This is a genomic window from Gilliamella sp. wkB178 (assembly GCF_001690705.1).
Taxonomy (GTDB): Bacteria; Pseudomonadota; Gammaproteobacteria; order Enterobacterales; family Orbaceae; genus Gilliamella; species Gilliamella apicola_K.
In genome coordinates this window covers 1-57,671 of the sequence record NZ_LZGK01000005.1, presented here as the reverse complement: position 1 = coordinate 57,671, position 57,671 = coordinate 1, and the positions used below count along the sequence as shown (strand labels likewise).

46 protein-coding genes, 1 rRNA gene, 1 pseudogene and 1 riboswitch (1 of these 49 running past the window's edge) are annotated in these 57,671 nt (G+C 35.4%); of the genes and pseudogenes, 23 read left to right on the top strand and 25 right to left on the bottom strand.

What is annotated here, in order from left to right:
* From fdhE to A9G13_RS01315, 7 genes are all read right to left on the bottom strand, one after another.
* Positions 1-57 carry the 5' portion of a formate dehydrogenase accessory protein FdhE gene (gene fdhE, locus A9G13_RS01345; RefSeq protein WP_065555839.1) on the bottom strand. 852 nt of this gene lie to the left of the window's left edge, so 57 of the gene's 909 nt are visible here — the first part of the coding sequence; it begins with the start codon at positions 55-57; the stop codon falls past the left edge of the window.
* Positions 58-163: 106 nt separating this feature from the next.
* Positions 164-859, bottom strand: coding sequence for a formate dehydrogenase subunit gamma (locus A9G13_RS01340; protein WP_065555838.1), 696 nt, complete (start codon positions 857-859; stop codon positions 164-166).
* Positions 852-1,826, bottom strand: coding sequence for a formate dehydrogenase subunit beta (fdxH, locus tag A9G13_RS01335; RefSeq protein ID WP_065555837.1), 975 nt, complete (start codon positions 1,824-1,826; stop codon positions 852-854). The genes A9G13_RS01340 and fdxH overlap by 8 nt, the downstream gene beginning before the upstream one ends.
* Positions 1,827-1,843: 17 nt before the next feature.
* On the bottom strand, positions 1,844-4,912 hold the full coding sequence (fdnG, locus tag A9G13_RS01330; RefSeq protein ID WP_081301116.1) for a formate dehydrogenase-N subunit alpha: 3,069 nt from the start codon (positions 4,910-4,912) through the stop codon (positions 1,844-1,846).
* 288 nt (positions 4,913-5,200) lie between these two features.
* Positions 5,201-7,627 carry a glycerol-3-phosphate 1-O-acyltransferase PlsB gene (gene plsB, locus A9G13_RS01325; RefSeq protein ID WP_065555836.1) on the bottom strand — a complete coding sequence of 809 codons (2,427 nt, stop codon included), beginning with the start codon at positions 7,625-7,627 and terminating at the stop codon, positions 5,201-5,203.
* A gap of 232 nt (positions 7,628-7,859) precedes the next feature.
* A complete protein-coding gene (gene aroD / locus A9G13_RS01320; RefSeq protein ID WP_065555835.1) occupies positions 7,860-8,624 on the bottom strand; it encodes a type I 3-dehydroquinate dehydratase in 765 nt (254 codons plus the stop codon).
* Between the two features lie 132 nt (positions 8,625-8,756).
* Complete coding sequence (locus A9G13_RS01315) at positions 8,757-9,629, bottom strand: shikimate dehydrogenase (RefSeq protein ID WP_065555834.1); 873 nt, start codon at positions 9,627-9,629, stop codon at positions 8,757-8,759.
* A gap of 319 nt (positions 9,630-9,948) precedes the next feature.
* Here A9G13_RS01315 and A9G13_RS01310 point away from each other — a divergent pair, with 319 nt between their 5' ends.
* Both A9G13_RS01310 and rsmB read left to right on the top strand, forming a co-directional pair.
* The gene (locus A9G13_RS01310) at positions 9,949-11,292 is read left to right on the top strand and encodes a Na+/H+ antiporter family protein (protein ID WP_065555833.1); all 1,344 of its coding nucleotides are present in this window, start codon (positions 9,949-9,951) and stop codon (positions 11,290-11,292) included.
* 35 nt (positions 11,293-11,327) lie between these two features.
* Positions 11,328-12,617 carry a 16S rRNA (cytosine(967)-C(5))-methyltransferase RsmB gene (gene rsmB, locus A9G13_RS01305; RefSeq protein WP_065555832.1) on the top strand — a complete coding sequence of 430 codons (1,290 nt, stop codon included), beginning with the start codon at positions 11,328-11,330 and terminating at the stop codon, positions 12,615-12,617.
* A gap of 64 nt (positions 12,618-12,681) precedes the next feature.
* On the opposite strand, the gene A9G13_RS01300 is transcribed toward rsmB, so the two are convergent.
* Positions 12,682-13,221: an NAD(P)H-dependent oxidoreductase gene (locus A9G13_RS01300; RefSeq protein WP_065555831.1), complete on the bottom strand. Its 540-nt coding sequence runs from the start codon at positions 13,219-13,221 to the stop codon at positions 12,682-12,684.
* A 110-nt stretch (positions 13,222-13,331) separates the two neighbouring features.
* Between A9G13_RS01300 and A9G13_RS01295 the strand changes: the two genes are divergently transcribed.
* The 3 genes from A9G13_RS01295 (at position 13,332) to radA (ending at position 16,244) form a co-directional block, all read left to right on the top strand.
* Complete coding sequence (locus A9G13_RS01295) at positions 13,332-13,673, top strand: winged helix-turn-helix transcriptional regulator (RefSeq protein WP_065555830.1); 342 nt, start codon at positions 13,332-13,334, stop codon at positions 13,671-13,673.
* A 207-nt stretch (positions 13,674-13,880) separates the two neighbouring features.
* On the top strand, positions 13,881-14,855 hold the full coding sequence (gene serB, locus A9G13_RS01290) for a phosphoserine phosphatase (protein WP_065555829.1): 975 nt from the start codon (positions 13,881-13,883) through the stop codon (positions 14,853-14,855).
* A 9-nt stretch (positions 14,856-14,864) separates the two neighbouring features.
* Positions 14,865-16,244 carry a DNA repair protein RadA gene (gene radA, locus A9G13_RS01285; protein WP_065555828.1) on the top strand — a complete coding sequence of 460 codons (1,380 nt, stop codon included), beginning with the start codon at positions 14,865-14,867 and terminating at the stop codon, positions 16,242-16,244.
* A gap of 71 nt (positions 16,245-16,315) precedes the next feature.
* Here the strand turns inward: radA and ppnN are convergent, their stop codons facing one another.
* A complete protein-coding gene (gene ppnN / locus A9G13_RS01280; RefSeq protein ID WP_065555827.1) occupies positions 16,316-17,692 on the bottom strand; it encodes a nucleotide 5'-monophosphate nucleosidase PpnN in 1,377 nt (458 codons plus the stop codon).
* Positions 17,693-17,908: 216 nt separating this feature from the next.
* Positions 17,909-18,040, top strand: a riboswitch (molybdenum cofactor riboswitch).
* On the opposite strand from ppnN, the gene moaA reads away from it, so the two are divergent.
* The gene (gene moaA / locus A9G13_RS01275) at positions 18,035-19,009 is read left to right on the top strand and encodes a GTP 3',8-cyclase MoaA (protein ID WP_065555826.1); all 975 of its coding nucleotides are present in this window, start codon (positions 18,035-18,037) and stop codon (positions 19,007-19,009) included. (Overlaps the previous riboswitch by 6 nt.)
* Here moaA and gluQRS read toward each other — a convergent pair.
* The 5 genes from gluQRS to syd form a co-directional block, all read right to left on the bottom strand.
* Entirely contained in the window at positions 18,989-19,879 is an 891-nt protein-coding gene (gene gluQRS / locus A9G13_RS01270; protein WP_065555825.1) for a tRNA glutamyl-Q(34) synthetase GluQRS, read from the bottom strand. The two genes, moaA and gluQRS, sit on opposite strands and share 21 nt — an antisense overlap.
* Positions 19,880-19,918: 39 nt before the next feature.
* On the bottom strand, positions 19,919-20,374 hold the full coding sequence (gene dksA / locus A9G13_RS01265) for an RNA polymerase-binding protein DksA (RefSeq protein ID WP_065555824.1): 456 nt from the start codon (positions 20,372-20,374) through the stop codon (positions 19,919-19,921).
* 135 nt (positions 20,375-20,509) lie between these two features.
* On the bottom strand, positions 20,510-20,995 hold the full coding sequence (gene folK / locus A9G13_RS01260; RefSeq protein ID WP_065555823.1) for a 2-amino-4-hydroxy-6-hydroxymethyldihydropteridine diphosphokinase: 486 nt from the start codon (positions 20,993-20,995) through the stop codon (positions 20,510-20,512).
* Positions 20,996-21,129: 134 nt separating this feature from the next.
* The gene (locus tag A9G13_RS01255; RefSeq protein WP_065555822.1) at positions 21,130-22,305 is read right to left on the bottom strand and encodes an amino acid aminotransferase; all 1,176 of its coding nucleotides are present in this window, start codon (positions 22,303-22,305) and stop codon (positions 21,130-21,132) included.
* Positions 22,306-22,425: 120 nt separating this feature from the next.
* The gene (gene syd, locus A9G13_RS01250) at positions 22,426-22,965 is read right to left on the bottom strand and encodes a SecY-interacting protein (protein ID WP_065555821.1); all 540 of its coding nucleotides are present in this window, start codon (positions 22,963-22,965) and stop codon (positions 22,426-22,428) included.
* Between the two features lie 307 nt (positions 22,966-23,272).
* Here syd and glnS point away from each other — a divergent pair, with 307 nt between their 5' ends.
* Entirely contained in the window at positions 23,273-24,952 is a 1,680-nt protein-coding gene (glnS, locus tag A9G13_RS01245; protein WP_065555820.1) for a glutamine--tRNA ligase, read from the top strand.
* Between the two features lie 39 nt (positions 24,953-24,991).
* Here the strand turns inward: glnS and A9G13_RS01240 are convergent, their stop codons facing one another.
* Together A9G13_RS01240 and A9G13_RS01235 are read right to left on the bottom strand one after the other, a co-directional pair.
* Positions 24,992-26,383 carry a DUF3999 family protein gene (locus A9G13_RS01240; protein WP_065555819.1) on the bottom strand — a complete coding sequence of 464 codons (1,392 nt, stop codon included), beginning with the start codon at positions 26,381-26,383 and terminating at the stop codon, positions 24,992-24,994.
* A gap of 57 nt (positions 26,384-26,440) precedes the next feature.
* Entirely contained in the window at positions 26,441-29,203 is a 2,763-nt protein-coding gene (locus tag A9G13_RS01235) for a DUF2339 domain-containing protein (RefSeq protein ID WP_065555818.1), read from the bottom strand.
* Between the two features lie 278 nt (positions 29,204-29,481).
* Here A9G13_RS01235 and purL point away from each other — a divergent pair, with 278 nt between their 5' ends.
* Positions 29,482-33,384, top strand: a complete 3,903-nt coding sequence (purL, locus tag A9G13_RS01230) for a phosphoribosylformylglycinamidine synthase (RefSeq protein WP_065555817.1) — start codon at positions 29,482-29,484, stop codon at positions 33,382-33,384.
* Positions 33,385-33,441: 57 nt separating this feature from the next.
* Here the strand turns inward: purL and A9G13_RS01225 are convergent, their stop codons facing one another.
* Both A9G13_RS01225 and aroB read right to left on the bottom strand, forming a co-directional pair.
* Positions 33,442-34,518, bottom strand: coding sequence for a 3-deoxy-7-phosphoheptulonate synthase (locus A9G13_RS01225; RefSeq protein ID WP_065555816.1), 1,077 nt, complete (start codon positions 34,516-34,518; stop codon positions 33,442-33,444).
* A 287-nt stretch (positions 34,519-34,805) separates the two neighbouring features.
* Positions 34,806-35,885: a 3-dehydroquinate synthase gene (gene aroB / locus A9G13_RS01220; RefSeq protein ID WP_065555815.1), complete on the bottom strand. Its 1,080-nt coding sequence runs from the start codon at positions 35,883-35,885 to the stop codon at positions 34,806-34,808.
* Between the two features lie 120 nt (positions 35,886-36,005).
* Between aroB and A9G13_RS01215 the strand changes: the two genes are divergently transcribed.
* Together A9G13_RS01215 and glnB are read left to right on the top strand one after the other, a co-directional pair.
* Complete coding sequence (locus A9G13_RS01215) at positions 36,006-37,610, top strand: NAD+ synthase (protein WP_065555814.1); 1,605 nt, start codon at positions 36,006-36,008, stop codon at positions 37,608-37,610.
* A 23-nt stretch (positions 37,611-37,633) separates the two neighbouring features.
* Positions 37,634-37,972, top strand: coding sequence for a nitrogen regulatory protein P-II (gene glnB, locus A9G13_RS01210; protein WP_065555813.1), 339 nt, complete (start codon positions 37,634-37,636; stop codon positions 37,970-37,972).
* Between the two features lies 1 nt (position 37,973).
* On the opposite strand, the gene A9G13_RS01205 is transcribed toward glnB, so the two are convergent.
* On the bottom strand, positions 37,974-38,597 hold the full coding sequence (locus A9G13_RS01205; RefSeq protein WP_065555812.1) for a hypothetical protein: 624 nt from the start codon (positions 38,595-38,597) through the stop codon (positions 37,974-37,976).
* 304 nt (positions 38,598-38,901) lie between these two features.
* Here A9G13_RS01205 and A9G13_RS01200 point away from each other — a divergent pair, with 304 nt between their 5' ends.
* The gene (locus A9G13_RS01200) at positions 38,902-39,519 is read left to right on the top strand and encodes a TfoX/Sxy family protein (protein WP_065555811.1); all 618 of its coding nucleotides are present in this window, start codon (positions 38,902-38,904) and stop codon (positions 39,517-39,519) included.
* Between the two features lie 133 nt (positions 39,520-39,652).
* On the opposite strand, the gene rhlB is transcribed toward A9G13_RS01200, so the two are convergent.
* Positions 39,653-40,882 (bottom strand): ATP-dependent RNA helicase RhlB, encoded by a 1,230-nt coding sequence (gene rhlB, locus A9G13_RS01195; protein ID WP_065555845.1) that lies wholly within the window; start codon positions 40,880-40,882, stop codon positions 39,653-39,655.
* Between the two features lie 152 nt (positions 40,883-41,034).
* Here rhlB and trxA point away from each other — a divergent pair, with 152 nt between their 5' ends.
* The 5 genes from trxA to nrdG all read left to right on the top strand — a co-directional run bounded on the left by trxA (position 41,035) and on the right by nrdG (position 47,544).
* On the top strand, positions 41,035-41,361 hold the full coding sequence (gene trxA, locus A9G13_RS01190) for a thioredoxin TrxA (RefSeq protein ID WP_065555810.1): 327 nt from the start codon (positions 41,035-41,037) through the stop codon (positions 41,359-41,361).
* Positions 41,362-41,726: 365 nt separating this feature from the next.
* Entirely contained in the window at positions 41,727-42,989 is a 1,263-nt protein-coding gene (gene rho / locus A9G13_RS01185; protein ID WP_065555809.1) for a transcription termination factor Rho, read from the top strand.
* Between the two features lie 157 nt (positions 42,990-43,146).
* Positions 43,147-44,562: an NADP-dependent phosphogluconate dehydrogenase gene (gndA, locus tag A9G13_RS01180; RefSeq protein ID WP_065555808.1), complete on the top strand. Its 1,416-nt coding sequence runs from the start codon at positions 43,147-43,149 to the stop codon at positions 44,560-44,562.
* A 368-nt stretch (positions 44,563-44,930) separates the two neighbouring features.
* Entirely contained in the window at positions 44,931-47,066 is a 2,136-nt protein-coding gene (nrdD, locus tag A9G13_RS01175) for an anaerobic ribonucleoside-triphosphate reductase (RefSeq protein ID WP_065555807.1), read from the top strand.
* Between the two features lie 13 nt (positions 47,067-47,079).
* Positions 47,080-47,544: an anaerobic ribonucleoside-triphosphate reductase-activating protein gene (gene nrdG / locus A9G13_RS01170; protein WP_065555806.1), complete on the top strand. Its 465-nt coding sequence runs from the start codon at positions 47,080-47,082 to the stop codon at positions 47,542-47,544.
* Positions 47,545-47,566: 22 nt separating this feature from the next.
* On the opposite strand, the pseudogene A9G13_RS11290 reads toward nrdG, so the two are convergent.
* The 4 genes and pseudogenes from A9G13_RS11290 to A9G13_RS01155 form a co-directional block, all read right to left on the bottom strand.
* Positions 47,567-47,890, bottom strand: a pseudogene (locus A9G13_RS11290) (carbonic anhydrase); the annotation flags it as partial.
* Between the two features lie 19 nt (positions 47,891-47,909).
* Positions 47,910-48,968 carry an FAD-binding protein gene (locus A9G13_RS01165; protein ID WP_065555805.1) on the bottom strand — a complete coding sequence of 353 codons (1,059 nt, stop codon included), beginning with the start codon at positions 48,966-48,968 and terminating at the stop codon, positions 47,910-47,912.
* A gap of 196 nt (positions 48,969-49,164) precedes the next feature.
* Positions 49,165-50,205 (bottom strand): CobW family GTP-binding protein, encoded by a 1,041-nt coding sequence (locus tag A9G13_RS01160; protein WP_065555804.1) that lies wholly within the window; start codon positions 50,203-50,205, stop codon positions 49,165-49,167.
* Positions 50,206-50,219: 14 nt separating this feature from the next.
* Positions 50,220-50,417 carry a YbdD/YjiX family protein gene (locus tag A9G13_RS01155; RefSeq protein WP_065555803.1) on the bottom strand — a complete coding sequence of 66 codons (198 nt, stop codon included), beginning with the start codon at positions 50,415-50,417 and terminating at the stop codon, positions 50,220-50,222.
* Positions 50,418-50,757: 340 nt separating this feature from the next.
* Between A9G13_RS01155 and murA the strand changes: the two genes are divergently transcribed.
* From murA to A9G13_RS01125, 6 genes are all read left to right on the top strand, one after another.
* On the top strand, positions 50,758-52,011 hold the full coding sequence (gene murA, locus A9G13_RS01150; protein WP_065555802.1) for a UDP-N-acetylglucosamine 1-carboxyvinyltransferase: 1,254 nt from the start codon (positions 50,758-50,760) through the stop codon (positions 52,009-52,011).
* A 56-nt stretch (positions 52,012-52,067) separates the two neighbouring features.
* Entirely contained in the window at positions 52,068-52,643 is a 576-nt protein-coding gene (locus tag A9G13_RS01145) for a DJ-1 family glyoxalase III (protein ID WP_065555801.1), read from the top strand.
* A 7-nt stretch (positions 52,644-52,650) separates the two neighbouring features.
* The gene (locus A9G13_RS01140; protein WP_065555800.1) at positions 52,651-53,565 is read left to right on the top strand and encodes a cation diffusion facilitator family transporter; all 915 of its coding nucleotides are present in this window, start codon (positions 52,651-52,653) and stop codon (positions 53,563-53,565) included.
* 75 nt (positions 53,566-53,640) lie between these two features.
* The gene (pfkA, locus tag A9G13_RS01135; protein ID WP_065555799.1) at positions 53,641-54,603 is read left to right on the top strand and encodes a 6-phosphofructokinase; all 963 of its coding nucleotides are present in this window, start codon (positions 53,641-53,643) and stop codon (positions 54,601-54,603) included.
* A 211-nt stretch (positions 54,604-54,814) separates the two neighbouring features.
* Positions 54,815-55,063, top strand: a complete 249-nt coding sequence (locus A9G13_RS01130; protein WP_065555798.1) for a GNAT family N-acetyltransferase — start codon at positions 54,815-54,817, stop codon at positions 55,061-55,063.
* 133 nt (positions 55,064-55,196) lie between these two features.
* Positions 55,197-56,267: an acyltransferase gene (locus A9G13_RS01125; RefSeq protein ID WP_176701932.1), complete on the top strand. Its 1,071-nt coding sequence runs from the start codon at positions 55,197-55,199 to the stop codon at positions 56,265-56,267.
* A gap of 6 nt (positions 56,268-56,273) precedes the next feature.
* Here A9G13_RS01125 and A9G13_RS01120 read toward each other — a convergent pair whose 3' ends face one another.
* Positions 56,274-56,693 carry an STY0301 family protein gene (locus A9G13_RS01120; protein ID WP_065555796.1) on the bottom strand — a complete coding sequence of 140 codons (420 nt, stop codon included), beginning with the start codon at positions 56,691-56,693 and terminating at the stop codon, positions 56,274-56,276.
* 571 nt (positions 56,694-57,264) lie between these two features.
* Here A9G13_RS01120 and A9G13_RS01115 point away from each other — a divergent pair.
* A 16S ribosomal RNA gene (locus A9G13_RS01115) occupies positions 57,265-57,671 on the top strand; the annotation flags it as partial.

Here is a 57,671-nt window from a genome sequence, read left to right as displayed (position 1 = left end):
AACAGAATTGGAGTTTTGTTGTTCAAGTTGTTGTTGTGGAATAATTTTTATACTCATTTTAGATTGCCATTATTAATTATTTTATCCATAGATTGATCATCTATAAAAAATTAATTCCGCCGATAACCAACAGCGGAATTAACTATTCAAGATCTACAGCTTGCTATAAAGCTGGTTTGTGCTCTATTTCAGGTGACTGTGATTTAGTTTTCTCATTATCCTTTAATTCTTTTTGGTAAACTTGTTTCATTTCTTGTTCATACCAGGCTGAATGGTTTTTACGCGCCCATGCACGAGAAACATAACCAGTTATCATACCTTTAATTGAGCCTTTAACCCAAATAGCCATATAGGCATGACCAATGGCAAGTAAAATCAATCCAATAGCGGCTAATGAGTGGAAAAATATAGCAATCCTTACCACCTGAACAGGAAAATAATCTGAAACATACCTACGCCACATTATCATGCCAGTAACAAATAATACCGTTATTAATCCCATAATACACCAGAATAAAAACTTCTGTCCGACGTTGTACTTACCAATAGGGATGCCTTCTTCTTTACCCATAATCACTTTTTTAAAGTTTTTGATCCACAAGATATCATTCTTATTAGGAATGTTATGATGAGCGAGTTTTAGAAACATAAACATTAACATGACAAATACAATAGAACCGATAATTGGATGTAAAGCCCGAACTAATTGTGGCGTACCCAGTACTAACCCAAACAATTTAATGGATGGAAAAAATAAAGATAGACCCGATAATGCGGTTAAAATAAACAGGCAAACCATACACCAATGACAGAAACGTACTATAAGTGGTGTTCTTAAAATCATACCTTTCTTATTCATGGCGATTCTCCTGTTGTGATGAACTAGCACTATTTTTGCTACCGAAAATAGGTAAACCTAATCGTTTCCGTGCTTGCTTATCAGCTTCTTGTTCATTTTCTATATCTTCTTCATCTACTTCAATCGCACCGACTCCCATGTAGTGGAAAAGCAAACCAGCAAATGTGGCAACAAACGTTGCGGCAGAAAGTGGTTTCCAAGCTCCTTTCCAGAATTTCACAATTTCACTAATATGAGGATCTTTTGGTAAGCCGTGATAGAGTTCTGGTTGATCTGCATGGTGCAGCACATACATTACATGTGTCCCGCCAACCCCTTCTGGATTATAGAGTCCGGCATGTTCAAAACCACGCTTTTTCAAGTCAACAATTCGATGTTCAGCATGTCTAATCATGTCTTGCTTAGTACCAAAACGAATGGCACCAGTTGGACAAGTTTTTACACAGGCTGGTTCTTGACCAACCGCCACGCGGTCAACACATAATGTACATTTGTAAGAGTGATTATCTTCTTTGCTTATTCGAGGAATATTAAATGGACAACCGGCAACACAGTAACCACAACCGATGCAATGCTCAGATTGGAAATCGACAATACCATTGGCATATTGAATGATAGCACCCTCAGATGGACATGCTTTTAAGCAACCCGGATCGGCACAGTGCATACAGCCATCTTTACGAATTAGCCATTCAAATTTACCATTGACTTCGACTTCTGAGTAACGCATCACGGTCCAAGCTTTAGGTTCTAAATCAGCAGGGTTATCATAAACACCCACAGTATTACCGATTTCGGCACGTAGATCGTTCCATTCACTACAGGCTACTTGACATGCTTTACAACCAATGCAAGTGGTGACATCAATTAATTTTGCGACTTCTTGTTGATAGTCTCGGGCATGCGGAGCTGGCGTTAACGCATTCGTTGCTGAACGGCGAATGATATCTTGAGTTTGTAATGACATAATTTAGCCTCCTCTTCTTATGCCGCAACGGTAACTTTTTCGATATTAACTAAGAATGATTTATATTCTGGAGTTTGAGAATTGGCATCACCTAAATGTGGAGTCAATTCATTCACCAAAAAACCTTTCTTAGTTTGCCCAGTGAATCCCCAGACAATAGGAATTCCAATGGTTTCGATCTCTTTACCATCAACAGTTAAAGTAGGAAGCCGCTTGGTCACTACGGCTTTGGCCTTAATATAACCCCGATACGAGGTTACTTTTACTGTATCGCCTAATTTAATACCTTTTTTCTTAGCCAGATTTTCGCTTAATTCAATAAATTGTTCGGGCTGAGTGATTGAAGCGAGTCTTGCATGCTGGGTCCAGAAATGGAAATGTTCAGTAATACTATAAGTTGTTCCTACATAAGGAAAATCATTGGCATTACCTAAACGCGCTATATCTTCTTTAAATACTCTAGCTGCTGGACTACTAATTTGTTTAGGATGCAGTGGATTATTTGAAATTGGAGTCTCAAAAGGTTCATAATGTTCAGGGAATGGGCCATCAACTAAACGGTTCAAGCAGAATAAACCACCTAAACCATCATTATTCATGATAAAGGCACCTGCTCCAGAACTTGGTGGTAAAGTTGCAGTAAAATCAGCAACATCATTACCTTCCCAACTTGAGCCATTCCATTTTATTAATACACGATTAGGATCCCAAGGTTTGCCATTTTCATCAGCAGAAGCGCGATTATAAAGTACGCGCCGATTCATTGGCCAAGCCCAAGCCCAACCACTATGTACCCCTCTACCTGAAGGGTCACTTGGATCCCGTCTGGCCATTTGGTTACCTTGTTCAGTCCAAGAACCACAGAAAATCCAAATGCCGGAAGAAGTAGTACCATCAGCTTTCAGTTGTGAAAAACCACTAAGTTGCTGACCTTTTTTGAGAATAACATTACCCTTAGCATCGGTGATATCTGCAAGTGCCTTACCATTATAGTCTTTGGCAAGCTCCTCGGCAGCAGGTCCTTCAGGATCGACGTAATCCCATACTAAATTATCAATCGGCTCATGATAAGTTCCACCTTCTTCAGCATATAGCTGTTTAATTCTTAAAAAGATGCGTGCGATGATTTCTGGATCATATAATGTTTCGTAAGGTGGTCTGGCGGCCGCCCAGTGCCATTGTAACCAACGAGAAGAGTTAACAATGGTACCATTTTCTTCAGCAAAACAGTTAGCAGGTAGTCGGAATACTTCGGTCTGAATTTTACTAGGATCAACATCGTTTGATTCACCATGATTTTTCCAAAACTCAGCAGTTTCTGTAGGCATAGGATCGATGTTAACCAAGAATTTCAAATTCGATAATCCTTGACGGATACTATTTTTATCGGGAAAAGCTGCCAGAGGGTTGAAACCTTGACAAATAAAACCATTGGCTTGACCATCACGCATCATTTTACTGAATCTTAATACATCATAAGTTTTATCCCATTTTGGTAACCAATCGAATCCCCAATCATTGTCTTTAGTGGCGTTATCACCAAACATGGATTTCATAAAACTAACAAAGAATTTTGGGTAATTTCCCCAAAAATTAACTTCTGCCGGTCCAAGAGGTTTTGGCGTTTTTTCAGCTAAATATTGTTCCAAAGAAACTTGTGATTCTTTAGGTAAATCGAGATAAGCAGGTAAACGATTGGATAATAAACCTACATCGGTTAAACCTTGAATATTTGAATGCCCACGCAGTGCGTTAATACCACCACCCATTACGCCAATATTACCAAGTATTAATTGGATCATCGCTGCAGTACGAATGATTTGCGTACCATAAGTATGTTGTGTCCAACCTAATGCATATAAAAAAGTGGCTGCACGGTTATTGGTTTTAGTACTAGCTAGTGAACGACAAACATGTAGAAAACTTTCAATTGGACTGCCCGTTACTTTATTTACCATTTCAGGTGTATAGCGGCTCACGTGTTGTTTCAGTAAGTTCCAAACACAGCGAGGATGATTAAGTGTCTTATCACGTAGCGCGTAACCGTTATCATCTGTTTGATAAGCCCAGCTAGTTTGATCATATTGACGATTATTAGCATCATAGCCACTAAATAGCCCACTATTAACATCAAAATTAAAGTCATCACGTACAATCAAGCTTGCATTACTATGAGTGATTAAATATTCAAAATTAACTTCATTATGTGTAATAAGGTAATTGATAATACCAAGAAGAAATGCAATGTCAGAACCTGAGCGAATTGGTACATAATGATCAGCAACTGATGCAGTACGATGAAAGCGAGGGTCTATGGCAATTAGTTCGGCACCATTAGTGATTTTGGCTTCTATTGCCCATTTAAAACCAACCGGATGTGCTTCGGCGGCATTACCCCCCATAATGATAACTACATTGGCATTCTTTATATCGTTCCAGTTGTTAGTCATGGCGCCACGCCCAAAAGTTGCTGCTAAACTGGATACTGAAGGACCGTGGCAAACACGAGCTTGAGTTTCTAGGCTTAGCATACCTAATGAACGTGCAACTTTAAATGCTAACCAACCGGTTTCATTACTGGCGGCAGAAGTGACAAGCCACCCAGTTGTGGTCCAACGATTAACTGTAGTGCCTTTTGCATTTTTTTCAACAAAATTTTTATCACGATCTGCTTTCATTAATCTAGCGATTCTGTCGATAGCTTCTTCCCAACTAATCCGTTGCCATTTATCTGAACCAGGTGCGCGGTATTGTGGGTATTTAACGCGATTTTCACTCTTAATATAATCTAAGACACCAGCGCCTTTAGGGCAAAGAGAGCCACGGCTGACGGGATGATCAGGATCACCTTCAATATGGAAAATAGAGGATTCAGCATTTTTGGCACCATCCCCTCGGCTATAAAGAAGCATTCCACAACCTACTGAACAATAGGTGCAGTTATTACGAGTTTCTTTTGATTTTAACAATTTATATTGGCGAGTTTGTGCAAGTGCAACATTGGGAGCAAGCCCAAGTGTGGCTACAGTTGTTCCTGCCATACCACCAGCACAGATCTTAAAGAACTGTCTACGGTTAAGTAGCATATGAACTCCTTAGAAAGCTGACATTACATTATTTATTATTTTAGAATTTGTTTATATCCTTATTGCACATAATAATAATCGTTTATTAAACGGAAATAAAGAGAAAAAAAGATGTAAATAAACAAAGTTTGATATATATCAAAAAAAATAAATAAGGGATTTTATTTTCCTCCAATCATTTCAAATCATAAAAATTATTTTTCATATAAGATTGTTAAGGAGAGCTTAATTGTTTTCTATTATTAATGAGCCTTGTCTATAGTTTAATAGACAAGGTAAATTTAGAAATTATTGAATAACGGGATTGATTTCCTCAATTGTTTGCATTACACGAGCAGTGATAAGTGGTTTAAGTATGTCATTCATTATGGCTATTTTTTGCAGATTTGTACCTTGCTTATCATCTAAATATCCTTGTTCTCTTAACGAAGAAACGAGGATTGAAAATACATCTTTGTCAAAGAATTCTGGTGCATTAATCCCATGTAAAACGGATAATCGTTCAGCAATTAAACGAGCTTCTTTTTCAAGAGATGATCTACTAATAGTTGGATCTTTTTGTAACAATGAAAATGCAATCGCGTAACGCTGTAAAGTATCTCGCGATGAGGATGCGATTAGCTGCATTCCCGACATTTTTAAATAATTGAGCACTAATTTATCTGCTGAATAGCTGATTAAATTTAACTCAGCATAGCTATGTATAATTTGCTGTACATAAGTAGTTAGTTGTTCTTCATTTTGATAAAGAAATAATTCAGATTTAATTAATGGATAAAGTAGTTTTACTTGATGTATGACTTCATCTAATGAAATTCTATTATGTTTGATTATTATTCTTGCCACTATAGCGGGAATAATAAGTAAGTGTTGAATATTGTTGCGATAATAAGTCATTAATACCGCTTGCACGGTGGTTAAACCCACTATTTCACCCACTTCATCAGTCGTTATTACAAATTTGCCCATCTCTTTAGCATGTTCAAAAAGTTGTTCCGCAGTCTGATCGGGTATGGTAATTAAATCGGAATAAGGAATATTTTTTAATAACTTCAATAAATAGTTAATATTTTCTAGTAATCTGACTTTAGTCAGAGCACGTTGATCTGCAGCAAGTAAAATAGAGCAACATAAATTCATGGCATTAATGGCAGCTGAGGCGTTGATTCTCTCCATAATTTGCGTTGCTAAAAGGTTAGTTGTTGGTGTTAACCAGTTAGGGCGTTGAGTACCTGTAGGGTCAATAGCTTCACGCCACTCCGGAATATGATTATTTAAAAATTGATTTAATGGGATTGGTTGGCCAAAATTAACATAACCAAAACCTAATTTCTTTAATTTAAAAAATGCATTAAGCGTGCGCCACAAGCTCTCTTTTTGTTTTTTGGCACCACGAAGTTCATTGGCATAAGTAGCGACTTCTAATACATGTTCATAGCCAATATAAACGGGTACTACCGTAATCGGACGCGGATCACCACGTAATAATGTTTGAATGGTCATCATGAGCATGCCGGTTTTGGGATCGAGTAGTCTTCCGGTTCGCGATCTGCCACCTTCAATAAAATATTCTACCGCATAACCGCGAATAAATAATTCAGCCAAGTATTCTCGAAAAACAGCGGTATAAAGCTTGTTGCCTTTGAATGAGCGACGAATAAAGAATGCACCTAAACGTCTGAAGATAGGGCCAGCAGGCCAAAAATTTAAATTAATACCCGCGGCAATATGCGGAGGGACTAGGCCTTGTCGATAAAGCACATAAGATAATAATAAATAATCCATGTGGCTACGATGACAAGGTATATACACAATTTCATGTCCATTTTTAGCTAATTCTCGTACCGGTTCAGTATTAGTGATTTTTAACCCTTGATAAAGTCGGTGCCATGCCCAAGTTAATACAAAATCGGTTACTCTTAGCATACGAAACGAAAAATTAGCCGCAATTTCGTTAAGCATAGTTAAGGCATTTTTCTTAGCTTTTTCTAGCGAAATATCTTTACTTTTAGCTTCTTCCTGTATTGCTTTGGCAAGTCCAATATTATTTAATAATTCATTTAACATCTCTTGACGATCAGGGAGTTTAGGTCCAATAGATGCGGTTCGTTGTTTAGTAAAATGAATGCGTGCAACACGGGCTAATTTATGTGCCAAAAACGATAAATCTTGCTGATTATCCACCTGAATATTTTTGAATGATACCGTACGGGAAAAGTGCGTATAGCAATCACGACCGGATACAATTATTTTATATAATTTAAATGTTGCTCCCAAAACTTGTAATGATGGCTTTTTCTTACCTTCTTTATCGGGGCTGCGCCCAAACATTACTGAAACTGGCAATAGTTGTATATCAAGTTGCGGGTTTTGTTGATGAGCTGAAATATAATCTCTTAAAATTTCAATTGCTTTATTTTGTTGACGCTTAGAGGCAAAAATACCCGGTCCTTTATCAATATAGATAAATCCAGGCACTAATTTACCATCAATCTTGATACCTGCTAATGGATCGGGAAGATCGTAACGTAAGCACAGCGAGCGAACAACCATTAAATCGATATTAGAATTATAAGGTAATACATATAAAATGGGTCTATTAGGATCAAGTTCTAATTCGGTTATTGGATCGGTAGGGATAGGTTTGCTTTTAACAAAAAGCTTAACAGGGATTTGAATAACAAAAAAATAGGCTTTAACCCACCAAGAAAACATAACCAATAAACCTCATACTTTTGTACTAATGCTACACTTAAATAATATTAAATCGTAAAGCTAATCAGCCTTAATTTATATTTGCCAACCATAAAATGAAGTTCAAGTATATACTTGTTATTATCATACTGTTAGCAAATTTCCGTCATTTTAACATGCAATTATATCGAATATGTTACCAATGTTTTGAATGTTTTAAATAAAAGATACTTTAAAATCTTATTATTACTAATTAAGCCTTATTTTGGTACAAAACATCTAATATATAACGTAATTGTTTAACATCTAATTGACCAGGTGCTGAACTGTTTTTGGCTGCACCAAAAGTCATTGATGATCCAAATGAAGTTCCTGCTACTCGACTAATTGCTCCAAGCCCAGCCATAGACATAGTAATGATTGGTGTGGTTGCATATTTTTCATTCATTTCAGTCGTTGCCGAAAGTAAAGTTAAAACATCATCTGTTGTTTGTGGCATAACCGCAATTTTGGGAATATCCGCACCTAGATCTTGCATCTTGCGTAAACGATAAATAATGTCACTTTTGGTTGGTGTTTTTTGAAAGTCATGGTTGGATGCAATAACCAAAACTTGGTGTTGATGGGCGACATTAATAATATCGGTTACATAGTCATCACCGATAAAAACTTCAACATCTATTAAATCAACTAAGCCACTACGTGCCATCTCTTTATTTAATTCGATATATGATTTTAGAGGCCAAGGTTTTACCCCACCTTCATTTGCAGTTCTGAAAGTAAATAAAATGGGCTTATTTGGTAATAGTTGAGCAATTTTTTTAGCTACATCTTTAACCGCGTCAATATCATCAACTAAGTTAAAGTGATCGACTCGCCATTCTATAACATCAAAATCTATAGATTGTAAAAAGGTAATTTCATCAAGTAATTCTGCTGCGGTTTTACCCACAATTGGAACAATAATTTTAGGCGCTCCGGCACCTATTTTGATATTTTTTATGCTAAGTGTTTTCATTTAATATCCTATAAGTACAAACTCATGTTAATAGCCAATACGTTAACTAATTGTAAAATCGTAATTTAGTCATATGTTACAGCAAATTACTTGGTGCTAGTAAACTATTAAAAAAGATGTATGCCTTATCTTTTAGTCATTGAATCCCATTTGTTCTTTTACATATTCAATCGGGGAATCTTCTCCAGTCCAAATTTTGATTTGGGCAGCTCCTTGCCATAACATCATGCCAATACCATTTAATGTTTTACAACCTTGTTGCTCAGCCATTTCCAGTAATTTAGTTTTTCGAGGACTATATATACAATCTGTAACCACAAGATCTGCTCTTAATAAAGTTGGATCAGTAATTAGGCTTTGCCCTTCCATTGGCTTCATGCCAACACCAGTTGCATTACAAAGCACAGTACTATTTGCAATTTCTTTCCTTAGTTGATCTTTATCAGCTAGTTCGTGGACATGTACTTTACAATTGGTCTTTTCATTCAATTTTTTAGCAACAGCTTCTATCTTAGGATAGCATTCATCTTTCTGATTGAATATGGCAATTTCTTTTACGCCATCTAATGCTGCCTGTACGACGATAGCCGTTGCTGCGCCACCAGCACCTAAAATGGTTATTTTTTTATCAATAATATCAACACCAGCTTCTTTTAACATGCGCATATAACCAATGCCATCAGTGTTATAACCAGTTAATACACCGTTATCATTAGATATGGTATTACAAGCACCACTCATTTCTACTGCGGGGGTTAATTTATCCAGATATTGGCAAACAAGTTGTTTGTTCGGCATTGATACAGCTGACCCACGTAATCCTAGTGCGCGAATGCCTTTTACTGCATCGGGTAATTTTTGTTGGTCAACTTCAAAGGCTAAATAAACATAAGGAATATTTAATTTAGAATAGATAGTATTTTGCATTTGCGGCGATAAACTATGGCGAATTGGATAGGCCATTAAACCAATCAATAAAAAATGACCATCGATATTGTTTCTCATTAAAAATTCCTCATTTATAACCATTGTTTTGTTATGGTTTTATTTAGCTAAGATTCTTTGTAAACATACCCAATTATACTCATATTTTTTGAATTTTTATTCTAGTTTGTTCATAGAGATGAATATAGATTTATTAATAAATTAGCATGGCAAAACTACAATTACTTAAAAACAGTAATGTTAGATTAAATAGAGATATTCAATAAACGTTGATTTTCCTAGTTATTTAAATAGGTTTTAACTAGCACAAATTGCACTTTTAACCTGCATCACCTAAAATAGACGGTTTGTTTGTCTATCTATTTATTTTGAGTTTTTTATGGATTTTATCCTTAGTCTGTTCTCATCAGTTAATGCCGTTGTGATGGCAGTAATTTGTATGCTAATACTTTCGTTATGTCGGGTTCATGTCGTTATTAGTTTGATTATAGGGGCATTTGTTGGCGGGTTGTTTAGTCATCTCACTTTAAATGAAACGATTAATGCTTTTAATACGGGTATTAGTAATGGTGCAAACATTGCGCTTTCCTATGCTATGCTTGGTGCTTTTGCGGTTGCCATTTCTAAATCTGGATTACCGGAACTATTAGCTGAGAAGGCAGTAAAGCAACTTACATCAAGTGGCGCCAAAAAACGCATCAAATGGGCATTAATTATTATTATTGCGTTAGTAAGTATTTCCTCACAAAACGTAATTCCAATTCATATCGCTTTTATTCCCCTTTTGATTCCGCCGTTATTATATGTGATGTCGCGATTACAACTTGATCGGCGCATGATTGCCTGTATTATGACCTTTGGCTTAATCACGCCCTATATGTTTTTACCCGTTGGCTTTGGGAATATCTTTTTAAATCAAATATTATTAAAAAATATCATTTCATCAGGTATGGATGTCAGTCATGTTAATGTGATGCATGCAATGGCAATCCCGGCTTTTGGTATGTTTATGGGATTATTATGGGCTATTTTTATTAGTTATCGTAAACCGAGGCAATATCAAATCATTCATGAAACCATGAGTTCACAAGCGGCAACTAATGTTAGTGCGCGTTCACTTATTATTTCATTAATAGCCATTGTGTTATCGTTTAGTATTCAACTTTATACCGGTTCAATGATTCTTGGTGCATTAATTGGTTTTATTTGCTTTATTGTTTCAGGATCAATTAAATGGGGGGAAGCCGATGGAGTATTTACTGATGGTATCAAAATGATGGCCATGATTGGCTTTGTGATGATTTCTGCGCAAGGTTTTGCTGAAGTATTAAAACAAACTCATGAAATTGAGCCTTTGGTTATCAATAGTGCAGCTTTATTTGCGGGCAACAAAGTTATTGCTTCGTTTATGATGATGTTAGTTGGTCTGGTTATTACATTAGGTATTGGTTCTTCATTTTCAACAGTGCCAATTATTGCCGCCATCTATGTGCCACTGTGTGTACAACTTGGTTTTTCTCCGGTTGCTACCGTATGCTTAATCGGTGCATCAGGGGCAATTGGTGATGCCGGTTCACCGCCGTCAGATACGATTTTAGCTACCTCGGCAGGGTTAAATAGTGATGGGCAACATGACCACATTCGCGATAGTGTTATTCCCACTTTTACCCATTTTAATATTCCACTGTTTATAGCTGGTTGGCTCGGGTCATTAATTTTATAATGAATCGAATTAGCTAAATTAAGGTCATGACCTGTATGAATAACAAATCTCAGCCAAATATTCGAGCCGTTTGTGCTCAAGCCATTTTTAATGTACTTGAACAAGGGCATTCCCTGAGTGCTACATTGACTATTTTAAATGATAAGGTGGCCGATAAAGATCGCGCTTTAGTGCAAGAAATCTGTTTTGGTGTAATGCGCGTATTACCTGAACTGAATTTTTATGTTCATACCTTGATGAATAAAGTACTAACCGGAAAAAATCTAATCTTGCACTATTTATTATTAGTTGGCATTTATCAGATCCTTTATACTCGCATCCCTGAACATGCCGCGGTTGGTGAAACGGTTAGTGCGGTTCAGCCACTGAAAAAAATACCATTTAAAGGCTTAATTAATGGTGTACTGCGTGAATTTTTGCGCCAGCAAACATCATTACCGCAAAAATTTAGACAAGATACTAAGCAACAAGTTAGCCAAACCTTGCACCCGAGTTGGTTGTTAAATCGTTTAAAACAAGCTTACCCACAGCAATGGCAAGCAATAGTTAATGCCAATAATCAAAAACCACCAATGTGGTTACGAATTAATCAAACGCATTATTCAACACAAGAGTATCAACAGTTGCTTAAACAGCAACAAATTGAAACTAAAATTTGTCCGGAGGTACCTGATGCGCTCCAGTTACTCACACCGGTAAATGTTAATCAATTACCGTATTTTGATAATGGCGCGGTAACCGTGCAAGATCTCTCTGCTCAATATGCGGCCTACTTATTAGCGCCACAAGATGGCGAGCAGATTTTAGATTTATGTGCCGCACCAGGTGGCAAAACGACGCATATATTGGAAGTTGCCCCAAAAGCTAACGTGTTAGCCGTTGATATTGATGCCTGTCGCGTTAAACGTATCTATCAAAATTTGGCACGTTTAAAACAACAAGCAGAAGTTAAAGTTGGAGATGGACTTACGCCTGAACAATGGTGTGCAGGGCAAGAGTTTGACCGAATTTTGCTTGATGCACCTTGTTCGGCAACTGGTGTTATTCGGCGTCATCCCGATATAAAATGGTTGCGTAGAGATAGTGATATAGCGCAATTAACTGAACTACAATATGCAATTCTAAGCAAAATTTGGCACTATTTAAAAATTGGTGGCACATTAGTTTATGCAACTTGTTCAATCTTACCGGATGAAAATAAATTACAAATTGAACGTTTTTTACAAGCGCATAGTGATGCAAAGTTACAAGGTGAAATGAAGCAATTTTTACCTGTACCAGAGGGTGGTGATGGCTTCTTTTATGCAGTATTAAATAAATGCTAAGAGATAAATAAGAGATAAAATAGAATGTGATGATTGATTAGTTAATCATCACATTTGATTATACTCAGCTATGTTGTTTAATGATTTCCTGTAATCGTTGGCTTTGCTTTAACGCTAACGCTTTTATTTTATCGTGGCTACTTTCAATTACTGGTGACACGCCATATATAAAAATCGGTGAAAGATATTGCATTTGTGTATAGATGGTTGAGATTTTGACCGGTTGTAAAAAATCATCGATTAAATTATGCCCATCTTGTTGATAGACTTCTTGATTGGCTCCAATGGTCAAACTCGGTAACAGTTTTTTATTTTTTAATTTATCGCCTTTAGAGCCATAGGCAAATTGGTAAGTTAATACTTCATCGAACCATATTTTTAGAATAGCTGGCATATTAAACCAATACATAGGATATTGTAAAACAATCAGATTATGCCTTAAAAGTGCAGCTTGTTCTTCTTGGACATTGATTTGATAGTCTGGATAAAGTTGATGAATATTGCGTATTTCAATATCCGGCATATTGGCTTGCACATTCTCAATAATTGTTTTGTTAGCCACAGATTGTTCGATGTTTGGATGACCTAAAATAATTAATGCCATAATGATCCCCTTTCCCTTTTTTTACTATTAAAATGATAGCTTCTATTATTAGTTTATTACTAAATAACTTTATCGCAATATCTATCAAACTAGATAGTTAGGAATATGTCATGCAAACAGATAAACAACGACCGTCAAAACGTTATAAAAATAAAATTTATTATTGTCCAATTAGTTTGGCGATGGATTTAATTGGTGGCAGATGGAAAGGGGTGATTCTTTACTATCTGCTGTTAAGTGAAAAACGCTTTTGTGAATTAAAAACAGTGATCCCTGAAATTACGGATATGATCTTAAGTATCCAACTCAAAAAACTGGAAGATGACGGTTTAATTACGCGCACTGTTTTTGGCGATAAACCACCTTTAAAAGTAATATATAAATTGACCCCACTTGGTGAACGACTAGGACCAGCGTTAGAGCAACTCAGCGTGTGGGGATTAACTATCTAATCGTAAATAATGATATCGATTTATATTAAAAAATGCAGAAAATGGGATTTTTTAGTATAAAAATGGTGATTATTTTGTAAAAACTATTGCGGAGTCTATGCCGTTTCATTTTATTTTATAGTTTATATGCGCAAAAAACGTAGTTTGGACAAATATTGGTAGATATGATAAATTCGGACTTTGTTTTATGTTATAAAGACTTTTGATATGGCTTACACGCTTACCTATACGGATCTTCCTGAAAATATTCAACATTGGCAAGGTTTACCACTTTCTTTAAATGGCTGTGAAGTAGTACCACTTGATTATAATGCCGGTAAAACAGGCTGGATTATTTATGGGCGCAAGTTAAACAAAACTATATTGTCTAAATTTCAAAACCAACTGGCTATGCCTATGGTAATTGTTTCTTCATGGAAGATTAAAACTTATCAAATTGTTCGTATTGCAGGAATGATGCCTAAAAAGGCTAAATCTATATCATTGGCACTAGGTATTGATGTTGCGCCGATTGATAATTTACCAACACTACATTCGCCCGGATTATTGGTCATGGATATGGATTCAACGGCGATTGGCATTGAATGCATTGATGAACTAGCCAAATTACACGGTGTTGGTGAGCGAGTGGCAGCGGTGACTGAACAAGCCATGCGTGGTGAACTTGATTTTGCAGCTAGCTTACGTAAACGCGTCGCGACGTTAAAAGGCGCGCAGCAAGATATTTTAGATCAAGTCAAAGGTAATTTGCCGTTAACTCCGGGGTTAACCTATTTAGTTAAAGAACTGCATAAAAAACACTGGCATGTGGCAATTGCATCAGGTGGTTTTACCTATTTTGCCGATTACTTAAAACAACGATTAAAACTTGTTGCGGTCTATGCTAATGAACTCGAGATTAAAAATAACAAACTAACCGGTAAAGTTGCAGGCCAAATTGTGGATGCAAAGTATAAAGCCAGAACATTACAGCAATTAGCCACTTCATTAAATATTCCAATTGAACAAACCGTTGCGATTGGTGATGGTGCTAATGATTTGATGATGATTCGTATTGCCGGGCTTGGCGTTGCTTATCATGGTAAACCCAAAGTAGTCGAAAAGGCGCGAATTAGCATTAATTATGCAGATTTAACTGGGTTATGGTGTATTTTGTCTACCAGTTTATTAAGTGAAGGCTAGGAGAATAATTTGGCAAAAACAGTAAAGCGAGCTTATGTATGTAATGATTGTGGTGCAGATTATCCACGTTGGCAAGGTCAATGCAGTTCTTGTCATGCTTGGAATACTATCACCGAAGTTAGGCTTGCTAGTACCTCTTCGCGTAATGACCGCTTAACTGGTTACGCCGGTAGTGGCGCTGGGCAAGCTAAAATCCAAAAATTATCCGAAATCAGTTTAGAAGCGCTACCGCGTTTTTCAACCGGTTTTTCCGAATTTGATCGGGTGTTAGGTGGTGGCGTGGTACCCGGTAGTGCTATTTTAATTGGCGGTAATCCTGGCGCCGGTAAAAGTACTTTGTTATTGCAAACCATGTGCAGGCTTGCTTCACAAATGAATACCTTATACGTCACTGGTGAAGAGTCTTTGCAACAGGTAGCGATGCGTGCTCACCGTTTAGGATTACCGACAGATAATATCAATATGTTATCTGAAACCAGTATTGAACAAATTTGCTTGCTTGCCGAACAGTCGCAACCCAAATTAATGGTAATTGACTCTATTCAAGTTATGCACCTTGCTGATATTCAATCATCGCCTGGTAGTGTGGCGCAAGTGCGTGAAACCGCCGCTTATTTGACCCGTTTTGCAAAAACCAAAGGCATTGCCATTATTATGGTTGGCCATGTAACTAAAGATGGTTCACTGGCGGGTCCTAAAGTGCTTGAACATTGTATTGATTGCTCTATTTTATTAGATGGTGATGCCGATTCACGTTTTAGAACGTTACGCAGCCATAAAAATCGCTTTGGTGCAGTGAACGAACTTGGCGTGTTTGCCATGACTGAACAAGGTTTAAAAGAGGTGAGTAATCCATCAGCCATCTTTTTAAGCCGTGGCGATGAAATGTTGCCGGGTAGTTCGGTAATGGTGTTATGGGAAGGGACAAGACCATTGCTGGTTGAAATCCAAGCTTTAGTCGATCATTCTATGTATGGAAACCCAAGGCGTGTTACGGTTGGTTTGGATCAAAACCGACTGGCATTGCTCCTAGCAGTGTTACATCGACATGGTGGCTTGCAAATGGCCGATCAAGATATCTTCGTTAATGTAGTAGGTGGGGTAAAAGTAACCGAAACCAGTGCGGATTTGGCATTGATTGCCGCTTTAGTCTCCAGTTTCCGTAATCGTGCGCTACCGCAAGATGTCGTTATTTTTGGGGAAATTGGACTAGGTGGCGAAATTAGACCGGTTCCTAGTGGGCAAGAACGAATTGCAGAAGCCGGCAAACATGGCTTTAAAAAAGCGATTGTGCCGATTGCTAATATGCCCAAAAAGAAACCTGATAATATGCAGATATTTGCGGTTAAAAAAGTGTCAGAAGCACTGGATATTTTGGCTGATTGTTAAAAATATTCATAGCTAAGATTTTCCGCCGATGTGATTATCGGCGGAACGTGTAAATTTGCTTAGATTTTTAGTTAATAACAAATCTCATAACAAGGTTGATAGGCGGTTCCACCCGGCAATTTCATCCGGTCTTGCTGAATGAAGCTGCGTAATAAGTTATCTAAGTGCTGCATAATCTCCGGATCGCCTTGTAATTTATAAGGTCCATGTTCGGCAATTAGCTTCATGCCAAACTCTTTGACATTACCAGCAACAATACCAGAAAACGCCCGGCGTAAATCCGCAGCTAATAGCTCAACCGGCTGATCTTTGTGCAGATTTAACGATGCCATATTTGCATGCGTTGGATCGAACGGATGTTGTAATGATTCATCAATTTTAAGTAACCAGTTAAATCCATATGCATCGCCAGTAGCCAAACGTGATGATTTCACCTGTTTTACTCCTTCTTTCATGATCCGAGCAACTTGTTCTGGTGAATCAATCACAATTTGATATAGTTTGGTCGCTTCATCACCTAAAGCACTGCGAATAAAATTATCAATGGCAGTAAAGTATCTCTCACACTCTTTAGGTCCGGTTAAAATAAGTGGTAGAGTTTGGGCTTTATTGGCTGGATTTAATAAAATACCTAAAATATACAGTAATTCTTCAGCGGTACCAGGACCTCCAGGGAATATGATAATACCATGGGCTATACGCACAAAAGCCTCCAGACGCTTTTCAATATCAGGCATAATAATAAGTTCGTTAACCAAGGCGTTAGGTGGTTCGGCGGCAATAATTGAGGGTTCAGTCATACCAATAAAACGGCTGTCTTTGTAACGTTGCTGAGCATGACCCACAGCAGCCCCTTTCATTGGTGCTTCCATAATCCCTGGACCACAACCAGTACAAATATTAAGTTCACGTAGGCCAAGTTGCATGCCAACTTGGCGTGCATAGTAATATTCATTTTCATTAATTGAATGCCCACCCCAGCAAACAACTAAGTTTGGTTCTTCCCCAACATGCAGCGCATTAGCATTACGTAAAATCGAAAATACTAGATTGGTGACGTAAAAGGAATGATCTCTTTCGAGTTTAACATTGGAGACTAACTGTTTAACGGCACTTATCTGACTATTTAAAAATAGAATATCACGTAAAACCGCAAAAAGATTGGCTTGGATTGAACGAATAATACGACGATCTACAAAAGCACTTTCCGGTGCATTAACCAACTCTAACTTAACACCGCGCTCTTTACTAATCACATTAATTTCAAATGATTGGAATCTATCCAGTAATTCTTTAGTGTTATCAGTTTTACTACCTGCATTTAGTGTTGCTAGTGAACAATTTCTAAATAATTGATAAAGTTCACTGTTAGCAGATCTTTTTAAAATATCCACTTCAGCTTGAGCAAGTAAATCCATTGATCCCAATGGACTAATATGGGTGATCATCACAACCTCCATTTGACGGTTTTATCGACAAGGTATTCATTATATACATAAAATAAACTAATAAGTAAAACATAAAACAATATCTACACCGCTTTAGTCAGATTTATTATTAAAATGATGAATTAGTCTGAAATATCTTTACAAAATAAAATAATTTATATTGCTAATTATGGCATCGCTCAAATTGCTCATAGTCAAAAAAATTGGCTTATGCTAAACTAAATTAAACTCTGAAGCTTTTTATACCTAAGTGATATCGATAATGACTTCATATGGTGAATTAGCCGCGGTATAGTTCAGAAATGGCTATGCTTCCCGATTTGGATAAGGTGTTTATAAACTATGCAATTAATGGATAATTATCAACGTCGATTTCAATACCTACGCTTATCGATTACTGAGCAGTGTAATTTCCAGTGTCAGTACTGTTTACCTCAAGGTTATCATCCTAATAATGACCACAGATTTTTATCACTAAATGAAATCAATAATATTGTGGCCACATTTACTGAGTTAGGCGTGCATAAAATTCGTTTAACCGGTGGTGAACCAACCTTACGTCGCGATTTTGCTGATATTTTATCAATGATCTCATCTTATCCAAGCATTAAAGAATTGGCTATTACTACTAATGGTTCGCGATTATTAAAGAATATTTCCCACTGGCAGCAAGCAGGTTTAAATGCGGTAAATATTAGTATTGATAGTTTTTCACCTCATTTATTTAAATTAATTACTGGTCAAGATAAACTTAAAGAAATAGTTCAATGTGTTGAAAAATCATTAGAAGTCGGTATTAAAAAAGTCAAAATTAACACCGTGTTGATGAAAAATATGAATGATAATCTCAGCGATTATTTAGCTTGGATTAAACACCGTCCTGTAGATTTACGTTTTATTGAACTTATGGAAACAGGTGAAAGCGATGAAGTATTTAATCGTTATCATTTAGCCGGTAATTTGATTGAAACTCAACTCATTGCCCAAGGGTGGCAATTGCAACCGAAAGTGGCATTATCAGGGCCAGCTAAAGTGTATTCGCACAGTGATTACCAAGGTAAAATTGGGTTAATCATGCCGTATTCCAAAGATTTTTGTAAAAGTTGTAATCGATTACGAGTTTCGTCACTGGGTAAATTACATTACTGTTTATTTGGTGATGCTGCGGTAGATTTACGTGATTTGTTAATTAGTGCCGATCAAAAAGAACAATTAAAAGCTAGAATTTATGCCTCATTGATGAGCAAGCCTGAAAAACACTTTTTACATGACCATAAGGTGGGTATTTTACCTAACTTATCTTATATTGGTGGGTAATAGACTATTTTGCTGGGGAACCTTAGTTAAATCCCAATGTTCAATGGCCCACTCTAAAAGTTGTTGTTGGTTAGCATCTTGCCAATTTTCCGGAATAATTTGCCCCAAAAATTGTAATGCTTGAACTGTCGCGGAAGTCAGATTATTTAGATCAATTGCTTGAGCATGATTTTGTTTGGAAAGTTTATTACCATTATTATCTAATACCAATGGTAAATGACAATATGTGGGCACAGGTAAATTAAATAGTTGGTAAAGCGAAATTTGTTTAGCTGTAACGGGCAATAAATCTGCACCACGAACAATTTCAGTAATGCCTTGCAGATGATCATCGAGTACTACAACTAAATTATAAGCAAACAAGCCATCTTTACGATGAATAACAAAATCTTCTTGAGCATTGGCGATGTTGACATTTTGTAAACCCTGAATTTGATCGGTAAATTGATAAATAGGGTAACTTTGTTTTAAACGTATCGCAAGTTGTTGGCTAGCAGACTGGCATAGATGCCGATTGCGGCAAAAACCATCATAAAGGCTATTAGGTAGATTGTGGATTCGTTGGCGAGTACAGTCACAATAATATGCAAGTTGTTTATCAAGTAAGTACTGTAAAGCTGCATAGTAACGTTCACTACAAGCCGATTGATATAAGATGTCATCATCCCAGTATAAATTGAGTGCTTCTAATGTTTTTAGAATCAGGGATGATGCGCCTTTGACTTCACGTGGCGGATCGATATCTTCAATGCGAACCAACCATTTGCCATTTTTAGACTTAGCTTGTAGATAACTACCAATCGCTGTCACCAACGAACCGAAATGTAGTGGTCCCGAAGGTGATGGTGCAAAACGACCAATATAACGCATGGTGCATCAAATAATCATCAATATTACTGCAAAGAGTAATTACATACCCATTTGTTTTTCACGTAGTTCAGCCAGTGTTTTACAGTCAATACATAAGTCAGCTGTTGGTCTTGCTTCTAAACGACGAATACCAATTTCTACACCACAAGATTCACAATAACCAAAATCATCTGTTTCGATTTTCTTTAAGGTTTTTTCAATTTTCTTGATAAGTTTACGTTCCCTATCTCGAGCACGCAGTTCTAAGCTGAACTCTTCTTCCTGTGTTGCCCGATCCGCTGGGTCAGGGAAGTTTGCTGCCTCATCTTGCATATGCGAAACAGTTTTACCCATTTCACCTTGTAGTTGAGCTAACCATGCTTCTAAGATAAGTTTAAAATGTTTTAATTGCTTAGGATTCATATACTCCTCACCTTTAGCCTCTTTATAAGGCTTCAGCCCGGCAATTGAGAGTAGGCTTAGAGAAGATGTATTTACTTTTTGTTCCTTTTTCACAGCAATCTCCTTTAGAACAGATTATTTGCAAGCGCTAAACTATAGCAATAATTTAGCCGTTGGCAAATTTTTTTTATCATTTTTTTGCGGTAAATAGTGCGATTTAATACAACTCTATGTTATTAATGAAAATAATTATTCATGCCACTTTTTAAGTCCATTTTTAGCACATTTGCTCACTAAATCGAGTAATTTTTCGTTATCAGGTAAGATAAGTTGTGGTTCTATATCAAATAATGGGTAGAGGACAAACTCTCTATGTTTCATATGGTAATGTGGGATTGTCAGCCTTTCACTATCAATAACTAAATCATCATACAGTAATATATCGAGATCTAAGGTTCTGGCTCCCCAGCGATTTTGCTTACGCACTCGTCCCTGTGATTGTTCTATTGCCTGTAGCTGATCAAGCAATGCTATTGGCGATAAAGTGGTATGCATTTTAATGACTGCATTTAGATAATCATTTTGGTCCTGCGGTCCAAGTGGTTTACTGCGGTAAAAGGGGGAAACATCAATAACTTTGCTTTGTGGTAACTGTTGCAAAGCCATAATAGCTCGATTGGCTTGGGCAAAAGGGTCTTCCAAATTGCTACCTAAAGCGATATAACAAATTGACATAATTAGATTTTTAATTTTTTTATTGGTAATTAGCCTTATAGAATAAGGTGCCTATTTGTGAATTAAAAAGTTGCTATTCATAAACAGTAATGGCTTGATTAAAAGTTAAATTGTTATCAAGCCATTTAAATATTTTATAAAACTTCAACAATGGATTCGCATAGTCTGGACATATTATCAAGTGTCATTCCTGCTACATTGATACGTCCAGAATTTACAATGTAAATACCATAATCGTTACGTAATTTGAGAACTTGTTCTTCATTCAAACCACTAAAGGAAAACATACCATTTTGTTTAGCAATAAAACTAAAATCTTGGTTCGCTCCTTTTTCTTGCAAGGTTTTAACAAATAATTGGCGCATACGATGAATTCGTTGGCGCATACCTGTTAATTCATCAATCCATTCATCTTTCAATTCTGGTGAATTTAAAATATAAGAAACAATTTTTGCCCCATGTGCAGGTGGATTAGAATAATTAGCTCGAATAATCGTCTTAACCTGACTAAAGGCGCGGTTAGCAATATCTGCATTAGCTGCAATTAAAGTAAAGGCACCAACGCGTTCATTGTAAAGACCAAAATTTTTAGAATATGAACTAGCAATCAGTAATTCTGGTTGTGAGTTGGCAAATAGTCTTAAACCATACACATCTTCTTCTAAACCTTGTCCAAATCCCTGATACGCTAAATCAAATAGTGGTAACCAACCATTTTTTACAGCTAAATCAGAAATTATTTGCCATTGTTCAGGAGTAGGATCAATGCCTGTTGGATTATGACAGCAGCCATGAAATAATACTGCCTCACCAGCTACAACTGAACCTAAATCATTCATCATGGCATCAAAGTCGAGTTCGCGAGTTTGTGCATTGTAATAACGGTATTCGCGCACTTCAAGCCCCGCAGTTTGGAATACACTACGATGATTTGGCCAAGAAGGATTGCTAACCCAAATTCGTTTAACTTTAGTTCGGCGAGCTAAAAAATCCGCCATGATTCGTAATGCACCAGTGCCTCCGGGCGCTTGCGCTGTTTTTGCGCGTTCGTTTTCACTACCAAAAAGCAAATTTTGAGTAGCTATATTAAATGCATTAACACCAACAATTGGTAAATAGCTTTTAGTTGTTTCGTCATCTAATAAAAAGTGTTCAGCTTTTTTAACACTTGCTAGAATAGGCGTTTGTGTCGTTTCATCTTTATATACGCCAACACTTAAATTAATTTTATTAGTGCGTTCATCATTATTATAAAGATCTGCTAATCCAAGGATAGGATCTGCAGGAGCAGCGGTTAAATTTTCAAACATAAATCACCTATTTCTTTTAATTACCTTAAAGGCATTATATACACATTATTTTGTAAGATACAATTTAGATAATTACTATTCTAATAATGTAAACTGTAAGTGCTTTGTTATTTTAAAGGTTTATTTTGGGTCAGTAACAATAAGTCTATTTAAAAAAGTTGTTAAATTATTAGCTAATATGGTTAATTCAGCTGAAATCAAATTTTCTTTTACAACTTCACCCGTTAAATTATTTATAGAGATTATTTCACTGCCTTCATCGGTTGAGGCAATAAAAATAGTAGGAGTACGTTTTAATTTTTTTTGTTGAGATAAATGGGCAATTAAGTTTTGTTCTAAATTGGAAAAATCATCATCGTTCCAAGCTTGAAGCAGTAATAAATTATTTTCCGCTAATTTTGCCGTCATATTACCTGCATATTGAGTCCCATAAAAAATGTGTGCATTGGGGTGTAAAGTAATCCCAACTACTTGTTCAATAATAGTGAGCGTTCTTGGTGGTTCTAATAAAAAAGGTTGCCAATATACTGTTAGTTGTTTTGTCGTTAAAATGCATGGAGAAGGCATTGCGTGTAAATCTTCACTATGAGGAGCATATTCAAACTGATTAATCCAGCGTGTAGTAAAATCAATTAAGGCGGTTTTAGCGGTTGAGTCCATCGGCAACTATTTCTCTGTTAATGATAAGTGAACTTTATTGCTTATTATACTGATCAACAATGAATATGCATCATTTCTTGTACTAGCTTAGTATGTTTAATCAAACAGGTAAATCATATAAAAATAGTTATTAAATAGTTTGCTAACAACTGTTTTTTGCGTATAAATTTCATCAATAGATTTAATACTATGTTTTTCCCATTTCGGAATAACAAAAAATTTGTTATATTCTTTGGTCAACACGATAACAGTGACTAAAATAGCTTATTAAATTAGTCATTATTAATTATAAAATCAGAGGTTTTTTATGAGCGGTTCGCTACCGGCAGAGACTCGTCCAACTAATTTTATTCGTCAGATTATTGATGCCGATCTTGCGGCAGGGAAATATAAAACCATCCATACTCGCTTTCCACCTGAGCCTAATGGTTATTTGCATATTGGCCATGCTAAATCAATTTGTTTAAATTTTGGTATTGCTAAAGATTATCAAGGTAAATGCAATTTACGTTTTGACGATACCAATCCGGTTAAAGAAGATGTTGAATATGTTGAATCAATCAAAGAGGATGTGCGTTGGTTAGGTTTCGAGTGGGATGGTGAAATATGTCACTCCTCTGATTATTTTGATCAACTTTATAAATTTGCTATAGAATTAATTACTAAAGGCTTAGCTTATGTTGATGAACTTTCGGCTGACGAAATTCGTGAATACCGTGGCACTTTAACCCAAGCAGGCAAAAATAGTCCTTATCGAGATCGCAGTGTCGATGAAAATTTAGCCCTATTTAAGCAAATGAAGGACGGTAAATTTGCCGAAGGGAAAGCTTGTTTGCGCGCTAAAATCGACATGGCGTCGCCATTTATTGTGATGCGCGATCCGGTTTTATATCGCATTAAGTTTGCTGAACATCATCAAACAGGTAATAAATGGTGTATTTATCCAATGTATGACTTCACTCACTGCATTTCAGATGCGATTGAAAATATTACGCACTCTTTATGTACACTTGAATTTCAGGATAATCGCCGTTTATATGATTGGGTATTAGATAATATTACCATTAGTGCACGTCCACATCAGTATGAATTTTCGAGATTAAATTTAGAATATGCAATTACGTCAAAACGTAAACTAAATTTATTAGTAACGGAAAAAATTGTTGATGGTTGGAACGATCCGCGCATGCCAACTATTTCCGGTTTACGTCGCCGTGGCTATACTCCAGCGTCTATTCGTGATTTTTGTCAGCGAATTGGTATTACTAAACAAGAAAATACCGTTGAAATGAGTACACTAGAGTTTTGTATTCGCGAAGATCTTAACGAAAACGCGCCTCGGGCTATGGCAGTACTCGATCCGGTTAAAGTAGTTATTGAGAACTTTTCCGACACCCTTGATGAAGTACTGAGTATGCCAAATCATCCTAATCGCCCTGAACTTGGTCATCGGGAAGTGACTTTTACCCGTGAGATTTATATCGATCGTGCTGATTTTAGAGAAGAAGCAAATAAGAACTACAAACGGTTAGTATTAGGTAAAGAAGTCCGTTTACGTAATGCCTATGTTATTCGTGCCGATAAGGTTGAAAAAGATGCCCAAGGCAATATTCAAACTATTTATTGTACTTATGATCCGGCAACACTAAATAAAAATCCTGAAGATGGACGTAAAATTAAGGGTGTTATTCATTGGGTTTCAGCTAAGTTTGCTAAACCAGCTGAAATTCGTTTATATGACCGTTTGTTTAATACACCAAATCCTGGAGCGGCGGAAGACTTTTTAGCAACCATTAATCCATCATCATTAGTTATTAAGCAAGGATTTGTGGAACCAAGTTTACAAAATGCCATGACAGGACAAGCTTATCAGTTTGAACGCGAAGGTTATTTTTGCCTAGATAGTAAATATGCAACTGAAAATCATTTGGTGTTTAATCGTACTGTCGGCTTAAGAGATAGCTGGAACGAATCTTCAACAAAATAGTAACTCTCGCCGACTGCAGTAGTCGGCGAATTTTTTTAATTAATCTTCATTACCAGTTTTTTTAATTTCATTGACGAGTTTAATCGCTAAGAAAATTAGGAAAACAGCACCAGCAATTAAACAAACCCAAATTACCCATTTAGGAAAATGAGACAGTTCAGTGGTGGTTTGAGTTAACGCATTTTTGCCACCAAGTTCAATTCTGTCGCCAAGGTAAGCTTGCGGTAAATCTATCGCTGATTGCGCATTTGAAAGTAATGCTTGCTCGGTCAACGATGCTGAAGTTGCTTTGATAGAACCCCAGGCTAAAATGAACGGTCCATTATTGCTACTATTAAAAATAAGACTCATACGATCGCGATATGCAGTAATTTTAGGCGCATCATCAAAGCTAGCATTGATAGCTTTGATTTGTAATTGTTGGATATTTAAATTGCTATGATCTAGTTTAATGCGCTGTGGTTCATCTTCGCTATAAACTCTACGGATAATATAATCATTGAGTTTCTGCCAGGTTTTATCTTCGTTGCTGGTTTTATAATAAATGCTAAGTGGTAACACCGAGCGTGTATCCGCCAGTTGTACCGTTAACTCTTTAATAGGTTGTGGTGATGGCAACTCGTAGGTCGCTTCCTGATGATTTGAGTTTGTAAGTACGGAATTGATTGGGAACAAGGCCACTTCGGTACTATTATGGTTAGTGGTAAATTCAACGGTTTTGATATTTGGAATGGTATTTTGTTTTGTAGTTAATACGATAATCCAATAACGAGCTTGTTGATTATAGTGTGCCGGAATATCAATGGTATTTAGTTTAAGCGATTGGTTATTATTGTTATCAGTAAGTGACATAATTGGAATATCATCCATCACTGATCGCCAATTTTTCAAATCATAACTACACAGTAGCTCAGCCGTTGCTTGCCAATTTTGAGTTTTGGTAGTATCGAAATCAATCGATAAACTAGTTATAGGTGGCTTTATTTTAATATCATCAGGAATTTGTAGTAAATAAGTTGCACTATTACTATCTTTATCTGTGGTTTTATCAAGATTAATTTGAATATCTTTGCTATTGATATTGATATTGTAGCGATCAAGATCTTGGTTACTATTATCATCTGAATTAATTTTACGGCTATTGTCTAATGAGTAGATAGTGGCCGGGAATGTTTGACTCTCATTATTTTGTTGGTAGATATTAACTAATGAATAAGGTACCGGTTGTCCTTTCTGATTAAATACTCTGACATCATCTAAATCACTTGAAATAGTTTGGGTATAGATATCATTAGTAAGATCAATTCGATTATACATGCTAGTTTCATCAGTTAGCTTAATTGTGGCGCCATAGGCATAATCAAGAGTTGTTTCGGTCGCATGACTTAGTCCACTGATTAACAATAGCAAGCATAATAATGGTTTTTTCATAATTTATTCATCCATAAGAGAAATCTATATTATCTTTTATACTTAAAGGTATAACTGTTATTCCTGTTGTTTATCTATATTTACTGGGATTTTGGGTGGCAATGGTGCTAAATAACCAATTAATAGCATTAATAATGCAACGCCGATAAATACAAATGCGCGTAATAATCCATCGAGTTCCACACTGTCTACAAAGACTAATTTGGCCACAATAACGCTTTGTAAAATAACGCCGGCATACCATACTTTACGCAGTAAGTAACGGTGGGCAATCCCCACTAGTATAACTGCGGTTAATGTCCAAATTAGTGATAATACCACTTGAATAATATTAGTATGCCATAATGAATAGAATGACCAGTTAAGATTTAACCATTGGCTTAGGCTCCTTAATACCATGCTATTTGCCCATAAAAAAGCCAGAGCAATTAATACAGTAGTAATAATATTGGTTAATAGTTTTTGTATGTTAGCGATATCGATGATCGCAGAATGATCTTTTAAAACAGGGGTAGCTAGTTTTAACCATAGACCAAGCATCATCCAAGCAAAAATTGCACTTTCTTCCAGAGGATTAAGCAATGGCACATAGTACCAATAAATAATTTGCCCACTCAAAGTAATGCCGATTAATAATGAATAAGCCAAATAAATGACGATTGGTAATAAACCCACTAACCAATATGATTTAACCAGAGAAGTGGTAACTAGGACTCGTCGCTTAATTAAATAAAAACATACTAAAATAATGCTACTAGCCAAAGCAGCCAGTAAGCTAAACTCAACGGTTCCAAATCCCCATGGTAGTGTATATAACAAAGATCGAACTTCATTAAATAGCCAAGCTATCATTATCCAAAACAAACTAATATGTAATAGATAAATTAGCTGTTTTTGTAATTGGTTAATAAGTAGTTTAGCTTTAGATAAATAAATATAAGCACTGATAAAGGCAATTGGCCAAACCAAGCTCCAATAACCGATATTTTTTATACTGTAATGTAAAGTAACCGCATTATTTAAAATGGCTAATAATAGCACCGGCCAGAGTGAAAGGGTTGCATAACATAGCAGATCCCATTTTAATTTCCTGCCAATGAAGTACCAGAACCACACTGAAATGATAAAACATAGGATAATAGGTTGGGTTTTAGGGATAGCCCCCATGGTTTGCATTAAGCTAATTAAAATCCAAATAGCCCATATAATGCTAGCCATTATAATAAATACGACTTTTAACACATTTGCTGAAGTATTATGCACGTTACGATAGTAGTGCCATAAACAAGCATTAAACAGTAAACTCGCACTCATAATACCAAACAGAGTAATAAACTCAGTTGTGGTTAGATTACATAATGGTATAGAAATAATACCTGAAATTACCCCTAGTAGCGTTATTAGCGCACCAAACCACGCAAAACGATATTGTTTTTGTGTAAGCATCGCCCAACTTAACGCAGTACCTTCAAATAACCAGATTAGCGCTGTCCAGTTAGCCGTAAAGGCGAGTGGAATAGCTAAACTACTAAATCCCAGACCAATAGCTAGCCCTAATAAAGAAGTTGTTTTAGCAGTTTTGCGCCAAGCATGTAATGTAATATATGCACCAACTAAATAAAATAGTCCAAATCCTAAGGATGAAAATGCCGGGCCAAATTCCCACTGGCGTGTAATTGCATATTGCAAGGCAAAACCAGATATAGGTACGCCAAAGAGTAAAATTAAGTCAATAGGGTATTGGTAATGTTCTTTTCTTATACTACGGATAGAAAGTAATACGGCGAGTACACCATAAATTAACATGTTGGCGAGGATAAAAATTTGGCACTCAGTATAAAATTCTGGTTGGTAAGATTTCATGCCCCATAATAACGACACAATAAAGGTAAATAAGAAACCGATAAGGTTAAGTAAGCGCCAAGACTGCCAGTTACTAATCACTAAAATAGCACTTGAAAGCATTAAATAATAACTAAATAGTGCAATATGGTTGCCGGAACCTGTGGACAATAAAATTGGGGCTAAATAACCACCAACACTGGCAATAATCGCCATAATCATGGTGCGTTGTAATATGGCAAATAAAATACTCGTACTACAAATAACAATTAACAAAGCAAAGGCTAGTAATACAGGCACCAGATCATAAAGTTTGAATGCTGCAAATATGGTCAAATATAAAATACCAATGGCACCGCCTTGTAATATTAACGCATAAAGTTGTTTTTTCTGGCGTAGGCGCCAGCCTACAGTTAATAGCGCAATTCCTAAAACTAAAGCGCCTAACACCCGAATTTCAGGGGATAATAAACCATGGTCAATACTATATTTGAATAGATAGGACAGACCGAAGAACAAAATAATAATGGCGACTTTAGCTACGAGGTTGCCTTTAAGGATCCAACTAATAAAACGATTGGCAGTCTGATCTGATTCTGTTGCTGATATTTTTTGTGGTGAATCAAAAACACTATTTGATTGTTGTGGTAGTTGAGGTAACTCAGCAATTGGATTGCTATTAATATCGAGCTCAGTTATTGGTTGATCTTGTGCATCTGGGGAGGAGGCTGTTATTTCATTACTTAGTGAACTATTTTGTTGCAAAGATTGTTGGTGATTTAAAATTTCATAATTAACATTATGGTCGATTTCTGATTTATCAGCAGGATGAACTTTATCTAATTCTAATTGTTGAACTTTTTTTTGCAATTCAGTTAACTGAATTTGCAAAACAGTAATATGCCTTTTCATGTTGGATGAAACTATAATTGCCACAACAAATACGGCGATTACCATAATTAGAAAAAGTAAATCCATTGTTTTTCTCGTATTGTGTTATTAGTTATTATTTATACAATTTATAATTCTAATACATAATTAATAAAGAAACCTAAGTATATTTTTACTTTTAATCAAATTTTGAACTAAGATGTTATTTAAAAATCAATTTTAAATTAAATTTTATACTGAAACGTTATGCTCTCAGGAAACATCTTTACAGAATTGCTAGTGTTTTTTAAGATAGCCACAGCGGTTACTTTCTTTTATAATATTGCCCTGTTTTACTTATTTTTGGCTTAAAAAGAGTAATTTACATGAAAATTTTAGCTGGCACCTCTGCTTTATCGGCATTTCGTCTTAATAAACTCCTATCTATTTGTCATGAAAAATCCATCCCTGTTAGTAATATTGATGCACAATATATACATTTTGTTGATTTAAAGAGTGAGTTGACAGTAGAGCAACAAGGCATTCTCGATAAATTACTGCAATATGGTCCTACCACTACGCAAAAAAATGATGAAAATAACCTCAGTAAACAACTTTTTTTAGTTACACCTAGAGCGGGAACTATTTCACCGTGGTCATCAAAAGCTACCGATATAACTCACAATTGCGGATTAGCGCAAATTCATCGTATAGAAAGGGGAATAGCATATTATATCGAAACCCAATCCCCATTAACTGCAACCCAAAAAAGTGAGTTTGAGAGTTTAATTCACGATCGGATGATGGAAATGGTGTTAAGCAGTTTTGAACAAGCCGAACAATTATTTAGTGTTGAGCAACCAATACCTGTTTGCATAATTGATTTATTAGGGCAGGGGCGTCCAGCATTAGAGGAGGCTAATGCAAAATTAGGTTTGGCATTAGCCCCGGATGAAATTGATTATTTAGTCGAAAACTTCCAAAAATTAAAACGGAATCCAACCGATGTTGAGCTGTATATGTTTGCACAAGCAAATTCTGAACATTGTCGCCATAAGATTTTTAATGCTGATTGGATTATTGATGGTAAAAAGCAACCTAAGTCATTATTTAAAATGATTAAAAATACCTTTGCAACGACTCCAGATTACGTTTCTTCTGCTTATAAAGATAATGCTGCCGTAATGGATGGTTCCGAAGTTGGCCGTTTTTTTGCTAACGCTGGTAACCAAACTTATTGTTATCATCAGGAATATGCTGACATATTGATGAAAGTCGAAACGCATAACCACCCAACCGCTATTTCACCTTGGCCGGGCGCGGCAACGGGGAGTGGTGGTGAAATTCGAGATGAAGGTGCAACCGGGCGTGGGGCTAAACCTAAAGCTGGATTAGTTGGCTTTTCGGTTTCTAATTTACGCATTCCTAATTTTGAGCAACCATGGGAACAAGATTTCGGTAAACCCGATCGCATTGTCAGTGCCTTAGATATTATGCTCGATGGGCCTTTAGGTGGTGCGGCATTTAATAATGAATTTGGGCGTCCGGCGTTACTTGGTTATTTTCGTACCTATGAAGAAAAGGTGAATAGCCATAATGGTGAAGAGTTACGCGGTTATCATAAACCGATAATGCTGGCAGGTGGCATGGGCAATATTCGCCGCGAACATATTCAAAAAAACGAATTCCCAGTAGGTTCAAAACTAATTGTTTTAGGTGGACCAGCCATGAATATTGGTTTAGGTGGTGGAGCGGCATCATCTATGACTTCCGGGCAATCCGATGCTGATTTGGATTTTGCCTCTGTGCAACGTGATAATCCTGAAATGGAGCGCCGTTGTCAGGAAGTGATTGATCGCTGTTGGCAATTAGGCGCTGAAAACCCGATCTTATTTATTCATGATGTTGGTGCGGGTGGTTTATCCAATGCTATGCCGGAATTAGTCAGTGACGGTGGTTGTGGCGGGCAGTTTGAGCTGCGCAAAATCTTGACCGATGAACCAGGCATGTCACCACTGGAAATTTGGTGTAATGAATCACAAGAACGTTATGTACTGGCGATTCATCCTGATAGTCTTGATTTATTTGATCAACTATGTCAACGCGAACGCGCGCCTTATGCGGTGATCGGTGAAGCAACCGTTAATAAAGCGGTGACTTTACATGATGTGCACTTCAATAATAATCCAATAGATTTGCCCCTTGATGTGCTGTTGGGTAAAACACCTAAAATGTTACGTGATGTTAAGACGCAATTGGCTCATGGTGATAATTTTTCAGCTCATGATATTAATTTATATGATGCGGTGAAACGAGTACTACATTTACCGACTGTTGCGGAAAAAACGTTTTTAATTACGATTGGTGATCGCTCAGTGACAGGCATGGTAGCACGCGATCAAATGGTTGGTCCATGGCAAGTACCGGTTGCTGATTGTGCGGTGACTACTGCCAGTTTGGATAGTTATTATGGTGAAGCCATGTCAATGGGTGAGCGGGCTCCGGTAGCATTACTCAATTTTGCCGCTTCGGCAAGATTAGCTGTAGGTGAAGCAATTACCAATATTGCTGCAACTGCTATTGGTGATATAAAACGCATTAAACTTTCTGCTAATTGGATGGCTGCGGCTGGTCACCCTGGTGAAGATGCTGGACTTTATGCGGCGGTTAAGGCAATTGGCGAAGAGTTATGCCCAGCTTTGGGCCTCACAATTCCGGTGGGTAAAGATTCAATGTCTATGAAAACCACTTGGCAACAAGATGGTGAACAAAAAACTATGACATCGCCGCTTTCACTTGTTATTTCAGCATTTGCTCGAGTTGAAGATGTCCGCAACACCGTAACTCCAGTATTGCGAGTAAATGAGGAAAATACCCTGTTATTTATCGATCTGGCCAAAGGTCGTCAAGCACTTGGCGCCACAGCCTTAGCTCAGGTTTATCGGTATTTAGGGCAAAAGACCGCGGATGTACATGATGCTAGAGAACTTGCGGCCTTTTATCAATCAATGCAAACCTTAGTGAGTGAGCGAGCGTTATTAGCTTATCATGATCGTTCCGATGGTGGCTTATTGGTAACATTAGCTGAAATGGCTTTTGCAGGCCATTGTGGTATTGATGTTGATATTTCAGCTTTAGGAAGTGATGTTATTGCTTCATTATTTAATGAAGAATTGGGGGCAGTCATCCAAGTTGCTAATCACCGTTTAGAAGAAGTTATTGGTTGTTTTAGTCAATTTGGTTTATCGCATGCAGTGCATGTGCTCGGTAGTGCAAAAGCTGGGCAACAATTTATTGTACGTAATAAATCGGCAGTGGTGTATAGCGAATCCCGTTCAACGTTAAGAACTTGGTGGGCAGAAACTACATGGCAAATGCAACGCTTACGTGATAACCCAGATTGTGCCGACCAAGAACATCAAGCTAAAAAAAATGAAAGCGATCCTGGTTTAAATGTACATTTAACGTTTAATCCACAGGATGATATAGCTGCGCCTTATATTGCTAAAGGTAGTAAACCTAAAGTGGCTATTTTGCGTGAACAAGGTGTTAACTCGCATGTTGAAATGGCAGCGGCATTTAATCGAGCTGGTTTTGAAGCTATCGATGTGCATATGACAGATTTGCTTTCCGGGCGTATTACCCTTGCACAATTCAGTACCTTAGTTGCTTGTGGTGGATTCTCTTATGGCGATGTATTAGGTGCTGGCGAAGGTTGGGCTAAATCAATATTATTTAATGAACAAGTAAGGCATGAATTTGCACAATTTTTCCAGCGTAATGATACCTTGTCATTAGGTGTGTGTAATGGTTGTCAAATGATGTCGAATTTGAAAGATCTTATTCCCGGAGCAGAATTATGGCCACGGTTTGTACGTAACCTTTCTGAGCGTTTTGAAGCACGTTTTAGTTTAGTGCAAATTCAGCCGAATCCTTCTTTGTTGTTTACGGATATGGTTGGTTCACATATGCCAATTGCTGTTTCACATGGTGAAGGTCGCGTTGAAGTTAGTGATGAACAACATTTAGTTAATCTTGAAGCTTCCGGTTTAATTGCGGTACGTTATGTTGACCATATGGCTCAAGTTACTGAGCAATATCCGGCTAATCCAAATGGTTCACCTAATGGGATCACAGCTGTCACATCCAAAGATGGTCGCGCTACAATTATGATGCCTCATCCAGAGCGAGTCTTTAGAACGATAACTAATTCATGGCACCCGGATAATTGGGGTGAAGATAGTCCGTGGATGCGTATGTTCCGTAATGCTCGCAAGCAATTAGGTTAAGTTAATGGTTATCGCCGAGATCACTCGGCGATTTGCTGTTTAGTAATGATTAAGTAGTTACTGCTTTTTTTGACGTTCGACTAGTGATGTGGCTAGTGTGTGGTTCATGTTACGTAACAATTCTTCAGTAGTTTCCCAACTGATACAAGCATCAGTCACTGACACACCATATTTAAAGTTCTCCTTAGGTTGTTCAGATGATTGATTACCTTCAAACAAATTACTCTCAATCATAACCCCAATAATAGAATTATTGCCTTGCGCAATTTGTTTAATAACGGAATCCGCCACCAGAGGTTGATTACGATAATCTTTATTGGAATTAGCATGACTACAGTCGATCATTAAGTTAGGGATTAGTCCCGCTTTTTGCATTTGAATTTCACATAGTGCTACATTTTCAGCATCATAATTTGGAGTTTTGCCACCACGTAAAATGACATGTCCATGAGGGTTCCCCATAGTTTGCAATACAGTTACTTGTCCTTGTTGGTTAATTCCTACAAAGCGATGCCCCATAGATGCTGATTTCATGGCGTTAATTGCCACATCTAAACTGCCATCAGTACCATTTTTAAAACCTACCGGCATTGAAAGTCCAGAGGCCATTTCCCGGTGGGTTTGTGATTCAGTGGTTCTAGCTCCAATTGCTGACCAACTGATTAAGTCACCAATATATTGTGGGGTATTAGGATCTAATGCTTCGGTAGCAATAGGTAAACCAATTTTAGTAATATCGAGTAAAAGTTTACGTGCTTTTTTTAGACCATGTTCAATATCAAATGAACTATCCATATGGGGATCGTTAATCATTCCTTTCCAACCGACAGTTGTTCGCGGTTTTTCAAAATAAACCCGCATTACAATAAACAGGTGATCATGTAGTTCATCGGATAGTTTTTTTAGTTTATGGGCATATTCAATTGCGGCTTCGGTATCATGAATCGAACAAGGACCGCATACAATAAGTAATCGATGATCGCGACGTTCTAAAATATCTACTACTGTCTGGCGAGAGGATGCAATTTTTTGTTCTAATTCACTGGATAAAGGATAAAGGTTTTTGATCTCCTCAGGGGTAATCAACATATGCTCATCATGAATTCTGATGTTATTTAGAGTATCTTTTAACATTACAATTTTCCTTGCAAAAGCTGTTAAATATTTTATATGTAAAATATTAATTACATAAACAAGCATTATGTAAACACAAAATTACATAATAGTAAATTAAATTTTTATATAATTGTTAATGTTAATATTAAAGGCGTTATTTATATTTTTATCTTTAAGAAAAGATAATTATGCTGTAAACAACAGTTAGATTTGTTTGTTTTGTAAGTTATACTGTACAGAATACAAAATAATTTATATTTGAATATATAGTTAACCTAGTGTGTTTTTCGTCAAGGAAGCTATTACTAAACTAAATTAATTGACTCTAAAACAATTTGTTTATCAATGCCATCAAGAACTTCTACATGCCCAATTTTGGTTGGTAAAACAAGTCGTAATTGTCCTGATAGCACTTTTTTATCACGCAACATATGAGGCAGGTAGGATTCGACTGCCATCTGCGTTGGCCTTTTAACCGGAAGTTTAGCTTTTATTAATAGGTTTTTGATTCGTTCAATATCGGGAGTAGTAAATTTACCTAAAAGTTTAGCTGCGTGGGCGGCCATTAACATACCGACGCTAATTGCTTCGCCATGTAACCAATTGCCATATCCAAGTTCAGCTTCAATAGCATGCCCATATGTATGACCAAGATTTAAAATCGCTCGCATATCTTGTTCAGTTTCATCGGCAGCAACCACTTGGGCTTTAAGTTCACAACAGCGGTAAATACAGTAACTCAGAGCATTAACATCTAAATTTAATAAGTCATCAATATGCGATTCTAACCAATTAAAAAATGTGTTATCTAAAATAATTCCGTATTTAATTACTTCAGCAAGCCCGGATGATAGCTCCCTTGGTGGTAGAGTTTTCAAACAATTTATGTCGATAACAACTGACTGCGGTTGATAAAAAGCACCAATCATGTTTTTGCCTAAAGGGTGATTGATTGCTGTTTTACCACCTACAGAAGAGTCCACTTGAGACAGTAATGTGGTTGGCACTTGAATAAATTTAATACCTCGTTGATATGCTGATGCGGCAAAACCGGCAACATCCCCAATAACCCCACCACCTAAGGCAATTAAAATACTGCTTCTGGTATGATTATTAGCGAGTAGAGCCGTTAAAATCATGTTCCATGTTTCCATAGTTTTAAACTGTTCACCATCAGGGACAATGACTGAATCTGTTTTGACACCATGTTTTTCGAGCATAGCAATTAAAGTTTGTAAATAGATTGGAGCAATAGTTTCATTGGTAGCAATAAGTACTCGCTGACCTGCTTTAAGTTTGAAATGCTCAAATTCAGATAGAAGATTTTCACCAATAGTGATTGGATAACTACGGTTTGCTAAAGCAACATTTAATATTTTGAGCATAATGATTTCCAAACAATTTTAAGCTAATTTTATTGTTGCATGTTAGCGAGAAAAAAGTAGCAGTGCAACCTAGAATCATTTAAACTTAACGGCAATTTTATTTATACTGTTCAAGTTAATATGTCTTTATCAATTGTTTTAGCTCAAAAAAATTGGCGGGTTGGTGATATAGAAGGCAATACGCAGCAAATTGTTGAACTTATTAAGCACCATTCTTCTCATGATCTGATTCTCTTTTCTGAACTGGCTATTTGTGGTTATCCACCCGAAGATTTAATTTATCGATCAGATTTTAAGCAACGTTGCCAAAATGCATTAGCATCTGTTCTGCAGGCAAGTAACCATTGTGCTGTAATAGTTGGTCATCCGCATTGGCAAAATGGGCGTATCTATAATGCGCTATCTTTTTTTTCAGAAGGTAAATTGCTAGCTCGTTACTACAAACAACAGTTACCTAATTATGATGTATTTGATGAAAAACGTTATTTTACAGCGGGTGATCAAACTTGTGTGGTTGATTTTAAAGGTCAAAAAATTGGCTTATTAATTTGTGAAGATCTTTGGCAAAATAGTCCAATTGATAATATTAAAACAGCCCAAGCTGATTTTGTCATTACTATTAATGCATCACCTTATGATTATGAAAAACCAAAACACCGTCAAGATTTAGTCAAAGCCCATGTTAACCGTACCGGTCTCCCAATCCTTTATGTTAACCAAGTGGGCGGGCAAGATGAGTTAGTATTTGATGGTGGCTCTTTTGTATGTAATCAACATGGTGATATAGTTTGCCAGTTAGAATCTTTTAAAGAACAAGTGGCAGATTTTAATTTTAATGCTAATAATCAAACAATGGTTGCTAATACTGGTAATAATCCATTAGCTTCAATTTATGATGCGTTAGTGTTAGCCACCAAAGATTACATTACTAAAAATGGTTTTCATGGTGCGGTATTAGGGCTATCAGGGGGAATTGATTCGGCGTTAACACTCGCTATTGCAGTAGATGCTTTAGGAAAAGATAAAGTCCAAGCAGTGATGATGCCATTTCGTTATACTGCTGATATTAGTATTGCTGATGCCAAAGAAGAAGCTGAAATTTTAGGTGTTGAGTTTGATATAGTGTCGATTGAACCAATGTTTGATGCATTTATGTCATCATTAGCGCCTCTGTTTACTGGCACCGCTAAAGATACCACTGAAGAAAATCTACAAGCACGGTGCCGTGGGGTGATCTTAATGGCATTATCTAATAAACGCGGTAGACTAGTATTAACTACCGGTAATAAAAGTGAAATGTCGGTGGGTTATGCAACCCTTTATGGTGATATGGCTGGTGGCTTTGATGTTCTGAAAGATGTACCTAAAACCATGGTATTTGAATTAGCAAAATATCGTAATATTCGCTCTTATGTTATTCCGGAAAGAGTGATTACTCGACCACCTTCAGCAGAACTTGCTCCTGACCAAAAAGATGAAGACAGTTTGCCTCCTTATGCTATTCTTGATGGCATATTAAAAGGCTATATTGAACAAGATCTTTCCATTGAACAACTTGTTGAGCAAGGTTATGATGAAGTCACCATTAGGCGGGTTATTAAACTAGTTGATATTAATGAGTATAAACGACGTCAGTCAGCGGTGGGACCAAAAATTACGGCCCGCAATTTTGGTAAAGGTAGACGTTACCCTATTACATCGGCTTTTGGTTTCAAAAATTGGTGATCTCGAATTAAAGGAAAATAGATATGAAAAAAGTAGAAGCTATTATTAAACCATTTAAACTTGATGATATTCGAGAAGCGTTGGCAGACCAAGGTATTACTGGTATGACGGTGACAGAGGTCAAGGGATTTGGACGCCAGAAAGGTCACACTGAACTTTATCGTGGTGCTGAATATATGGTGGATTTTTTACCTAAAGTAAAAATTGAGCTTGTTGTTTCAGATGATATTTTAGAAATGTGTATTGAAACAATTATGAAAACTGCACAAACAGGCAAAATTGGTGATGGTAAAATTTTTGTTTATAACGTTGAGCAGGTAATACGTATTCGTACTGGTGAAATGGATGAATCGGCGATTTAATTTACTGGATATCGGGTCGTTCTTGTTTTAATAACTCAGGCGTAACCACACCTTGAATTGAACAAATGAATAGCGTCATATTTTCGCTTTTTTCCAGTAATAATAATTTTTCAGTAGTATCTGGTGCTGGAATGGTTTTTACACCAACAACAGTACCTGTATTATGATGCCAAGTTTGAACATTATCACTAATGTGGCGAATCATTGGATTAGCTATATAAAGTAAATTATCTTCCATTTCCTTCCAATCTAAGAAATTTAATGTGTTTTTAATTTGTTTGATATCATTATCAATGATAAATCCCCAAAAATAATATTTACCAATTTTATGAAGATCCATCGCACTATCGTAATATCCTTTTATAACTAAATCTTTGTACATAATAGGAGTAGAAAAATAAACGTAGTTTTTAGTGCTATCTCCGCGATTAGGAACAGGTATATACGATTGATCTTTATCAAAAATTTTTATTTCAGCATGTTTAATTAATTCATCTTTATTTTCATAGAGTTGTTTAAAGAAATTAGGATTACAAGACGCTAAAGATTCAAGAAGCGGTGGTTTATCAGCAGATGCAACAAATGAACTAAGTAGTAAAAATAAAATAACAATTTTTTTTGCCATGTGATTTTATCGGATAAAAGTGAATCTTATTAATTAATTGCCTGTGATTGTATAATTATTGCAAGTGAATAACAATGTTAAAGAATTATTTAATTCGTTTTATTATATTCCTCCAGTATAACACTATCTCGTAAAAAATTATTTTAGCAAGTAATAATATTATTAATATTCATTTATGGAAGGTAGATCTCATAATGATGAATCTAAGGCAAAAACAGGTTGAGTATTCGAAAAAATACTATAGTTTTAAATTAAAAGTAAGTGATTTATGTTATTTAAAACAATAAATGGAATGAGGTAAATTATGAATATAAAATTGACAGATAAAATACGAGATGAGTTTTCTTGGTTAGGTGAAATCTCAATTAAAACTTTTTTTGGAGGTTTTAGTATTAGTAGTAGAGAAATAATGTTTGGTTGGATTGGAAAAGGCGACCTTTATTTAAGAGGTCATTCAAATTATCGTTCCCTATTTATTGAGTCAGGTATGCAACCATTAAGTTTACCAGCAGGTATTTCAACTAAATTACTTGATTATTATAAAGTTAGTGATGAATTATTTCATGATCGTAAAAAATTACATACTATTGTAAAAATGGTAATTGAATGCGCAGAATATGAACAAAAAGAAAAAAACAAAATTAAGGAACAACGCATAAAAGAATTGCCCAGTATGACATTATCGCTAGAAAGATTATTATTTAGTGTTGGTATTATAAATATACCAATATTTTATGAAATCGGTTATCTTGAAGCTTACCATAGAATAAAAACTAAAAAAGCAGGCATTTCAATTAATATTTTATTTATTTTATATGCTTCATTACACCGGCGGCACGTTGCATCACTATCTCAATCAACAAAAGATGAAATAAAATTGAATTATCGATGCTTTCTTGAAGATATGTCTAAAAAGGCATAACTAACTGATATTGAAAGTATCATATTAGTTATAGCATCATTATAAAATAGTGACTATCTGCATATATTTATTCCATTGTCAAATGGGGTTTTAGTTATCTATTATATTTTTATAATATGCCAGTTATTTTCTTTTAGGTTGGGCGTCGACGAGGTGCTCTTTTATTGAATACCTTAGGTGTCGGTAAATTAACTAATAATGCCGATGGATCATATTGGCTAACTGGAATGGAATGTTCAATAGCTTTTTCAATTGCAGGTAGATTTTGTGAATAACGTTCGCAAGCCAATGAAATGGAGTTACCCTCGGCTCCGGCACGGCCAGTGCGGCCTATGCGATGCCTATAATCATCACAATCATCAGGAAGATCATAATTAAATACATGAGTAACATTAGGAATATGTAAGCCACGAGCGGCAACATCAGTAGCAACTAAAATATCAAGATCACCTCTTGTAAACTGTTGTAAAATAGCTAACCGTTTTTTCTGAGCAATATCACCTGTTAGTAAGCCAACACGGTGACCATCTGCAACTAGATGGCGCCAAATTTTTTCGCATGCAACTTTAGTATTGGCAAATACAATACACCGTTCAGGCCACTCTTCTTCAATTAAAGTTTGCAATAAGGCTAATTTATCCTCATTTGATGGGAAAAATAGTTCTTCTTTGATTCGATGGCCAATTTTTTGTTCAGGCTCTACTTCAACATACTGCGGATTATTCATATGTTCAAAGGCTAGTTCACGAACACTATGAGTAAGCGTAGCTGAAAATAACATGGTTAAACGTTGTTGTGGCGGTGTTATATGTTTAAAAATCCAACGAACATCACGTATAAACCCTAAGTCAAACATGCGATCAGCTTCGTCTAATACTGCTACTTGGATGGCATCTAGATTGATATAATTTTGTTTAGCGTAATCAATTAATCTGCCAGTTGTTGCAATTAAAATATCTACACCTGCAGCTAACATTTTTAATTGTTTGTCATAACCATCACCACCAAAGGCCAATCCTAGTTTAATGCCAGTTTCTGACGATAGTGCTTCAGCATCATGGAATATTTGTACCACCAATTCACGGGTTGGTGCAATAATGATAGCTCGTGGTTGGTTGGTTTTATGTTCAGGTAATGGCGCATGATTCAATAAATAATTAAAAGTTGATGCCAAAAACGCAATTGTTTTGCCTGTTCCTGTTTGCCCTTGTCCGGCAATATCAATACCTTTACTGGTTAAAGGTAATGTCTTTTCTTGAATCGGAGTACAATTTATAAAACCTTGTTTTTCTAATGCTTTTAAGACTAAAGGGTGCAAAGGGAACTGACTAAAAGTTGTTTGGGTTAGATATGATTGAATCATAGTGGTTTCAAGTATAATTATCAAAGTTTTTTGATTATAACATATTAGGAACCTCAACATCACTAATAATTATGTCCTATTGTATTAATCGCTAGTAAAAAAATATAAAATTTCTTAAGATTAGCACAAATTTAAATTTGGAGATAAACTCAATGAGTAAAAATATTATTTCACTTTCAGAGGCAAATTTCGATAAAACTATCAATGATCCGACCAAACCGGTATTAGTTGATTTTTGGGCAGAATGGTGTGGTCCTTGTAAAATGGTAGCGCCAATTTTAGAAGAAATAGCTCAAGAATATAGTGATAAAATTATATTTGCTAAATTAAATGTTGAAGAAAATCCGAATGTGTCACCTAAGTTTGGTATTCGTGGAATTCCTACCTTGTTGATTTTTAAAAATGGTCAAGTAGTTGCAACTCAAGTCGGTGCCTTGTCTAAACTACAACTTAAAAACTTTATAGAAGCCCATTTATAATAGCTTAATAGCTATATCTATATTGCTACAAAATTTTAAGAGTAATGCCTTGTGGATTACTCTTAATGACCACAGAATAGCTAAACATTATTGAGCTAAAAACATACTTAATTAAGTGTAGACATTATTCTATTTTTAGTGTACATTGCAACTTTCTTACGAAAAAGCCTTTCTGCCATTCATTGTTGTTCTTGATAAAGTGATAAAAAATTCTATTTTCAGACATTTAATATCATTGACAGTTTCATAAACAATAACATTTAGTTGTCAGAAAGAGTGAAATTTAATAAATAAATGAAACAAATATACAAAACAAGCATTAGCTGTAAACATATCAATTTTATCCTCAAGAATTTTTTAAAATTATGAATTTAACTGAATTAAAAAACACTTCTGTTTCCGAGTTGGTAACGCTTGGTGAAAAAAAGATGGGGCTTGAAAATCTAGCCCGCCTTAGAAAACAAGACATTATTTTTGCGATCCTTAAACAACATGCTAAAAGTGGTGAAGATATTTTTGGTGATGGTGTTCTGGAAATTTTGCAAGATGGATTTGGATTTTTACGTTCAGCGGATAGTTCTTATTTAGCTGGACCAGATGATATTTATGTATCGCCAAGTCAAATTCGGCGATTTAATTTAAGAACGGGTGATACTATAGCTGGTAAAATCCGACCGCCAAAAGAAGGTGAGCGTTATTTTGCTTTACTGAAAGTTAATGAAGTAAATCATGATAAACCTGAAGATGCCCGCAATAAAATCCTATTTGAAAACTTAACTCCCCTTCATCCTAATTCTCGCTTACGTATGGAACGTGGTAATGGTTCGACTGAAGACATTACTGCGAGAGTGCTTGATTTGGCTTCTCCAATCGGTAAAGGTCAACGCGGTTTGATTGTAGCCCCGCCTAAAGCTGGTAAAACTATGTTACTACAAAATATAGCTCAAAGTTTAGCGGTAAATCATCCTGAATGTGAATTAGTTGTATTAATGATTGATGAACGTCCAGAAGAAGTAACCGAAATGCAGCGGTTAGTTAAAGGTGAAGTCGTAGCCTCAACATTTGATGAGCCTGCAGCAAGGCATGTTCAAGTTGCGGAGATGGTTATTGAACGCGCCAAACGTCTGGTTGAGCATAAAAAAGATGTGATTATTTTATTAGATTCAATTACACGTTTAGCTAGAGCATATAATACTGTTGTTCCTTCATCCGGTAAAGTATTGACTGGTGGTGTGGATGCTAATGCCTTGCATCGTCCAAAACGTTTTTTTGGGGCCGCACGTAATGTAGAAGAAGGTGGTAGTTTAACCATTATTGCAACGGCTCTTATTGATACAGGTTCCAAAATGGATGAAGTTATTTACGAAGAGTTCAAAGGTACGGGTAATATGGAAGTCCATTTATCGCGTAAAATTGCTGAACGTCGGGTATTTCCTGCGATTGATTTTAATCGCTCTGGTACTCGTAAAGAAGATTTAATGACTTCGCCAGATGAATTACAAAAAATGTGGATTTTACGTAAAATTCTCAACCCTATGGGTGAAATTGATGCAATGGAATTCCTAATTGATAAACTTGCCATGACGAAAACTAATGACGAGTTTTTCGAAATGATGAAGCGTTCATGATAGTTGTAATTATGATAAAGTAGCTAAAGAAAGCCGTATTTATTGATACGGTTTTTTTATGGCAAAATATATGAGTATTATTTGTACTGAATTTATTTAGGTTGTTGTTAACACCTTATTATTAAGGTTATATGCGATTAATTAAAGGAGCCAAATCATGTCTAAACAACAAATCGGTGTTATTGGAATGGCGGTTATGGGGCGAAATCTAGCACTTAATATTGAAAGTCGAGGATTTTCTGTTTCTATTTATAACCGTTCTAAAGAAAAAACAGAAGAAGTAATGGCCGAACATTCTGATAAACAGTTGGTTCCTTATTTTACAATTGAAGATTTTGTCAATTCTTTGGCAAAGCCACGGCGGATACTTATCATGGTGCAAGCAGGTAAAGGCACTGATGCAGTGATTGATGAGTTACGCCCATTATTAGATAAAGGTGATATTATTATTGACGGTGGTAATGCTTACTTCGAGGATACAATTCGTCGAAATAAGTTGCTTTCTGATGAAGGTTTTAATTTTATAGGTGCAGGTGTTTCTGGTGGTGAAGAGGGAGCATTGAAAGGTCCTTCAATTATGCCTGGTGGTCAAAAAGAGGCCTATAATTTAGTTGCTCCTATTTTGGAAAAAATTGCGGCGACATATAATGGTGAACCCTGTGTTACTTATATTGGTCCTGATGGTGCTGGTCATTATGTCAAAATGGCACATAACGGCATTGAATATGGTGATATGCAACTTATTGCAGAAAGTTACTCTGTTTTAAAACATGTGGTAGGTTTAACTAATGAAGAACTTGCTAACGTTTTTACTGAGTGGAATAAAGGCGAGTTGGATAGCTATTTAATTGAAATTACTGCAGATATCTTTAAATATAAAGATGAAACAGGCAATTACTTAATTGATATGATTTTAGATGCCGCAGGTAATAAAGGTACCGGTAAATGGACAAGCCAAAGTGCTTTAGACTTGGGTGAACCTTTGTCATTAATTACTGAATCAGTATTTGCACGTTATATTTCTGCGATTAAAGATCAACGCGTCGTCGCTGCAAAAGTGTTAAAAGGACCAAAATCAAGTAATTATTCAGGGGATAAGAAAGAATTAATTGAGAAAGTACGTAAAGCTCTATATATGAGTAAAATTATCTCATATGCACAAGGTTTTGCTCAATTAAAGGCAGCGTCTGAACAATATAATTGGCATTTGAATTATGGTGAAATAGCTAAAATTTTTAGAGCTGGTTGCATTATCCGGGCACAATTCTTACAAAAAATTACCGATGCTTATGTAGGTAACCATAACATTGATAATTTGTTATTAACTCCTTATTTTAAGCAAATGGTCGAAGCTTACCAACAATCTTTACGTGATGTGGTTTGTTTAGCTGTGCAACAAGGGATTGCTGTTCCAACCTTATCAGCTGCAATTGCTTATTACGATAGTTATCGTTCAGCAGTATTACCTGCCAATTTAATTCAAGCACAGAGAGATTATTTTGGGGCTCATACTTATAGGCGTATTGACAAGGAAGGTACATTCCATACCGATTGGTTGAGTATTAAACCGTAATCTTATAGTCGATAATCTCTGCTTTTCAATAATTAATAAGAGTGCAAGATAGTTCTTGTACTCTATTTAATTTCATATCTTAATTAATCACCAAAGTTGATTCTTTTTAAGAAATACTTGTAATTATTAGCCTATTAGCTGTCAAATAATTTATTTATTAAAAAATCTAGCAAAACACAATATACAGTGTATAATCACTATAAATTCACTATATATAGTGTTCTTTAAGTAATGTAAAGTCTCTGTCTATATTAAAAAAGAGAATAATATTCTGATAAAAATAGTTGTTTAAATTATAACAGGAATATTAATGTTGCTATAAAAACCTCTATTATGAGGTAATTAAGAATGAATGTTAAGGAGTGGTTATGCCTGTAGTAATTAAACGTGATGGTTGTCAAACTGCATTTAATGAGACACGAATCAGAGATGCCATAGTTAAAGCGGCGGTAGCCGCGAATGTTAATGATTCTGATTATTGTGCAGCGGTTGCCCGTGTAGTCACTAATCAAATGTCTGAACGTGAGAGTGTAGACATTAATGAGATCCAAAATGCTGTTGAAAATCAATTAATGTCAGGTCCTTATAAGAAGTTAGCAAGAAAATATATTGAATATCGACATGATCGAGATCGTGCTCGAGAAGAACGTAGTCGATTAAACCAAGATATTCGTGGACTAATTGAACAAAGTAATGTTGCGATTCTTAATGAAAATGCTAATAAAGACAGTAAAGTGATCCCAACTCAGCGTGATTTACTCGCAGGTATTGTTGCTAAACACTATGCTAAACAATATATACTACCTAAAGAAATTTCTCGAGCTCATGATTGTGGAGAGATCCATTATCATGACTTAGATTATGCGCCATTTTTCCCGATGTTTAACTGCATGTTAATTGATTTAGACGGTATGTTGACAAATGGTTTCAAAATGGGAAATGCTGAAATTGAACCTCCAAAATCTATTGCTACCGCCACCGCTGTAACTGCACAGATTATAGCTCAAGTTGCTAGCCATATTTATGGTGGCACCACTATAAATCGTATTGATGAAATTTTAGCAAAATTTGTAACTATTAGTTATCAGAAGCATAAACAAGTTGCTGAAGAATGGCAAATTGCCAATCCAGAAGCTTATGCAGAAAGTCGTACTCAGAAAGAGTGTTATGATGCATTTCAATCTCTTGAATATGAAGTCAATACGTTACATACTGCTAATGGGCAAACACCATTTGTTACTTTTGGTTTTGGATTGGGTACCAGCTGGGAATCACGTTTAATACAAGAATCAATTTTAAAAATTCGTCTTAAAGGTCTTGGTAAAAATCATAAAACTGCAGTTTTCCCTAAATTGGTATTTGCGATCAAAGATGGCATCAATCATAAACCTGAAGATACTAATTATGATATTAAACAGCTTGCTTTAGAATGTGCAAGTAAACGTATGTATCCAGATATTTTAAATTATGACAAAGTCGTAGAAGTTACAGGATCATTTAAAACGCCAATGGGGTGCCGTAGCTTTTTAGGAGTATATGAAGAAGATGGAAAGCAAATCCATGATGGTCGTAATAATTTAGGTGTGATTAGCTTAAACTTGCCACGTATTGCCATTGAAGCGCACGGGGATGAAACTCGTTTTTGGGAATTATTAGATGAACGTTTAGATTTATGCAAAAAGGCTTTGATGACTCGCATAGCTCGTTTAGATGGTGTTAAAGCTCGTGTTGCTCCTATTCTATATATGGAAGGAGCTTGTGGTGTTCGACTTAAAGAAGATGATAGTGTATCGGAAATATTTAAAAATGGTCGCGCCTCAATTTCTTTAGGTTATATAGGTATTCACGAAACCTTAAATGCACTTTATGGTAATAAAACCCATCCATTTGATAGTGACACTTTACGTGAGAAAGGTGTGGCTATTGTTGAACGTTTACATAAAGCTGTTGAACAGTGGAAAGATGAAACTGGCTACGGATTTAGTTTATATAGCACACCAAGTGAAAACTTATGTGACCGATTCTGTCGTTTGGATACTGCTGAATTTGGCATAATTCCTGGTGTTACAGATAAAGGTTACTATACCAATAGTTTCCATTTAGATGTTGAGAAAAAAGTAAATCCATACGAAAAAATTGAGTTTGAAAAACCGTATCCTGCTATTGCGAGTGGTGGATTTATTTGTTATGGCGAATATCCAAACATGATCAATAATGTTAAAGCGTTAGAGGATGTGTGGGATTACAGTTATACTCGAGTCCCTTATTATGGCACTAATACTCCAATTGATGAGTGTTATGAATGTGGTTACACTGGTGAATTCTCATGCACCAGTAAAGGTTTTGTTTGCCCAAGTTGCGGTAATCATGATTCATCTAAAGTTTCAGTTACTCGCCGAGTCTGTGGTTATTTAGGTAGTCCTGATGCTCGCCCATTTAATGCTGGTAAACAAGAAGAAGTTAAACGCCGAGTCAAACATTTAAATAATGGTCAAATCGGTTAATAATAAATGAGTTATGAATTATCATCGTTATTATCCTGTTGATGTTGTTAATGGCGAAGGGACTCGCTGTGTACTTTTTGTTGCCGGTTGTGTACACCAATGCCGTGGTTGTTACAATAAAAGTACATGGGGATTAAATTCTGGTTCGCCATTTACACAAGCTCTAGAAGATCAAATTATTAAAGATCTGCAAGATACCGAGATAAAACGTCAGGGATTAACCCTCTCTGGCGGTGATCCGCTACATCCACAAAATGTGCCAACCATTCTAGAACTGGTCAAACGAGTTAAAACAGAATGTACAAACAAAGATATTTGGCTTTGGACTGGCTATAAACTTGATGAACTATCTACAGAACAACAAGAAGTTGTATCGTATATTGACGTGCTAATTGATGGCAAGTTTGTTCAGGAATTAGCTGATCCTAAATTACTTTGGAGAGGTAGTAGTAATCAAGTTATTTATCGTTTTAAATAATCTAATTTTATGGTATTAACAGTTAATGTTGGTTTAATAGATATGAAATTGCTTCACGGTAATTGATTTCAAGATTTTCACTATTTAATGAGCTAATATGTAGATCAGTAATTTTCCCGTTATTTATACCATAAACCCATCCATATAGATTAACTTTTTAACCCCGTTGCCATGCAGACTGAATAATAGTTGAATGACCTAAGTTATAAACTTGTTCAATAACATTTAACTCACATAAAATGTCCATACGCGTGAGAGAAGGAAATTCGCAAACTAACCAACTATAGCGAAACTATAAATCTCGGATATGCAATAACCAATTATTGATCAAACCTAAGTCTTTATTGATATTAGTTCTGTAGTGCTTAATTAGTTTTTATGTGCTGAAATTTACTTCTCATAATCAATTGGCGCCATAATGGTGTAGTTATAATTTTGGCTTTAACAATTTTGCTATAGAGTTTTAAACGTAATGGAATAGTTCTTTGATAATAATTTTTATTCGGTTTTGGATGACCACTATTTAAAATAGTAGCTAATATTTCTGCACTATCAAGTGCATAACTAATTCCTTCTAAAGAACTAGCACTAATAAATCCAGCAGCTTCACCAATTAAGAATATATTTTCATTACCAGTATAAAAATCACGTAAGCGGTTTGGATAAACCACTAGGCATTTTTCAGTTTTTAGAGGAGTACCAAAAATAAAACCTTGTTTAGTTAGCTTTTGTTTAAATAATTCGAAATGTTGATTAGCATTTTTTTTTGGAAAAGCGCCACCAAAAATAAAATAACCATCTTTGGATATACTCCAAGCATAGCAATTGGTTAATTTATTATCAAAAATACAAGAATAAAAAGGAATAGGATGTTTTTCGCTAAACCATTGTTGAATAGCAACATATTGCCTAATACTATGATTAGGATAACGCATTCTCCTTACAATAGAATTGGCTCCATCGGCACCTACCACATATTTAGCTGTAACCTTGTGTTCAACGTTATCATTACTAACATAGGTAATTTGATAACCATCAATAATACGCCTAACTTCTTTGCATAAGGTATTATGGTAGACTGTTACATTTGAAGGTATTAGTGATTTTAACCAAAGATCAAATTTGTGTCGATCAAAGTTTACATAACTACGCTGATAATTACGGACTATATTTGTTTGCAGATCAAGGGTTTTAACACTAAAAATTTGTGGATTAGTTAAAATATCAGTCGGTAAATTTATCTGTTGGCGTATAAAAGCTCTTTGTGCATCATTTGCTAATAATCCACCACAAGGTTTACGAAAGCCTTCATTACCTGATTGTTGTTTTTTATCTAAAGCAATAACTTTAAAAGATGGGTTAAGTAGGCGTGCTAAAGTACTGCCTGCCGGACCAAGACCAATAATTGCAATATCGTAATCCATATATTATTTGTCATTAAGATGATAACTTTCAAGGATTGTTTATGTTATCAAATTAAAACATATGTGGCTATTAGATAGTAATATGCAAGTTATTTGACTTTATAAATGTCTTTCATCACTGTCATATGTCTAAATATAAAAATACATCTTTGTACAATTAAATCTATTTTTTTATGAGTAAAATAATCATAACACTTTACTCTGCAATAGTTTCCAAAAATAACTGATTTAACTCATCAAATGGTAATGTACGACTAATAACAACTAGTCGAGAGATTTTTTCGGAAGGTTTTTGCCATGGCGAACCATAATCAAAGCCAACAACTTTATGTACACCTTGAACTATTAAACGTTGCGGATTGTTTTTGATCGCAAGTACACCTTTATACCGTAACATATCATTTCCATATTGTTCCACTAAGGCATCCATAAAGACACCTATTTTTTTGATATCTAGTTCACCAGCTTCAAATAAATAAGAACAGATATTATCATTCCATGATTTAGCACGTTTCTGTAATGGAAAAGGCTTGAAGTTGGTTTCCAGTTTTTGAGAAGGATTGATTACAAAAAATCCTTTATTGATCGCGAGTTCGTCGCTTAAAGCAAAGGCATGAATATCTAACCATTGTGATTTAGGAATTTGACCATTAATAGCTTCAAAAATAACTGCTTTATTATTAATTTTATGGATGCGATTAAGTACTTCCGTTTTTTGTTGTTTATCGACACAATCGCTTTTGGTTAAAATAATGCGATCAGCAAAACCAATTTGTGAGGCAGCTACGCGATGTTCATCTAAATGATGTAAAATATGTTGAGCATCAACTAAGGTAATAATTGCATCAAGTTGAATTGTTTCACGAATTAAATCATCAATAAAAAATGTCTGAATAATAGGCGCAGGATCGGCAAGCCCTGTTGTTTCAATTATCAACCGATCGAATTGTAATTCGCCGCTTATTCTTTGTGAATGTAATTTATGCAATGCGTCAGTAAGTTCACCTTGTACAGTACAACAAATGCAACCATTGGTCATTTCAACAATTTGAATATCACTGCTGACATTTAATAAATTACTATCGACGTTAACTGGTCCAAATTCATTTTCAATAATAATGATTTTTTCATTACGATTATTTTCAAGTAAATAATTAATTAATGTAGTTTTTCCGGAACCTAGGAAGCCAGTTAGTAGAGTGACGGGTAATAACGATAATGATACCTGTTCTATCATTTATACTCCCATTTTTAACAACACTTAAACCCACCTTTACCACCATAACGAGAATCTTGACGTTCTTTAAAAAATTCTTCATACGTCATAGGTGTTTGTTCTGGGTGAGTGAGTTTAATATGTTGAACATAAGTGTCATAGTCAGGGATGCCAACCATAAGTTTAGCTGCTTGACCAAGGTATTTTCCTGCTTTAGCGATTGAATCAAACATATTTTTCTCTTTTTAAGTTAAATAATCCAAATTAAATTCATATGTTATCTGTTCTTAGAATTTATATAATTTCCCAATCAGTGGTTAATAACTCATCATCTGAATTACTATAAGGCGCTAACCTGTGCAAGTCAATGATTGGTTTAAACTAATATTATCATCTTTATGCGATGAAGCTTGCAATAGTGGTTTTAATATAACTTATTTTACTAAAGTAAATTCATAATTATAAATTCAATCCTATCTAAAAGGAATATAAAGATATATTTTATTAAATTGATTTATCTCTGAGTAAATAGCTTTTATAATACACAACATTTATCATGTATAAGAGTTAATAATGGAAAGGTTTCATGTTACAGGTCCTACTTCACTAAATGGTGAAGTGATTATTTCTGGTGCTAAAAACGCCGCATTACCAATTTTATTTGCAGCAATTTTAGCTGAAGAACCCGTTGAAATACAAAATGTTCCCAAGTTACGCGATATTGATACTACTATGGAGTTATTAAGTCAGTTAGGTGTGAAATGTCAACGAAATGGTTCTGTTTATCTCGATGCTAGTCATCTTAATAATTACTGTGCTCCTTATGAACTTGTCAAAACAATGCGGGCATCGATTTGGGCTTTAGGTCCACTAGTCGCTCGCTTTGGCCAAGGTCAAGTTTCATTACCTGGTGGTTGTGCAATCGGTGCCAGACCTGTTGATTTGCATATTAGCGGGTTACAGCAATTAGGTGCAACTATCACTCTTGATGAAGGTTATGTCAAAGCTTCTGTAGATGGACGATTAAAAGCGGCTCATATTGTAATGGATAAAGTTAGTGTAGGCGCAACTGTAACTATTATGTCGGCAGCAACTTTAGCAGAAGGTAAGACCGTAATTGAGAATGCCGCATGTGAACCAGAAATTGTTGATACAGCAAAATTCTTAAATATGTTAGGTGCAAAAATTAGTGGTGCAGGTACAGTTCGTATTGAAATCGAAGGTGTAGAAAGGTTAAAAGGAGGCGTCCACAAAATTGTTGCCGATCGTATTGAAACAGGGACTTTTTTAGTTGCTGCTGCAATATCAAAAGGTAAAATTACTTGCCGAAAAACAGATCCTGATTTGTTAGATGCTGTTTTATCTAAATTGAAAGAAGCTGGTGCCAGTATCGAAATTGGTGAAGATTGGATTAGTTTAGATATGCAAGGCAAAAGGTTAAAAGCCGTTAATATTCATACCGCACCACATCCAGGTTTCCCTACTGATATGCAAGCACAATTTTCACTGTTGAATATAGTCGCCGAAGGTACTGGAATTATCAAAGAAACAATTTTTGAAAATCGATTTATGCATGTACCAGAGTTAATTCGCATGGGAGCAAGAGCAGAAATTGAAGGTAATACATTAATTACCCATGGTGTCGATAAACTAAGTGGCGCACAAGTGATGGCAACAGATTTACGCGCTTCGGCTAGTTTAGTTTTAGCTGGTTGTATTGCTGATGGTTCAACGATAGTTGAACGTATTTATCATATTGATCGAGGCTATGACAACATAGAGGAAAAACTCAGAAAGTTAGGTGCTAATATAGAAAGAACGAAGTGATTTCATTTCAATACCAAAAACTTGTGTAAAATTTTGGCCTATAAAGGAGCGTAATAATGACAAAACATGCATTGGTATTTTTAGCAAATGGTTGTGAAGAAACTGAAGCGGTTACAACAATGGATTTATTAACGCGTGCCGGAGTTAAAGTTACGAATGCTAGTATTTCAGATAGCCGTGAGATTGAATGTTCACGCGGTGTGACTATTTTAGCTCAAAAAACTTTGTCACAAGTTAAAAACATTGACTATGATGTAGTAATTTTACCTGGTGGAGTAACAGGGGCGGAAAATTTTCGAGATTGTTCTGCATTAATTGATAAATTGAAACAGACTCACGAAAAAGGTAATATTGTTGCTGCAATTTGTGCTTCACCGGCAATGGTTTTGCAATATAACAATTTATTTCCTCAAGCTTATATGACAGGCTATCCTTCAACCAAAGATGCAATTAAATTGTGGAAAGATGATCGAGTTTATTTTGATGAAAAAAATAAGATTATTACTAGCCAAGGTCCGGCAACTTCAATTGATTTTGCTTTAAAAATTATAGAAGTTTTATTAGGTCGAGTAACGGCATCTGAAGTAGCTCAACAATTAATTCTGCCAACAGGTATAGACTGTTATCAATAGGTACCAAATGTCAAATTCCTATTTGTACGAAAAGTCGGTTAAAAGAGCGACATTAGGTGCTGTTTTAGTCTCTATTTTTTTAATTATTATTAAGCTTATTACCTGTTGGTTGACAGGTTCAATGAGTTTGTTTGCTTCTCTTCTCGATTCTAGTATTGATTTATTAGCTTCAGGGCTTAATTTCTTTTTAGTCCGCTATGCTCTTAAACCAGCAGACGATGATCATACTTTTGGTCATGGAAAAGCAGAATCACTAGCTGCATTAGCGCAAAGTACTTTTATAATTGGTTCTGCTACTATTTTATTGTTATCGAGTATCAAGTCTATAATTCATCCTACAGATATTCAATTACCTTTATTAGGTATTATCGTATCAGTTATTTCTGCTGTTATTACCTGTATTTTAGTTATATATCAAAAATATGTCATAACAATCACTCATAGTAAAGCTATTCAGGCTGACATGCTTCACTATTCTTCCGATATGTTTATGAATATAGCCGTTATATTCGCATTATGTTTAAGTTGGTATGGTATTATCTTTGCTGATGCTGCATTTGCTTTTTTTATTGCTTTATTTATTTTTTATAATGCTTATAAAATTGCTTATAATGCCATTCAAGATTTGCTTGATAGGGCTTTACCTGATGGTGATAACATGAAAATGGCCAATATTGTAGCTTTATTCCCTGAGGTACATGGTTTTCATGATTTAAAAACCAGACAGGCGGGGCCAGTAAAATTTATTCAATTACATATTGAACTTGATGATAATATGCCTTTAATTAAAGCACATGCTATTGCTGATTCTATTGAAAAACTGATTTCTAAAGAATTTTCGCCTGCCGTAGTTATCATTCATCAAGATCCGCTTTCAGTTGTACCTAGTGAATTAATGTATGCTAAAAATCAACAAAAATAGCTTTTATCGTCTATTGTTAGTTATCTTTTAAGAATCTATAATAATCCAAGAGCTAATTATTTGGAGTTATTTTATATGATAAAAAAAATAGGAATTTTGACTAGTGGTGGTGATGCACCAGGTATGAATGCAGCTATTCGTGGTGTTGTGCGAACTGCATTAACGGAAAAAATAGATGTCTTCGGTATTTATGATGGTTATTTGGGATTGTGTGAAAACCGAATTTCTAAATTAGATCGTTATAGTGTGTCAGATATTATAACTCGAGGCGGGACGTTTTTAGGTTCAGCAAGATTCCCGGAATTTAAAGATAAATCTGTTCGTGAAAGAGGGATTGAAAACTTAAAAAAACATCAAATTGATGCATTAGTTGTTATTGGTGGAGATGGTTCTTATATGGGAGCAATGCGGTTAACTGAAGAAGGTTTTCCTTGTATAGGTCTACCTGGTACCATTGATAATGATATTCGCGGTACTGATTATACGATTGGTTATTTTACTGCTCTTAGTACGGCGGTTGAAGCCATAGATAAATTACGTGATACCTGTTCTTCTCATCATCGTATCTCGGTTATTGAGATTATGGGACGTGATTGCGGTGATTTAACTCTAAATGCTTCGGTAGCTGGTGGTTGTGAGTTTATGATTATACCGGAAGTTGCATATACTAAAGAAGATTTAATTGAAGAAATTAAACAAGGTTTTGCTAGAGGCAAAAAGCATGCAATTGTTACTGTAACTGAACATATGTGTGATGTGAATCAACTCGCAGAAGATATTGAGGCGGCAGTTCATCATGAAACTCGCGCAACAGTTTTAGGGCATGTGCAACGAGGTGGTTCTCCTGTTCCTTATGACCGTATTTTAGGCTCAAGAATGGGAGCTTATGCTGTTGAATTATTATTAGAAGGCCATGCCGGTAGAAGTGTTGGTGTTCAAAATGGTAAATTAGTTCATCATGATATTTTGGAAGCAATTAATAACATGAAACGTCCTTTTGATGTAGATCTATACAATACTGCTAAACGTTTATTTTAACTTATTTTTTAGAATAGTAGTAACTTGAAATGAAAAACAATAGGTGAATAATTAACTTGCGTTCTTAAATATTCACCTTATTTTTTTATCATTAGTTTTATTTTTAGCTATTTTTGAACTAAATAAGGCGCTACCTTTTTATATAACTATTTTTATACTAATAAGGTGAAAATAAATTTCATAATAAATTAATTTTAGGAAATGCAAAATTATGTCATTACTTTATTTAGAAGCTAGTAACCGATTTTATGTTAGTAAAGATAATCAAGAAATAGCAGAAATGACATTTACTCGCATAGGCGAAAATAAAGCAACAATTGATCATACTTATATTGATCCTAATTATCGGGGACAAGGAATCGCAGATAAATTGTTAAACCTAGTTGTTAAGACATTACAACAAGAAAATAGGGAAATTATTCCATTATGTTCATTTGCAGTTAAAAAATTAGTTAAATAAGTTATTTATTGTTTCTTTATATGCATAAATTTTAAAATTTATATTCATATATTATTTTGTAAATGTTAGTCATAAGCGACTGAATATATGATAATGTATGCCAATTTATAGTTATTGTTTTTAAATGTCAAAAATGGCAAATCAAAAAACTCAGAAAATTCAATCAATTCATGTATTACGTGGTGTAGCGATTATTATGATTGTTTTTAGTCACTGCTTGGGCGTATTTAAAAATACTAATTTAATTGTGAATAGTTATTTGTTCTCTTTTTTGAATTTGTTTGCCTTTAATTTCACCACTTTTTTTGTGTTAATTGCGGGTTTTCTATTTCAACATCTAACTTATAAATTTAATACTAAAACATATTACCTTTCTAAATTTAAGACAGTGGTATGCCCTTATATTTCAGTATCTATTTTTTGTTTTCTTTTTTTTCATTATCAATATTTATCGGATTTACCTTGGTATTCACCAACAGAGCCTAGTATTATTAGTACTATAACTAAAATGATGTTGACGGGCACTCAATTGTTACCATTGTGGTTTATGCCGATGATTATTATTGTCTATTTAATTGGACCATTACTTTATTATTGGTCTAAAAAGAATTTAATTATCGCCGGTTTAATGGCTATGTTTTGGATAGTAATATTTACCAAACCTGATTATACACAGCCCTTTTTAAACTTATTGCATTATGGACCTGTATATTTGATTGGAATGATGATAAGACAAAATTATGAATTGATTATGAAAGCGGTAAAAGATAATCTAATTCTGTTTATTCTTTTCTTTGGTTTATGTTTTTTTGTACCTTTTACTTATCGCTATGTAAGCCATTTAGGTATTGAAAATCTTTATCTAGATACTTTACAGAAAATTATTTTGTTTATATTAGCGCTTTATTTTTTAGATGGTTTAAATAATAAAGAAAATGATGGAAAAATATATAATTTTTTTTCATATATGGCTAATATTAGTTTTCCTATTTATTTTATTCATGAAATAATTGTCCTGACATTAGAGCAACAACTCTTTAATTTCCATATAGGGTATATAATAGAAACAGATAATGGATTATTGGCTTCAATAGGAGCGATTAGTTTTCTTGTATTAACGTTATTAATGAGCATTATTATTGCAAATTTAATAAAATTTATTTTTAAAGGTAATGCTAAATATCTTATTGGTGGTTATCGTTAATATAAATTATTCACATTTAAATTCTGCAGTTTTTAAATATTTTTTATCACTAGATGGCATTATATGTGCATTACATTCAGAAACATAAATAGCTTTTTTGCTCAATTGAACGTTATTTTCATACCTACATACAAAATAAATCCACTCATTCAAACCTTGATGGTAACTATTTAGTTCTTTCCATAAATAATTGCTACCGTCATTTACATCAGCTTTTATAGATTGATTATTATTATATAGACTAACACCAATAAGATGAATTTTGGGTTTCATGAATTCATTGACCTCTACATTAAAAGGTAAAGTTTGGTTATTTTCTAATACTACAGAATCAATATATACAACCTCTGGGCAACGGAATGTCATTTCGTCAGCATAAATAGAAAATGTGCAAAATATGCTTAGTAAGATTATATAACTTTTCATTGTTTTCTCCATATTTTGCTTTTTTAATAAATTTATAATTGATAATACGAGGATATCAATTGCTATTCAAGATTAAAAAGTGAATTAAATATTAAAAATAGTAACATATTGTATTAAAATAAATATCTATGGATTTTTCATTGAAATATTAATACGAACAATATTCTCAATAGCTGAAAAAAAACGCAAACAGCAATAAAAACGCAATAAACCCTTGCAGTAAATTTATAAGCCCCTATAATGCGCATCCACTGACACGCAGTCATGAGTAATCAGACAGTGGTGAGTTAGTGAAGAAGATCGAAATTTTAGAAAAAAGATCTTGACGAATAAGAAGGTGTGGCGTAGTATACGCAGCCCTTGAGACAGCAAACTGAATCAGCCGAGAGGTTGAAGGAAGTTAAAGTAAAAGAAGCTGTCAGCTCTTTAAAAATTAAGAAACAGACAATCTGTGTGGGCACTTACGAGACGAAAAAATTAAAGTCTACGGACTTAAAAAAATCAAGTCTTGATAAGTGACACTGAAGATTCATTTGAATATGTCAGAGACAGTTATTGAGCATCAAACTTTGAATTGAAGAGTTTGATCATGGCTCAGATTGAACGCTGGCGGCAGGCTTAACACATGCAAGTCGAACGGTAACATGAGTGCTTGCACTTGATGACGAGTGGCGGACGGGTGAGTAATGTATGGGGATCTGCCGAATGGCGAGGGACAACAGTTGGAAACGACTGCTAATACCTCATAAAGTTGAGAAACCAAAGCATGGGACCTTCGGGCCATGTGCCATTTGATGAACCCATATGGGATTAGCTAGTTGGTGGGGTAAAGGCTCACCAAGGCGACGATCTCTAGCTGGTCTGAGAGGATGACCAGCCACACTGGAACTGAGACACGGTCCAGACTCCTACGGGAGGCAGCAGTGGGGAATATTGCACAATGGGGGAAACCCTGATGCAGCCATGCCGCGTGTATGA

Excerpts from the sequence above, each read along its gene's own strand:
- A9G13_RS01205 (WP_065555812.1), bottom strand. The coding sequence starts at position 38,597 with ATGGCAAAAAAAATTGTTATTTTATTTTTACTACTTAGTTCATTTGTT.
- A9G13_RS01300 (WP_065555831.1), bottom strand. The coding sequence starts at position 13,221 with ATGGCATTAATTATTTTAGGTCATCCAAACATCGAACAATCTGTGGCT.
- A9G13_RS01235 (WP_065555818.1), bottom strand. The coding sequence starts at position 29,203 with ATGGATTTACTTTTTCTAATTATGGTAATCGCCGTATTTGTTGTGGCA.
- glnS (WP_065555820.1), top strand. The coding sequence starts at position 23,273 with ATGAGCGGTTCGCTACCGGCAGAGACTCGTCCAACTAATTTTATTCGT.
- plsB (WP_065555836.1), bottom strand. The coding sequence starts at position 7,627 with ATGTTTTCTTGGTGGGTTAAAGCCTATTTTTTTGTTATTCAAATCCCT.
- pfkA (WP_065555799.1), top strand. The coding sequence starts at position 53,641 with ATGATAAAAAAAATAGGAATTTTGACTAGTGGTGGTGATGCACCAGGT.
- A9G13_RS01255 (WP_065555822.1), bottom strand. The coding sequence starts at position 22,305 with ATGTTTGAAAATTTAACCGCTGCTCCTGCAGATCCTATCCTTGGATTA.
- A9G13_RS01340 (WP_065555838.1), bottom strand. The coding sequence starts at position 859 with ATGAATAAGAAAGGTATGATTTTAAGAACACCACTTATAGTACGTTTC.
- syd (WP_065555821.1), bottom strand. The coding sequence starts at position 22,965 with ATGGACTCAACCGCTAAAACCGCCTTAATTGATTTTACTACACGCTGG.
- A9G13_RS01215 (WP_065555814.1), top strand. The coding sequence starts at position 36,006 with ATGTCTTTATCAATTGTTTTAGCTCAAAAAAATTGGCGGGTTGGTGAT.
- A9G13_RS01130 (WP_065555798.1), top strand. The coding sequence starts at position 54,815 with ATGTCATTACTTTATTTAGAAGCTAGTAACCGATTTTATGTTAGTAAA.
- trxA (WP_065555810.1), top strand. The coding sequence starts at position 41,035 with ATGAGTAAAAATATTATTTCACTTTCAGAGGCAAATTTCGATAAAACT.
- A9G13_RS01225 (WP_065555816.1), bottom strand. The coding sequence starts at position 34,518 with ATGTTAAAAGATACTCTAAATAACATCAGAATTCATGATGAGCATATG.
- aroB (WP_065555815.1), bottom strand. The coding sequence starts at position 35,885 with ATGCTCAAAATATTAAATGTTGCTTTAGCAAACCGTAGTTATCCAATC.
- A9G13_RS01160 (WP_065555804.1), bottom strand. The coding sequence starts at position 50,205 with ATGATAGAACAGGTATCATTATCGTTATTACCCGTCACTCTACTAACT.
- rho (WP_065555809.1), top strand. The coding sequence starts at position 41,727 with ATGAATTTAACTGAATTAAAAAACACTTCTGTTTCCGAGTTGGTAACG.
- purL (WP_065555817.1), top strand. The coding sequence starts at position 29,482 with ATGAAAATTTTAGCTGGCACCTCTGCTTTATCGGCATTTCGTCTTAAT.
- fdxH (WP_065555837.1), bottom strand. The coding sequence starts at position 1,826 with ATGTCATTACAAACTCAAGATATCATTCGCCGTTCAGCAACGAATGCG.
- A9G13_RS01155 (WP_065555803.1), bottom strand. The coding sequence starts at position 50,417 with ATGTTTGATTCAATCGCTAAAGCAGGAAAATACCTTGGTCAAGCAGCT.
- glnB (WP_065555813.1), top strand. The coding sequence starts at position 37,634 with ATGAAAAAAGTAGAAGCTATTATTAAACCATTTAAACTTGATGATATT.
- A9G13_RS01240 (WP_065555819.1), bottom strand. The coding sequence starts at position 26,383 with ATGAAAAAACCATTATTATGCTTGCTATTGTTAATCAGTGGACTAAGT.
- A9G13_RS01295 (WP_065555830.1), top strand. The coding sequence starts at position 13,332 with ATGCAAACAGATAAACAACGACCGTCAAAACGTTATAAAAATAAAATT.
- fdnG (WP_081301116.1), bottom strand. The coding sequence starts at position 4,912 with ATGCTACTTAACCGTAGACAGTTCTTTAAGATCTGTGCTGGTGGTATG.
- A9G13_RS01145 (WP_065555801.1), top strand. The coding sequence starts at position 52,068 with ATGACAAAACATGCATTGGTATTTTTAGCAAATGGTTGTGAAGAAACT.
- A9G13_RS01140 (WP_065555800.1), top strand. The coding sequence starts at position 52,651 with ATGTCAAATTCCTATTTGTACGAAAAGTCGGTTAAAAGAGCGACATTA.
- rsmB (WP_065555832.1), top strand. The coding sequence starts at position 11,328 with ATGAATAACAAATCTCAGCCAAATATTCGAGCCGTTTGTGCTCAAGCC.
- A9G13_RS01120 (WP_065555796.1), bottom strand. The coding sequence starts at position 56,693 with ATGAAAAGTTATATAATCTTACTAAGCATATTTTGCACATTTTCTATT.
- moaA (WP_065555826.1), top strand. The coding sequence starts at position 18,035 with ATGCAATTAATGGATAATTATCAACGTCGATTTCAATACCTACGCTTA.
- gluQRS (WP_065555825.1), bottom strand. The coding sequence starts at position 19,879 with ATGCGTTATATTGGTCGTTTTGCACCATCACCTTCGGGACCACTACAT.
- rhlB (WP_065555845.1), bottom strand. The coding sequence starts at position 40,882 with ATGATTCAATCATATCTAACCCAAACAACTTTTAGTCAGTTCCCTTTG.
- ppnN (WP_065555827.1), bottom strand. The coding sequence starts at position 17,692 with ATGATCACCCATATTAGTCCATTGGGATCAATGGATTTACTTGCTCAA.
- aroD (WP_065555835.1), bottom strand. The coding sequence starts at position 8,624 with ATGAAAACACTTAGCATAAAAAATATCAAAATAGGTGCCGGAGCGCCT.
- murA (WP_065555802.1), top strand. The coding sequence starts at position 50,758 with ATGGAAAGGTTTCATGTTACAGGTCCTACTTCACTAAATGGTGAAGTG.
- A9G13_RS01200 (WP_065555811.1), top strand. The coding sequence starts at position 38,902 with ATGAATATAAAATTGACAGATAAAATACGAGATGAGTTTTCTTGGTTA.
- A9G13_RS01165 (WP_065555805.1), bottom strand. The coding sequence starts at position 48,968 with ATGGATTACGATATTGCAATTATTGGTCTTGGTCCGGCAGGCAGTACT.
- A9G13_RS01310 (WP_065555833.1), top strand. The coding sequence starts at position 9,949 with ATGGATTTTATCCTTAGTCTGTTCTCATCAGTTAATGCCGTTGTGATG.
- A9G13_RS01125 (WP_176701932.1), top strand. The coding sequence starts at position 55,197 with ATGGCAAATCAAAAAACTCAGAAAATTCAATCAATTCATGTATTACGT.
- gndA (WP_065555808.1), top strand. The coding sequence starts at position 43,147 with ATGTCTAAACAACAAATCGGTGTTATTGGAATGGCGGTTATGGGGCGA.
- folK (WP_065555823.1), bottom strand. The coding sequence starts at position 20,995 with ATGTCAATTTGTTATATCGCTTTAGGTAGCAATTTGGAAGACCCTTTT.
- nrdG (WP_065555806.1), top strand. The coding sequence starts at position 47,080 with ATGAATTATCATCGTTATTATCCTGTTGATGTTGTTAATGGCGAAGGG.
- A9G13_RS01315 (WP_065555834.1), bottom strand. The coding sequence starts at position 9,629 with ATGAGAAACAATATCGATGGTCATTTTTTATTGATTGGTTTAATGGCC.
- nrdD (WP_065555807.1), top strand. The coding sequence starts at position 44,931 with ATGCCTGTAGTAATTAAACGTGATGGTTGTCAAACTGCATTTAATGAG.
- serB (WP_065555829.1), top strand. The coding sequence starts at position 13,881 with ATGGCTTACACGCTTACCTATACGGATCTTCCTGAAAATATTCAACAT.